Source organism: Pseudomonas citronellolis (assembly GCF_900112375.1).
Taxonomy (GTDB): Bacteria; Pseudomonadota; Gammaproteobacteria; order Pseudomonadales; family Pseudomonadaceae; genus Pseudomonas; species Pseudomonas citronellolis.
The window spans coordinates 168,028-222,479 of sequence record NZ_FOLS01000005.1; the positions used below are offsets into that span (position 1 = coordinate 168,028).

Below are 54,452 nucleotides of genomic sequence, written 5' to 3' on the forward strand. Positions count from 1 at the left end.
CGGCCTGTACCGCATGTTCGCCAAGAAGGGCCTGGTGGTGGCGCAGTACATCAAGAACCGCCGCCTGGACTTCTGCGCCGAATCCCTGCGCAACGCGGCGGGCGAGCAGAAACTGTCGGCGCTGGGGTATGCCTGGGGGTTCTCGGATTCCAGCTACTTCTCCACGGCGTTCAAGTCGCGCTTCGGGGTTTCGCCGGGGGAGTATCGGAAGCGGTATGTGCATTGAGAGCGGCTGCAGGCTGTAGGCTGCAGGTAAGAGCGTGAAGAGCCCCTCTCCCCAGCCCTCTCCCGCAAGCGGGAGAGGGGGCTGTTCGTGCCGAGAGGGGGCCTGGTTCCAGACGGCAATCCCTGTGCTAACCGGCTAACTCCAGAACATCCAACCCTGCCCAACGGTCCCCTCTCCCTTCAGGGAGAGGGTGCTCTTGGGGCCGGCACCATAGCCTCCCAGCCCCGTAGGATGGGTTGAGCGAAGCGATACCCATCGCCCCCACCGCATGGGTTTCGCAAACGAAAAGCCACGAAAGCCCCTCGGCGCAGCCGGCGAGAGGGTTGACCCCACCGCTCTTGCTTGCAGCTTCCAGCTTCCAGCCTCCAGCGGCTCTTCTGGCACCCCCACCAACACGACTGGCACACAGAAAAACACCCACCCTCGCGCCCCTGGCGACAATCGTCCTCGACCGGCACCTGCCTTGTGCCCGGCCGACAAGAATCGATCGAGAGTGCCCCCTGCATGCTTTTCACCGTGAAATCCCGAATCAAGACCGGCCTCTGCGGCCTGCTGCTGGCCGTGGCCGCTGCCCAGTCCGGGCTGGCCCTGGCCGATGACCTGGCCGCCAAGGGCCAGGCCGTTTTCGAGCGCGACTGCTCCGTTTGCCACACCGCCAATGCCGGCGGCGCCAACATCATGGGGCCGAACCTGCATGGGGTGATCGGCCGCAACGCCGGCTCCCTGGCCGGTTTCAGCTATTCCCAGGCGATGAAGGACAAGGGCGCGGCCTGGAGCCGCGAGAGCCTCGAAGCCTTCGTCACCCAGCCCCAGGCCGCCGTGCCGGGCACCTACATGCCCTACCAGGGCCTGGCCGACGCCGACGAGCGCAAGGCCCTGAGCCTGTGGCTGAGCCAGCAGCACTGACCTTTCCCGGCCGCTCCCGGCGAGCGGTTCCCTGCCTGGCCCGCGGGCCGCAAGAACAGGAGTCACCATGAGCATCACCGCAACCCTGCCGCAGGTCGCCGAGTTCCTCCAGCGCCGCCACGGCTGCTTCATCGACGGCGCCTGGGTGGCCTACGACGGCCCCACCAGCGACGTGCTCAACCCGGCCAGCGGCGAAACCATCGCGCAGATCGCCGACATCGATACCGACATGCTCGACCGCGCCGTGAAATCCGCCCACGCTGCCTTCAAGGCGCGCGTCTGGTCCGACCTGCGCCCGGCCGACCGCGAGCGCATCCTGCTGCGCTTCGCCGACCTGGTGGAGCAGCACGCCGAGGAACTGGCCCAGCTGGAAACCCTCAGCCAGGGCAAGTCGATCAACCTGACGCGCATGCTCGACGTCGGCGCCACCGTCGAGTTCATGCGCTACATGGCCGGCTGGGCGACCAAGATCGAGGGCCAGTCCCTGGACGTGTCCATCCCGCTGCCGCCGGGCACCAAGTTCACCGCCTTCACCCGCCGCGAGCCGGTGGGCGTGGTCGCCGGCATCGTGCCCTGGAACTTCCCGCTGATGATCGCCGTGTGGAAGCTGATGCCGGCCCTGGCCACCGGCAACACCGTGGTCATCAAGCCGGCTTCGGAAACCCCGCTGACCGCCCTGCGCCTGGCCGAGCTGGCCTTCGAGGCGGGCGTGCCGGCCGGGGTGTTCAACCTGGTCACCGGCGACGGCGCGCGCATCGGCGGCGGCCTGGCTTCGCACAAACTGATCAGCAAGGTGTCCTTCACCGGCTCCACCGCTGTCGGCCGCAGCGTCGGCATCGCCGCCATGCAGAACATGACGCGCTTCGCCCTGGAACTGGGCGGCAAGAACCCGATGATCATCCTGGCCGACGCCGACATCGACAAGGCCGTGCAGGGCGCGCTGCTGGGCGGCCTGCTCAACAGCGGCCAGGTCTGCGCCGCGGCCTCGCGCTTCTACGTGCACGAGTCGCGCTATGCCGAGTTCGTCGACAAGCTCGGCGCGGTGGTCGCCGGCATGAGCATCGGCCAGGGCATGGACGATACTGCGCAGATCACCCCGCTGGTGTCGCGCAAGCAGCAGGCCTCGGTGCTCAAGCACATCGAGACCGCCCGCCGCGAAGGCGCCCGGGTGGTCTGCGGCGGCGAGCCGATGGACTGCGATGGCTTCTTCGTGCGCCCGACCGTGCTGGCCGACGTCACCCAGGACATGGCCGTGGCCCACAATGAAGTCTTCGGCCCGGTGCTGGCGGTGCTTTCCTTCAAGGAAGAGGACCAGGCCATCGAGATGGCCAACGACAGCGAGTACGGCCTGGGCGCCAGCCTGTGGACCAACGACCTGACCCGCGCCATGAACCTGGTGCCGCGCATCGAGTCCGGCACCGTCTGGGTCAACGCCCACGTGCTGCTGGACCCGAGCATGCCCTTCGGCGGCGTCAAGCAGTCCGGCATGGGCCGCGAGTTTGGCCGCGCGGTGGTCGAGGCCTACACCGAGATCAAGTCGGTGTGCATCGCCCACTGAGGGCGCTTTGCGTAGCGTGCCGCGCGGCGGCACGCTACGCCGCTTTCCCGGATGGCGGCAGAGGAGGCTGATCGCATGTTCGCCCTGACCCTGCGCGTGGCGCTGGCCTGCCTGCTGCCGTTCGCCGCCATCTTCCTGCTCGACGCCATGCCCAGCGTGCACCCGGCCTGGGACTTCGCCAACGTCGCCGGCTTCGTCGCCGGGGCGCTGTTCCTGCTGCTGTTCGCCTACACCGGCAAGCCCATGGCCCGGCCGCGGCACGACGGCAAGTTCTTCATGGTGCTGCACCGCGACCTGTCGTTCGTCGCCGCCGTATTGCTGGTCGTCCACGTGGCGGTGCTGCTGGTGGACGAGCCGCTGGTGCTCGACGAACTGCTGCCCGGCGCGCCCTGGCACATGCTCGCCGGCGATGGCGCGACGCTGCTCCTGCTGCTGATCCTGCCGCTGAGCCTGACCGCCGTGCGCCGGCGCATCTGGCCCAGACATGCAGACTTCCGCCGCTGGCATTATGGCTGGAGCGCCGCCATCGTCGCCCTGGCCGCCGTACACATGATCGGCGCCGGCTACTACAGCGGCGCCACCTGGAAGGCCGTGCTCTGGGGCGCGCTCAGCGTCGCCGCGCTGGCCTGGCCGCGGCTGCCGCGGCCCACGCCGCACTATGCCGAGGGCGGGCGCCGGCGGCACAGCGCCTACCTGGCCAGCCGCCTGAGCCTGGGCGTGCTCTGCGCCGGCCTGGCCCTGGCCGGGCTCTATGCGCTGCTCGGCAGCGTGGACCTGCCGCTGCTATGAAACGCTGGTACCTGCTGTTGGCCATCCCGCTGCTGGCGGCCTTCGTCCTCGGCGCGCGGCACGGCCACGACCAACTGGTGCGCCAGCACCCGCTGCTGCCGATGAACTTCGACCACACCAACCACGGCAGCATCAACTGCGTCACCTGCCACCACGACTTCGTCGACCGCTCCACCTCGGCCTCGCCCAGCGGCAGCCGCACCTGCGTGCTCTGCCACAAGGAGTCGCCGCAGCTGGCCGTGACCATCGAGCACGACTTCCACCAGTTCTGCGAAAGCTGCCACCTCAAGCGCCTGCAATCCTTCCAGCAGGCCGGCCCGGTGCGTTCCTGCAAGGGCTGCCACACGCCGCCCGCGATGGCGGGCGCGCCTTAGTTGAGGATCAGCAGGCGCGGGTATTCGCGCAGGTGCGAGGAGGTGATCTGGGCGAGGGAGCGCATGGCCCCCAGCGGGTCGTCCAGGCGGTAGTTGGCGGTGATGCTGACGTCTTCCAGGCGCTCGTCGGCATTGACGATCCAGCCCGGGTAGTAGCGCCGCAGTTCGGCCAGCACCTGGCTCAGCGGGCAGTTCTCGAACACCAGGCGGCCCTGCACCCAGGCCAGCAGGCGCTGGCTCTCGCCGTTGTGGCGGCGCTCGCCGAAGCCGCCGGGGCCGACGCGGATGCTGTCGCCGGCGCCGAGGCTGACGCGGGTGTCGTCGCCGGCGCTGCGCAGGTCCACCTCGCCGTGCTGCACGCTGACTTCCGCCTCGTTGCCCAGGTAGCGCACGGCGAAGGCGGTGCCGCGCACGCTCACCTGCACCGGGCCGGCCTCCACCTCGAAGGGGCGGCTGCGGTCGTGGGCCACGTCGAAGTAGGCTTCGCCGCGGAACAGCCGGGCGCTGCGGCGCTGCTCGTCGAGGTGGCTGGACAGGGCGGTGTCGGTGTTCAGCAGGATGCGCGAGCCGTCGGCCAGTTGCAGGCTCTGGCGCTGGCCCACGGCGGTGTAGTGGTCGGCGCGGATGTGCGTCAGCAGGTCGCCCTGCAGGGCCACGCCGAGGGCCAGCAACAGCCCGGCAGCGGCGGCGAAGGAGCGCCAGCGCCGGCGCTTGCGTTGCCGCGCCTGGTGCTGCGCCTGGGACTCCAGGCCGGTGGCGGCCAGGCCGAGCAGCGGCGAGTCCCACAGGCTGCTGGCGTGCCGGAAGGCGTTGGCGTTGGCCGGGTGCGCGGCCAGCCAGGCGTCGAAGCGCGCGCGGGTGGCGGCGTCGGCGTCTTCCAGCTGGATCAGCCAGTCCAGCGCTTGGGCCAGGTGCGGGTCCGGGGCGGTCACGCGGCGTTCCTCGAATCGGGGGCGCACATTGTGGGCCAGCCGCGGGCCGATGGGTAGCCCGTCATGCCGGCGGTTCCAGGCGCCCGAGCACGCCGATGCAGATGGCCATGATGAGCTTCAGCTCCTTCTGCACCGTGCTGGGCGATACCCCCAGCTGCTCGGCGATTTCCGCGTAGCCGCAGCCGTGCAATCGGCTGAGGATGAAGATCCGCTGCTGGCGCGGGGTGAGGCGTTCCAGGGCCGAGCCCAGGCGCTCCAGCAACTGCTCGGCGTGCAGGCCGTCCTCGGCCGAGCTCTGGCTGGAGGGCACCGCCTGGAGCACCTCCTGGGGCACGTCGTCGAGCAGGGTGCGCGATTGCATGCGCAGGTGGCGCAGGTGGTCCAGGGCGAGGTTGCGGCCGGTCTGGAAGAGGAACGGCTCCAGGTGTTCCACCGGGCGCTCGCGCAGGGTGCGGGCCACGCGCAGGTAGGTTTCCTGGACCAGTTCTTCGGCGATGCTGGGGTTCTTCACCATTCTCGCCAGGGTGCGCAGCAGCGGGGTGCGTTGGGCGAGGAACACGGTGTCGAGGTGGGAAAGGCTCACGCGACGTCCATGCAAGTCATTTTCTGATGAGAATCATTATCGTTCGACGGGCATGCTCGGCACAAGCCGGGGCGCCGAGAAAAAAAGAGCGAGGCCCGCCAGCGCGCGCCTCGCTCGTCCCTCAGCCGGCTTGTGAGGGAAAAGGGGGAGGGGCTCAGGCCTTGTCGGCCTTGCCGGCGGCCGCGGCGAACTTCGCCAGGCGCACGTCCAGGCGCCGCGGGCGGCGGCCGTGGTCCTCGGCCTGCTCCTTGCGGCGGATGGCGTTGCGCACCATCAGCGAGCCCAGGTAGCGCACCGGTTCCGGCGGGAAGTGGCCGAGCGGCCCCTGGGCCAGCGGCGAGCGCGTCCACTCGTCGTCCAGGCCCTGCACCAGCGAGGCGAGGAGCTGCCCGCCCATGTGGCAGGGGCCGACGCCGCTGCCGGAGTAGCCGAAGCCGTAGAAGATGTTGCCGCCGGCGCCGAGCCGGCCGAAGAACGGCAGGCCGGTCACCGAGCGGTCGGAGGGGCCGTTCCAGCTCGCCGCGATGGGCACCTCGGCGAAGGTCGGGAAGAACTCGCCGAGGCTGCGCCGCAGCAGGCCGAGGTAGGGCGAGGGCTGGTCGAACACCGGCAGCATGCGCCCGCCGTAGGCGAAGGTGTTGCCTCCCTTGCCAAGCATGAGCCGGCCGTCCGGGGTGTTGTGGTAGTAGTGCACGAAGATGCGCGAGTCGAGCACGGTCACCCCCGAGGTCAGGCCGATCTGCCGCAGCAGGTCCGGGCGCGGCTCGGTGATGATCATGTCGCTAGAGACGATCGCCACCGTGCGCTCGAACTGCGGGAAGGCCCGCGCCATCCAGGCGTTGATCGCCAGCACCACGCGGTCCGCCGCCACCTGGCCATTGGGCGTGTGCACGCGGGCCGGGTGGCCTTCCTCCAGGCCGGTCATCGGCGTGCCCTCGTACAGCCGCACGCCCAGCTGCAGCGCCACCCGGCGCAGGCCGCGCACCAGCTTGCCCGGCTGCACGCTGGCGGCGGCGGGGGAGAACCAGCCTTCCAGGTGCTTGTCCGAGCCGGCCATGCGCCGCACGTCCTCCAGCGGGCGCTTGGCGAAGGAGTTGATGCCGTGCTTCTCCAGTGCGGCGATCACCCCGTCGGTGGCGCCGACCTGGGCGGCATTGGTCGCGGTGTACAGGGTGCCGTCCAGGCGGTAGTCGGCATCCATCCCGTACTTCTCGCAGAATTCGCCGATGGCGTGGATGCTGCGCTCGGAGGCCTTCACCAGGCGGATCGCCTCGGCCAGGCCGAACAGCCGCTCCAGGGTGAAGAACTTCGCCGACCAGGACAGCGCGCAGCCGCCGTTGCGCCCGCTGGCGCCGGCGCCGCAGATGTCGGCTTCGACGATCACCACGTCCAGCCCGGGGTTCTGTTCCTTGAGCTGGATGGCGGTCCACAGGCCGGTGTAGCCGCCGCCGACGATGCATACGTCGGCGCGGGTGTCCTGTTGCAGCGGGGCGGCCCTGTCGCTGTCGTGCTGCAGGGCCTGGGCGAGCCAGAAGGGGCGCATGGGGAGTCTCCGTGATCGGGGCGCGGGTAGGGGCGTTCGGTGTGCGGTTTATCGGGCGGGGTGGGCACGTCCCTGTGCCCCGGGAATCAGGAGCGCGCCGGGCGCACCTTCAGGGGGCGGTTCGGCGTGGCCGGGGCGCTCTTGCGCGCGCCTTCGGGCAGGCTGTTCCAGTGCGGCACCAGAATGGCGGCGGCGATCAACGCGGTGACGGTGAAGCCGATGAACACGCTGTAGGTGTCGAAGTAGCCGGGCAGCAGGCCGCCGAGGATGGCGCCCACCGAGCCGCAGCCGTTGACGAAACCGGCGGCGGTGCCGGCGGCCTTGCCGGTGCCGAAGTCGATGGCGGCGGCGCCGCTGATCATCGAGTCCGGGCCGTAGAGGGTCAGGCCCATCATGAACAGCAGGGCGAACACCAGCATCGCGCTGCCGGTCTGCATGGCCGGGACGAACAGCGCCAGGCACGCGGTCAGGCCGATCAGGCTGATGACGCAGGCGGGCATGCGCCGGGCGCCGAACAGCTTGTCCGAGGCCAGGCCGATGAGGATGGGGCCGAGCAGCCCGGCGATCTCGAAGGAGGTCGGCAGCACCGCGGCGCCCACCTTGCCCAGGGCCGGCATGCGTTCGTAGACGATCACCGGGCCCCACAGCAGGATGGCGTAGCGCGCCGGCTTGAGCAGGAAGTAGGCCAGGCCGAGGGTCATCACTGTGCGGTTGCGCAGCACGGCGCCGAGGGTTTCCCAGAAGCCGGGGTTCTTGCCCCGCTCATGGAAGCCGGCGTAGTGCACGGCCTGCGGCTCGTCCGCCTCGATCGGCGGCAGGCCGACGTCCTGCGGGCGGTTGCGCTGCAGCAGCAGGAACAGCAGGGCGACGCCGCCGACCACCGCGGCGGAGGAATAGAAGGCCGCGTGCCAGGTGCCGAACACGCTGTAGGCCCACCAGCCGGCGAAGGGCGAGGCGACCAGGCCGCCGAAGGCGTAGCAGGTGCTCCACAGGCCGAGGATGCGGCCGCGCTCGTGGGCGGCGAAGAAGCTGCCCATGTTCTTGCACAGCCCGGACCAGCCGGTGGACTGCGCCAGGCCCTGGATGACCATGCAACTGGCGAAGATCGGCACGGTGGCGAAGGTACCCATGACCAGGGCGGCGAGGGTGGAGATCGCCAGGCCGCCGAACACCACGATGCGCGGGCCGAAGCGGTCGGCGAAGACACCCCAGGTGAACTGGCCCACGGCGTAGGCGGCCAGGTAGATGGCGTCCATGTCGGCCATCATGGCCTTGTCCAGTTCGAAGGTCGTGTCCTCGGCGATGCCGAGCTTGGCCACGGAGAAGGCCTTGCGGGTGAAGTAGAAGGCGGCGTACGCGAGCCAGGTGATCGCGAAGATCTGCACGCGCCAGCGCTGCATGGAACCTTTGCCCGCGTGGGCTGCGGTGCCGGTGGGGTTGCTCATCTGATCTGACCTCGTTGTTGTTGGAGTGCCGGCAGTCAGGGAAAAACTTGTTGTTGTTATATGAGCGGGCCGTACCTTTCCGGAGGTGACGGGTCAGGGCGGATGCGGGTGAGGTTGCCGTGGGCCGGGGCCCGTGGTGAAACGCATGGAAACAAGTTCGGATAAATAAATAAAATCGATTTATCAAATTTTAAAAATAAGTCTGACTTGTAAGTCACGGCGCCGGCCGACTACAGTGGCGACCTTCCCGATCCCTGCGGAGCCAGGCCCATGCAGGTTTCCCACGCGCAACTGAAGGCCTTCCACGCCGTGGCGCTGACCGGCAGCTTCACCCGCGCTGCCGAGCGCCTGTTCCTCACCCAGCCGGCGGTTTCCGACCAGGTGCGCAAGCTGGAGGAGCGCTACGGGGTGCTGCTGTTCCACCGCAACAAGCGCTCGGTGCGCCTGACCGACCTGGGCGAGCGCCTGCTGGCGGTGACCCAGCGGCTGTTCGTCATCGAGGCCGAGGCCCACGAGCTGCTGGCGGCCTCCAGCGCGCTGCAGACCGGCAACCTGACCCTGGCGGTGGACGCCGCGGTGCACCTGCTGCCGCAGGTGGCGCGCTTCTGCCAGCGCTACCCGGGCATCCACGTGCGCATCGAGAGCGGCAACACCGACGAATCGCTGCAGTCGCTGTTCAACTACCGGGCCGACCTGGCGCTGCTGGGCCGCACGGTGGAGGACGAGCGGCTGCTGTCGGTGACACTGCGCAGCGACCCCATAGTCGCCTTCGTCGCCAGCGGCCATCCCTGGGCCGGGCGCGAGTCGATCCGCCTGGCGGACCTGGACGACGCGCCACTGGTGTTGCGCGAGCAGGGCTCGGTGACGCGTCAGACGCTGGAGGAAGAAATGCACCGCGCCGGCCTGCGCATCCGCCCGGCCATCGAGGTGGAAGGCCGCGAGGCCGCGCGCGAGGCAGTGGTGGCGGGGATCGGCCTGGGCGTGGTGTCGGCTGCCGAGTTCGGCGCCGACAGCCGGGTGCATGCTTTGCCGATAGTCGATTGTGAAAGGCGGATGAGCGAGACGTTGGTGTGCCTGCGCGAGCAGAGTTCGCGGCGGATAGTGTCGACCTTCCTCGACGTGGTGCGCGAGGACCTGGGGGAGGGGGCGTGCTCTTCGTAGGAGCGAGCTTGCTCGCGAACGGGATTTGCCGGCGGTCCAGGCGCTGGGTTCAAGAGCCCCTCACCCCAGCCCTCTCCCGCAAGCGGGAGAGGGGGCTGTCCTGAGTGAGCGGTGAGTCCGGAGCCATCCTGATACTCCTGGCTACGCCGTCATTCCCTCCGTAGGGCGTATAACCGTTCGCGGTTATACGCCGGTAGGCCTACGCCCCGCCATCCTCCGCCAGCTCCAGGAACGCACTCACCACCCGCAACCCGCGGCGCCGCTCCAGGCAGCCGAGGGAATGCCGGTTCACCAGCGCCTCGCCGACCAGCGGCACGGCGCGCACCCGCGGGTCGCGGCTGACTTCCAGCGAGGAGACGATGCCGATGCCCAGTTCCGCCGCCACCGCCTCGGTGACCGCCTCGCGGCTGCTCAGCTCCATCAGCACCCGTGGCTGTATCGGCAGGGCGCCGCAGGCGCGGTCGAAGGTGCGGCGGGTGATGGAGTCCGGCTCGCGCAACACCATGATCTGCTGGTCCAGCTCTGCCAGCGCAATGCCCCCGCTGCGTCCGGACCAGGCGTGTTCCGCTGGCAGCAGGGCGCACAGGTGCGACTGCACCAGCTCGCGCAGGTACAGCCCGGGCCGCTCGTCCACCTCGGTCACCACGGCCACGTCCACGTGCTCGCTGAGCAGCGCGTTCAGCGTCTCCTGGGCGTTGCCCAGGCGCAGGTTGACGGTGATGCCCGGGTAGCGCGCACGCAGGCGGGCGAGCAGGGGCATGACCAGGTGCGGGCCGTCGGCCGCCACCTCGATGCGCCCGCTGAGCAGCTTGCGGTTGGCGTCGAGCAGTGTCTCGGCCTCTTCCTCCAGGGCGAACAGCGTGCGGCTGATGGCCGCCAGGCGGCGGCCTTCCTCGGTCAGCTCCACGGCGCGGGCGGTGCGGCGGAACAGGTTGACCTGGTAGTGCTCTTCCAGCGCCTTGACGTGCCCGGTCACCGCCGGCTGGCTGATGAACAGGCGCTCGGCGGCGCGGGTGAAGCTGCCTTCGCGGGCCACGGCGTCGAAGGCGCGGAGCTGGAACAGGTTCATGGTGTATAGGTCCGACTTATGCCTGGGATCATGACAAACAATTTGAGCGATAACTCGTCGCTTGGCAACGTATGTCCAGGCCCGCTCGACGGGCCGCGACAAGAACCTCACCCCGCACAGGTTTTCCCCTGATAGAGGAACCGAGCATGAGCACTGCCGAGCGCGCCCCCATCCTGTTGACCCCCGGCCCCCTGACCACCTCCCCGCGGACCCGCCGCGCCATGCTGGTCGACTGGGGCTCCTGGGACAACGATTTCAACGCCCTGACCGCCGATGTCTGTTCCCGCCTGCTGGCCATCATCCATGGCGAAGGCAGCCACACCTGCGTGCCGCTGCAGGGCAGCGGCACCTTCTCCGTCGAGGCCGCGGTGGGCACCCTGGTGCCGCGCGACGGCAAGGTGCTGGTGCTGATCAACGGCGCCTACGGCAAGCGCCTGGCGAAGATCTGCCAGGTGATCGGCCGGCAGTTCAGCACCTTCGAAACCGAAGAGGACGTGCCCACTACCGCCGAGGACGTCGACCGCCTGCTCGCCGCCGACCCGGCCGTGACCCACGTGGCGCTGATCCACTGCGAGACCAGCACCGGCATCCTCAACCCGCTGGAAGCCATCGCCAAGGTCGTCGAGGCCCACGGCAAGCGCCTGATCATCGACGCCATGAGCTCCTTCGGCGCCCTGGACATCGACGCCCGCAAGGTGCCCTTCGACGCGCTGATCGCCGCTTCCGGCAAGTGCCTGGAAGGCGTGCCCGGCATGGGCTTCGTCTTCGCCCGCAACGAGTCGCTGGCGGCCAGCGCCGGCAACTGCCACTCCCTGGCCATGGACCTGCAGGACCAGCAGGCCTACATGGCCAAGACCGGCCAGTGGCGCTTCACCCCGCCCACTCACGTGGTCGCCGCACTGCACGAGGCGCTGAGCCAGTACGAGGAGGAGGGCGGCCTGGCGGCCCGTCACAATCGTTACGCAGACAACTGCCAGACTCTGCTGGGCGAGATGGCCAAACTCGGATTCCGCAGCTTCCTCCCTGCCGCGATCCAGGCGCCGATCATCGTCACTTTCCACGCCCCGCGCGATGCCCGCTACAGCTTCACCGAGTTCTACAACCGGGTGCGCGAGAAGGGCTACATCCTCTACCCGGGCAAGCTGACCCAGGTGGAAACCTTCCGCGTCGGCTGCATCGGCCAGGTCGATGCCCAGGGCATGCGCGAAGCGGTGGCGGCCATCGCCCAGACGCTGCGCGAGATGGAAGTCTTCGAGATCTGAACCCCTTTCCCGGCGCAGGCCCGGCCTGCGCCCGACAACAGGATGGAAGCGATGAACTACGAACAACCCAAGCAACTGCAAGCCGTGGTACTGGACTGGGCCGGCACCGTGGTCGACTTCGGCTCCTTCGCGCCGACGCAGATCTTCGTCGAGGCCTTCGCCGAGTTCGGCGTGCAGGTCAGCCTGGAAGAAGCCCGCGGCCCCATGGGCATGGGCAAGTGGGACCACATCCGCACCCTGTGCGACATCCCGGCCATCGCCGAGCGCTATAAGGCGAAGTTCGGCCGCACGCCGACGGACGATGACGTCACCGCCATCTACGAGCGCTTCATGCCGCTGCAGATCGAGAAGATCGCCGAGCACTCGGCGCTGATCCCCGGCGCCCTCGACGCCATCGCCGAGCTGCGCAAGGGCGGCCTGAAGATCGGCTCCTGCTCCGGTTACCCGGCGGTGGTGATGGAGAAAGTGGTCAAGCTGGCCGCCAGCAACGGCTACGTCGCCGACCACGTGGTGGCCACCGACGAAGTGCCCAATGGCCGCCCGCACCCGGCCCCGGCCCTGGCCAACGTGATCGCCCTGGGCATCGACGACGTGGCTGCCTGCGTGAAGGTCGACGACACCTGGCCGGGCATCCTCGAAGGCCGCCGCGCCGGCATGTGGACCGTGGCGCTGACCTGCTCGGGCAACGCCCTGGGCCTGACCTACGAGCAGTACAAGGCGCTGCCGCAGGACAAGCTGGAACAGGAGCGCCGGCGCATCGGGCAGATGTTCGAAGGCTCGCGCCCGCATTATCTGATCGACACCATTGCGGAGCTGCCGGCGGTGGTGGCCGATATCAACGCCCGCCTGGCGCGGGGGGAGATGCCGCAGAGTTACTGAGGCTTGCGGCATGAGAGAAAGGCCCGCCTCGGCGGGTCTTTTTCGTTGCTGGGTGGGGGGCTTTTCGTAGGAGCGAGCTTGCTCGCGAACGGTGCTCACCGGCGGTTATGGCGTATTGGGTTGGCCCCGCAACCCTCTCCCCAGCCCTCGGCTGCGCGCCCCGCCCTGAAGGGAGAGGGGGCTAGTCCGTGCCGAGAGAGGATTTGATGCCAGCCGGCAACTCCAGAGTTGCCGGCTGACTCTGGAAAACCCAACCGCTCCGAACGGTCCCCTCTCCCTTCAGGGAGAGGGTTAGGGAGAGGGCGCTCTCAACCCCAGCACCTGCAGTCCCCAGCCAACTCTGTTCGCGAGCAAGCTCGCTCCTACGAAAGCCCCCTCAATTCACCACATTCCGCACAAAACGCAGCAACCCATCCCCCAGGTTCCGATAGGAAAACCGCTGGTTGCTCTTGAACACATGGAACCCCCCGCTGGCCACCTCCCAACGCTGGTCTCCAATCTCCAGCGTCAAATGACCCTCGATGACGTAAACCATGTCATACCACCCCTCTGCATCGGGCTCTGCGTCGTAGCTGTCCCCCGGTGCCAGGGCCCAGTGCCACAACTCGGCCTGGCCCCGGGCCGGGGTGCTGGCCAGCAGGGTGCCGCGGCTTTCCGCCTGGCGGCCGGCCCAGGCCACCACGTCGACCCGCGAGAGGTCGCCGGTCTGCGGGGCGCGCACCAGGTCGGCGAAGGTCACCGAGAGGGCCGCGGCGATGCGGTCGAGGGTGGCCAGGCTGACGTTGGTGTCGCCGCCTTCGATGCCGACCAGCATGCGCCGGCTGACGCCGCTGGCCTTGGCCAGGGCGTCCTGGCTCAGGCCCGCGGCGCGGCGCAGGGTCTTGACGTTGTCGGCGACGTGGACGAGTACGCTGGGGCGTTCGTTGGGGGTGGGCAATATATTGCTCATTCGACCGATTTTGCGCATTATGTTGCGCATAAGCATACGCCAGGTCCCTGGCTGCATTTCAACCTTTTCGGTCTGCCTCCATGCCGCGTTCCCGTTTCGCCACGCTGTTCTTCCCGGTCGCCGTGCTGCTCGTCTCCATGGCTTCGATCCAGGGCGGGGCGGCCCTGGCCAAGAGCCTGTTCCCGGTGCTCGGCGCCCAGGGCGTGACGGCCATGCGCCTGCTGTTCGCGGCGATCATCCTGCTCGCCGTGCTGCGCCCCTGGCGCAAGCCCATCGCGCGCAGTTCCTGGGGGCCGCTGCTGGCCTACGGCATCACCCTGGGCGGCATGAACCTGATGTTCTACATGGCCCTGCGCACGATTCCGCTGGGCGTCGGCGTGGCCCTGGAGTTCACCGGGCCGCTGGCGGTGGCGCTGTACTTCTCGCGCAAACCCATCGACTTCCTGTGGATCGCCATCGCCGTGTGCGGCCTCTGGCTGCTGCTGCCCATCGGCGAGCTCGGCCATGGCGTCGACCCGCTGGGCGCCGCGCTGGCCCTGGGCGCGGGCGCCTGCTGGGCGATGTACATCCTGTTCGGCCAGCGCGCCGGCAACGACCACGGCACCCAGACGGCGGCCATGGGCGTGACCATCGCTGCAATATGCATCTTCCCCGTCGGCCTGGTGCATTCCGGCGCCGCGCTGTTCGACCTGCAGCTGATCCCGGCGCTGCTGGGCGTGGCGGTGCTCTCCAGCGCCTTGCCCTACACCCTGGAGATGATCGCCCTGACGCGCCTGCCGGCGCGCACCTTCGGCACCCTGATGAGCATCGAGCCGGCCTTCGCCGCGCTGTCCGGCCTGGTGTTCCTCGGCGAGCAACTGACTTCGCTGCAGTGGCTGGCCATCGCCGCGATCATGCTCGCCTCGGTGGGCACCACCCTGACCAGCCAGCCGAAGCAGCCGACCGCGAGCGTGGCGGCGGCGGACTGATCAGCCGCCGAGGGTGGTCGCCAGCCGTTCCTGGATGAAGTCCAGGAAGCACTGGATGCGCAGGGCCAGCTGCGAGTTGCGGTAGTACACCGCGTTGATCGGCTGGCGCGTCTCGCGCACCAGTTCCGGCAGCACCTTGACCAGGCGCCCGGCGGCGATGTCGTGGCAGGTCATGAAACCCGCCAGGCAGACGATGCCCTGGCCGGCCAGGGCCAGCTGGCGCAGCGTCTCGCCGCTGGAGGCGGAAAGGTCGGGGGTGATCGCCAGGCTTTCCCCGCCGGCATGGGGCAGTGGCCAGACGTTCAGGCTTTCCGGCTGGGTGAAGCCGAGCAGGCTGTGCCGGGCCAGGTCTTCCACGCTCTGCGGCGCGCCGTGCTTTTCCAGGTAGGCCGGGCTGGCCAGCAAGTTCAGCCGGCTGCTGCCCAGGGGCCGGGCGTGCAGCGTCGAATCGCTGAGGGTGCCGATGCGGATGGCGACGTCGGTGCTCTGTTCCAGCAGGTCGATGTTCAGGTCGTTGGTGTTCAGTTGCAGCTCGATGTCCGGGTACTGCGCGCGGAAGGCGTCGATGTGCGGCACCACGGCGTGCAGCATGAAGGGCGAGGCGGCGTTGATCCGCAGGCGCCCGGCCGGCCGTTGTTGGCGCAGCGCCAGGCGTTCTTCCAGCTCGTCCATCTGCGCCAGGATGTGTCGCGCGCTATCGAGGAAGAACTGGCCTTCCTCGGTGAGCTTCATGCGCCGCGTGGTGCGGTTGAGCAGGGTGGTGCCGAGCTTGTCCTCCAGGCGCGCCAGGGTGCGGCTGACGGCCGAGGCGGTGAGGCCCAGCTGCTCGGCGGCGGCGGTGATGGAGCCGCTGTCGATGACGGTGGTGAAGGTGCGGAGTTCGTCGGATTGGACTTTCATCGGGGGCCCTGGAGGCAGCTTTTCGTAGGAGCGAGCTTGCTCGCGAATGGTACTTCCCGGTGGGCGTGGTGCGTTGGGTTGACTCCTTTCCCTCTCCCCAGCCCTCTCCCTGAAGGGAGAGGGGGCTAGATCGTGCCGAGAGAGGATTTGATGTCGGCCGGCAACTCCAGAGCTGCCGGCTGACTCTGGAAAACCCAACCGCTCCGAACGGTCCCCTCTCCCTTCAGGGAGAGGGTTAGGGAGAGGGCGTTCTTCAGGCCAAGCACCGAGAATGCCGGCGAAGCCCCGTTCGCGAGCAAGCTCGCTCCTACAAGTAAAGCCGCCACTCAAAACGTCCCCGGATAAGCCCCACCATCCAGCAACAGATTCTGCCCGGTGAGATACCCCGCATGGGCACTGCAAACAAAGGCACAGAACGCCCCGAACTCCTCCGGTGTTCCAAAGCGCCCGGCAGGAATCGCCTGCAGCCACTGCTCGACCTTGCCCTGGTCGTCGCCCAGGCCCTTGCGCAGGCGGTCGGTGTCGAAGGAGCCGGGCAGCAGCGCGTTGAGCGTGACGTTGCGCGAGGCCAGGCGGCTCTGGCGGGCCAGGCCGGCGACGAAACCGGTGAGGCCGCTGCGCGCGCCGTTGGACAGGCCGAGGATGTCGATCGGCGCCTTCACCGCCGAGGAGGTGATGTTCACCACCCGGCCGAAGCCGCGCTCGGCCATGCCGTCCACCGTGGCCTTGATCAGCTCGATGGGGGTGAGCATGTTCAGCTCCAGGGCGCTCAGCCATTGCTCGCGGCCCCAGTTGCGGAAGTCGCCGGGTGGCGGGCCGCCGGCGTTGTTGATCAGGATGTCCACCTGCGGGCAGGCCGCCAGCAGGGCCGCGCGGACCTCCGCCTGGCCCACGTCGCCGGGCACGCAGCGCACCTCGATGCCCGGCGCGTGTTGGCGCAGTTCCGCGGCGGTGGCCTCCAGCGCCTCGGCGCCACGGGCGTTGATCACCAGGTTCACGCCTTCGCCGGCCAGCGCCTTGGCGCAGCCCTTGCCCAGGCCCTTGCTGGCGGCGCAGACCAGCGCCCAGCGTCCGGCTATTCCAAGATCCATGGCGTTCTCCTGTTCATGGCGAAAGTGGCGGCCACGACATTTACCCGCGCCGTGGCCGCAGCGCAAGCCGCCGGCTTCAGTCCCAGGCCGGAGCCAGGCTGGCCGGGCTGGTGATGCGCTCGTTGCGCTCCAGGGTGGCGATGGCGGCCATGTCCGCGTCGCTCAGGCGCAGCTCGCGGGCGGCGAGGTTGCTCGCCAGGTTGGCGCGCTTGGTGGAGGAGGGGATCACCGCGTAGCCCAGTTGCATGGCCCAGGCCAGCACCACCTGCGCCAGGGTGGCGCCGTGGCGCTGGGCGATCTCGCCGATCACCGCGTCGCCCAGCACCTTGCCGTAGCCCAGCGTCATGTAGGAGGTGATGCGGATGCCGTGGCGCTCGGCGAACCCGGCGACCTTGCGGTTCTGCAGGTAGGGGTGCAGCTCCACCTGGTTGGTGGCGATCTCGCCGGCGCCGACCACGTCGATGGCCTGCTGCATCAGCGCCAGGGTGAAGTTGGACACGCCGATCTCGCGGGCCAGGCCACGGACCTTGGCCTCGGCCAGGGCCGCCATGTATTCGGCGACCGGCACCGCGCCGCCCGGCGACGGCCAGTGGATCAGGCAGAGGTCGACGTAGTCGGTCTTCAGCTTGTGCAGGCTCTCTTCCAGGCTGGGGATCAGCCGGTCGCGGGAGAGGTTCTCGGTCCACACCTTGGTGGTCAGGTACAGCTCGCCGCGCGGCACGCCGCTGGCCGCCACGGCCTGGCCGACCTCGGCCTCGTTGCCGTAGATCTGCGCGGTGTCGATGGCGCGGTAGCCCAGCTCCAGGGCGGTGGATACCGAGTCGATGACCACCTGGTCCTTGAGGCGGAAGGTGCCGAGGCCGAGGGCGGGAATGCTCATGGGAGTCTCCTGTGGGGAAGGGTTGCACTGGAGCTTAGTATCCGGGGATGCACTGCTGAGAAAAACGCGGGTAGCGGCAAAGGATATTTGCCGTGAAGTCACGAATTGCAAGAGCGGGCCCTGCCCGCGATTTCGCGCGCAGGGCGCGCTCCTACAGGGGAATGGCGCCGGTGATTGCGGCTATCGCACGGTTTTTCGTAGGAGCGAGCTTGCTCGCGAACCGCATGGCACCGCGTTTGTTCGCGAGCAAGCTCGCTCCTACGAAGAGCGCGCAAAAGAAAAGCCCCGCCAAGGCGGGGCTTTTCCATGCAGCGCGAGGCTCAGTTGCCGGCGGCGGCAGCGGTGGCCTGCTCGGTCAGCGTCTCGGTGTGGTCGCCGTGGTTCTTGCTGAACTGCGGGGCCAGGGAGCCGATGATCATGCCGAAGGCGCTGCAGATCAGGCCCACCAGTTGCGGCGGCCAGAAGTCGCCTTCCTGGTGGCCCATCTCCAGCGAGATCCAGCCGATCAGCCCGCAGGCGATGGCGGTCAGGGCGCCCTGGGTGGTAGCGCGCTTCCAGAACAGGCCGAAGAACAGCGGCACCACGGCGGCGACCAGGGTCACCTTGTACGCGTTGCCGACCATCTCGTAGATGCTGGCGTTGGAGTAGAAGGCGAACAGGCAGGTGGCGATGGTCATGGCCAGCACGCTGGCGCGCATCAGCTTCAGCGCCTGGTGGTCGTTCAGGTGCGGCAGCATGGGCTTGAGGATGTTCTCGGTGAGGGTCACCGACGGGGCCAGCAGGGCGCCGGAGGCCGAGGACATGATCGCCGAGAGCAGGGCGCCGAAGAACATGATCTGGGCGAACATCGGGGTGCGCTCCATGATCAGGTGCGGCAGGATCTGCTGGGCGTCCTCGTTCAGCCAGTGCTTGACCATCTGCGGGTCGATCATCGACGCGGCGTAGGTCAGGAAGATCGGCAGCATGCAGAACACCAGGTAGCAGGCGGCGCCGGTCATGGTGGCGCGCGAGGCGATCTTCTCGGTCTTGGCCGACATCACCCGGGCGTACACGTCCTGCTGCGGGATGGAGCCGAACATCATGGTCACCGCCGCGCCGAGGAAGGCGACTATGTCCTTGGCCGAGGTGCCCTGCAGGAAGTGGAACTTGCCTTCGGCCGCGGCGTGGCTTATCACCACCTGCGGGCCGCCGGCCATGTCGCCGATCAGCCAGACCAGGTAGCACAGGCCGCAGACGATGATGATCATCTGCAGGAAGTCGGTCAGGGCCACGGACCACATGCCGCCGAACAGGGTGTGCAGCAGCACGATCACGGTGCCGATGAGCATGCCCTGGGTGGTGGTGATGGCGCCGTCGGAAAGCACGCTGAAGCACACGCCGAGCGCGGTCAGCTGGGCGGCTACCCAGCCCATGTAGGAGATGATGATCACCAGGCTGGTGAAGATTTCCACGTGCTGGCCGAAGCGCTTGCGGAAGAAGTCACCGATGGTCATCAGGTTCAGGCGGTACAGCGGGCGGGCGAAGACCAGGCCCACCAGCATCAGGCAGCCGAAGGAGCCGAAGGGGTCTTCGATGATCCCGGCGAAGCCTTCCTGGAGGAAGGTGGCGGGAATGCCCAGAACGGCCTCGGAGCCGAACCAGGTGGCGAACACCATGGTCACGACCAGGGGGAAGGACATGCTGCGGCCGGCCGCTGCGTAGTCCGAGGAGTTGTGCACGCGGGTCGCGGCGTAGAAGCCGACGATGACCGTAATCAGCAGGTAGATCCCGACAAACCAGATCAGCATTTGTTCGTTCTTTCCATTGGCTGGCCAGGTGCGCTTGGCGGGTAGGGGAGGCGCAGACTGGCGGTTTTTGTTTTTGGACTTGGCGGCCCCGGCGGGTGCCGGGCCGGTCGGCAGGAGGGACTGCCGGCCGGAACGCAACGGGCGAGCAGTCTGCCAAAGACGTAAAATATGTCAAACAATTACAGAGCGATTGAATGAAAAAAATGACAGGCGAGCAGACTTGATTCGTCCAACTGTTTGATTTAGCGCGGTTGGACTGCGCCGGTAGTCAGAAATATTTGACAGTTGGTGTTCGATAAGAACAACGCGTGGTCCGCTCCGGGCTGACCTGCAAGGCGTTTCGTGACCGCACGTCCGCGCCGGCCGGGCAAGGGCAGGGGGCCGGAACGGGCGCCGCGCATTGACGCGGAGCCGCCGCCAGCCAGTAGAATCGCGCCTTTTCGCCCAAGGACGCCCCATGAGCCTCTACCAGCCCGGCATTCTCGCCACCCCGGTTCCCGCCCAGGCCCGCCACCTGTTCTTCGACCTGCAGGCCGCGGAACACCTGCCGGCCGCCCTCGACCGCCTGCTGCAGCTGGCCGACGGAGCGAGCGCGGTGGTCGGCTTCGGCGAATCGCTGGTGCGCGTGCTGGGCCGCCAGGTCGAGGGGCTGCGCGAGTTCCCGGCGCTGTCCGGCGCCGGCGTCGACAACCCGTCCACCCAGCACGCCCTGTGGGTGTGGCTGCGCGGCGAGGACCGTGGCGACCTGCTGCTGCGCACCCATGCGCTGGAGCGCGAGCTGGCGCCGGCGTTGCAGCTGGTGGAGCAGGTCGAGGCCTTCCGCCACGGCGCCGGCCTGGACCTGACCGGCTACGAGGACGGCACCGAGAACCCGCAGGATGAAGACGCGGTGGATGCGGCGGTCGTCGCTGGCGTCGGCGCCGGCCTGGACGGCGGCAGCTTCGCCGCCATCCAGCAGTGGCGCCACCAGCTGCGGGCCTTCGCCGCGCTGCCCCAGGCCGAGCAGGACGACATCATCGGCCGGCGCAAGAGCGACAACGAGGAACTGGACGAGGCGCCCGAGTCCGCCCACGTCAAGCGCACCGCCCAGGAGAGCTTCGAGCCCGAGGCCTTCGTGGTGCGCCGCTCGATGCCCTGGACCGCTGGCGCCGATGCCGGGCTGATGTTCCTGGCCTTCGGCCGCAGCCTGGACGCCTTCGAGGCGCAGCTGCGGCGCATGAGCGGCCTGGAAGACGGCATAGTCGACGCCCTGTATCGCTTCAGCCGCCCGCTTACCGGCGGCTACTACTGGTGCCCGCCGCGCCGTGACGGCCTGCTCGACGTGAGCGCGCTGCTCGGCTGAGGCGGGCGGGCGCTGTCAGCGGCTGAGGTGGATGCGCATCTGCGTATAGCCGTTGACGAAGCGCCCGGTGCTGCCGAAGGCCGCATAGCGGAAGGCCCGGTGCATGGCGGTGAGGCCGCTGCAATGCAGGTTGCGCAGCTTGCGGTAGGCGGTCTGGTAGTGGTGAAGGAAGTTCTGCACGAAGGACGTCTCCCTGTTCGCGGTTGGGCGATCCCTGCATCGAGCGGTATCGACAGTATGGTTGGGCCTGGGAAATCTGCCGCTTTCCTGGCCTGTCGCTGACAGACCGCTGAAGATCGTCACCGTTCCCGAGCGGGCCGAAATGAAATGGTCCATGTCTGTCAGGCAATGCCTACGCTTGACGGCCGCCCCCGGCTTCGCCTAAGTTGGCCGGCATGACCCGCACAACCCTGAACTTCGGCCGAATCATTATTACCGCCATTACGCAATTGGCGGGTTAGCCGACGTCCACCGAACCCGCCCTGGAGGCGGGTTTTTTCTGACTGTCTCCCGGGCCCCGTGAAAAAGCCCAGCAGGAGACAGGCCCAATGAGCCCCCACCGCGTCACCCAGGCCATCGAACAGGCGGATCGGTTGATCAACGCCCGGCAGTTCGAGCCCCTCATGGATTTCCACACCGACGACGCCTGCGGCGCCGACCTGCTCGACAAGCTGCCGGCCGGCGGCCGAACCCGGGAGGCGCGCGTATGAGCCAGGACGCGCTGCTCAAGGAATACGTGCGCAAGATCCTCGCCGCGCCGGTCTACGACGTGGCCATCGAAACCCCGCTGCAAGCGGCCCGCCAGCTCTCCGAGCGCCTGGGCTGCCAGGTGCTGCTCAAGCGCGAGGACCTGCAGCCGGTGTTCTCCTTCAAGATCCGCGGCGCCTACAACAAGCTGGCGCAACTGAGCACCGCGGAGCGCTCGCGCGGGGTGATCGCCGCCTCCGCCGGCAACCACGCCCAGGGCCTGGCGCTGGCGGCGAAGGAACTGGGCGTGAGCGCGACCATCGTCATGCCGCGCACCACGCCGGAGCTGAAGGTGCAGGGCGTGCTCTCCCGCGGCGGCAAGGTGCTGCTGCACGGCGACGCCTTCCCCGAGGCCCTGGCCCACGCCCTGCAACTGGCCGAGGTCCACGGCTACACCTTCGTGCCGCCCTACGACGACCCGGACGTGATCGCAGGGCAAGGCACCGTGGCCATGGAAGTCCTCCGCCAGCACCCCGGGCGCCTGGACGCCATCTTCGTGCCGGTGGGCGGTGGCAGCCTGATCGCCGGCATCGCCGCCTACGTGAAATACCTGCGCCCGGAAGTGAAGGTCATCGGCGTCGAGCCGGACGATTCCAACTGCCTGCAGGCCGCGCTGGCCGCCGGCGAGCGCGTGGTGCTGGCGCAGGTGGGCCTGTTCGCCGACGGCGTGGCGGTGGCGCAGATAGGCGCGCACAACTTCGAGGTGTGCCGCCATTACGTGGACGAGGTGATCACCGTCAGCAGCGATGAAATCTGCGCGGCGATCAAGGACATCTACGACGACACCCGCTCCATCACCGAGCCCGCCGGCGCCCTGGCCGTGGCCGGCATCAAGAAGTACGTCGAGCGCGACGACGCGGCGGGGCAGACCCTGGTGGCCATCGATTCGGGCGCCAACATCAACTTCGACCGCCTGCGCCACGTCGCCGAGCGCGCCGAACTGGGCGAGAAGCGCGAGGCCATCCTGGCGGTGACCATCCCCGAGCGCCCGGGCAGCTTCAAGGCCTTCTGCGAGGCAGTAGGCAAGCGCCAGATCACCGAGTTCAACTACCGCTACGACCGCAGCGAGGAAGCGCAGATCTTCGTCGGCATCCAGACCCACCCGCAGAACGACCCGCGCCCGGCGCTGGTGGAGCAACTGCGCGAGCGGGGCTTCCCGGTGCTGGACCTGACCGACAACGAGGCCGCCAAGCTGCACATCCGCCACATGGTCGGCGGCCGCGCGCCGCAGGTGGAGCAGGAGCGGCTGTTCCGCTTCGAATTCCCCGAGCGGCCGGGGGCGCTGTTCAACTTCCTCGAACGTCTCGGCGGGCGCTGGAACATCAGCCTGTTCCACTACCGCAACCACGGCGCCGCCGACGGCCGTGTGCTGGCCGGCCTGCAGGTGCCCGAGCACGAGCGCGGCGAACTGGGCGCGGTGCTCGACGCCATCGGCTACCGCTACTGGGACGAGAGCGAGAACCCGGCGTACCGGCTGTTCATCGGCTAGGGCAGGGCAGTGGACTGGCGAACTTCGCCGCGATTGGCTATTGGGCCCGCCCCGGGGCCGGCGTAGCTTGGGGCAACAGCCCTTCAACCCGCTGGGCCCCTGGCCCGAGGAGCCGTCCGATGTCCCTTCGCAATCTGCTGTTCGCCGGCCTGGTGCTGGCGCTGCCCGCACTGGCCCACGGGGCCGAGCACGAGAAGATCGCCACCCTGCAGGAACACGCGCTGCCCGACGCCCCCGGCAAGAAGGGCCTGCTGATCGAGGTCAGCTACAAGCCCGGCGAGGCGTCGGCGCCCCACGTGCATGCCGGTGCGGTGTTCGCCTACGTGCTGGAAGGTGCGGTGGTGTCGCAGTTGCAGGGCCAGGCGCCGGTGACCTACAAGGCCGGCCAGTCCTGGTACGAGGCGGCCAACACGCCGCACCTGGTCTCGCGCAACGCCAGCGCGACGCAGCCGGCCAAGCTGCTGGTGTGGATGCTGCTGGACGAAAAGGCCCCGGTGCTGACGCCGCTGAAGCAGTGAGATTGCCGCCGCCGGCCATTTCTGCTGGGATGCCCTGATCGACCGACAACGAGGGAGCCCGCAATGGCCAGCTACCAGGAACTCTTCGCCATCGGCGAAGGCTTCGACGCCTTCGTCGCCCGCGGCCTGCCGGCGGAAATCGCCGCGGTGCGCAGGGTGCAGCAAAGGCTCGGGGAACCGGGCCTGATCAGCGCCGCCACCCGCGAACGCCTGGCCGCGGTGCAAGGTCGCTACCACCTGCTGGTGGCCGGCGAGATGTGGTGCCCGGACTGCCAACTCAACGTCACGGCCCTGGACTGGATGTGTCGCCAGCAGCCGCGCATCGGCCTGGCGGTGATCTCCAAGGGGCGTGCCGAGGATGAACTGCAGGAGCGCCTGGGGTTGGAGCGCGTGGCCATTCCGCTGGTGGTAGTGCTGGATGCCGGGTTCGAGGTGGTCGGGCGCTTCATCGAACGGCCGCAGGTGGTGGTGGCGGGGTGGGACGGGGTGAAGCCGGCGTATCGGGCGGGGGATTATCTGGAGAGTACGGTGCTCGATCTGGTGGCGGTGTTTGAGGGGGTGGAGGGGAGGGTGTTTGCTGGTGGGTGAGGTGTTTGGGGTTGATGCTGTTCCCTCTCCCCAGCCCTCGGCTGCGCGCCCCGCCCTGAAGGGAGAGGGGGCCAGTCCGTGCCGAGAGAAGGAATGGTTTCAGCCGGTACCCGCCGGGCTAGCCGGCTAACTCCAAAACGCCCGCATCTGCCCAACGGTCCCCTCTCCCTTCAGGGAGAGGGTTAGGGAGAGGGCGCTCTTCAGGCCACACACCGAACCTGGCCGGCAACTGCGGTGGTTCTGCTTGAACTGATGGGGGCGTTTGCCGGTGGCCGAGGCGTTTTGGGTTGACGCCGCTCCCTCTCCCCAGCCCTCTCCCTGAAGGGAGAGGGGGCTAGTCCATGCCGAGAGAAGGCCTGGTTTCAGCCGGCAATCTCAGTGCTAGCCGGCTAACTCCAGAACACCCAGCTCTGCCCAACGGTCCCCTCTCCCTTCAGGGAGAGGGTTAGGGAGAGGGCGCTCTCCAGGTCACACACCACAACCATCCGGCCCCACCAACCGCTTCTTCAGATAAAACCGCTGATGCCCCGGCGGGCAATCCTCCAGCACACCCATCAGCTCGAACCCCTGCTTCCGATAGAACCCCGGCGCCTGGAAGCTGTAGGTATAAAGGAACACCCCCACACACCCACGACGCCGCGCTTCCTCCTCGGCTAGCGCCAGCAACTGCGCCCCGAACCCCGCACCGCGCTGCCTCGCATCCAGCCACAGATAGTCCACGTACAACCACCCCATCCCCGAATGGCCGAACAACCCGCCCACCACCTGCCCCTGGGCATCACGGGCATACAGCTCGAAACCCTCGTAGCCATACGCCGTACCCATCCGCTCGACGTTATAGGCGCGCAGGCCTTCCTCCACGACGGCCCGGGCCTGGGGATCGGCGCCGGGGGTGAACTGGTAGCGGGCTTGCGACATGGCGCCTCCTGGGCGTGGGAAAGCGCCTAGTCTAGAGGGTAAGCGGGGCCTGTGTCCGGTGCCCCGCGCTGGCACCGGCGCGCGCTTTGGTGAAGAATGCGCGCCCGCGCCAGACACCGAGCACCCCATGACCGCCACCCGCGAGCACCGCCCATGAGCACCACCACCGTCGAGCTGCTGCGGACCGGCCCCGAGCACAGCGAGCTGATCCGCAACCTCTACCAGTTCTATGCCTACGAGTCCTCGGACTGGGAGCAGGAAGACGTCGAGGCCGACGGCCGCTTCTACATCCACGAGGAACACCTGGCGCGCTACTGGCAGGCGCCGCAGTGGAGCGCCGAGCTGGTGCTGGTCGACGGCTTCATCGCCGGCTTCGTGCTCATCGAGCGCAGCGAGCTGCCGGGCATCGATGCCCTGGAGCTGGCCGACCTGTTCATCCTGAAGAGGTACCGCCGCCAGGGCATCGGCCGCGCCGTGGCGACCCAGGTGCTGACGCGCGGGGAGGGCGCCTGGCTGGTGCGCTTCTACCGCCAGGACGAGGCGGCGCGGACCTTCTGGCAGGCGGTGCTGGAGGTGCTGCCGCGGCCGGCGCTGTCCGTCGAGCCGGGCGACGACGAGCAACTGCTGAGCTACCTGGTGACGCCGGCCATCCACTGAGCCGCTGCGCGCGCGGGTCATAGGTCTGTCATTTGCGATCATTGAGCCGCGCCGGGGCCGGTCTTATGGTTCCTCTGACCACAGCGTCCGGCGCTGCCGGATGGCCCTGCATTACAAGAACGACGAGACAGAGGAACCGATGATGAGCGAATTGCAACTGCAACCCCGGGCTGCCGCCTCCCTCCAGCACTGGCACCGCATGATCGCGCAGCGTGACTTCAGCGCGTTGCCCGAGCTGCTGGCCGAGGACGTGGTGTTCCGCTCGCCCATGGCGCACACGCCCTACCCGGGCGCGAAGGTGGCGGCGACCATCCTCAACACCGTGCTGCAGGTCTTCGCCGACTTCACCTACCACCGCGAGCTGGCCAGCGCCGACGGCCTGAGCGTGGTGCTGGAGTTCAGCGCCAAGGTCAACGGCCGCGACCTCAAAGGCATCGACATGATCCGCTTCGACGAGCAGGGCCGCATCGCCGAGTTCGAAGTCATGGTGCGCCCCATGAGCGGCCTGCAGGCCCTGGGCGAGGAAATGGGCCGGCGCGTGGGCGCCTACCTGGCGACGGCCAAGGCCTGACCGGAAACCCCATCGGCCCGGCATACGCGCCGGGCCGAACCCCGGATGCGGCAGCGCCCTGTGCTAGGCTGAGGCGGTTGTCCCCCCAGCCGAGTGAACAAGGATGCTCGCTGCACTCAAGCGTTACCCGCGGTCGGTGAACCTGCTGTTCTGCGCCACCTTCGTCCTGACCCTGGGGCGAGCCATCAGCCTGCCGTTCCTGGTCGTCTACCTGTCCTCGGCCTTCGCCCTGCCGATCGCCCGCATCGGCGCCATCGTCGGCGGCGCGCTGATCGCCGGCTCCGTGCTGAGCCTGTACGGCGGCTACCTGACCGACCGCCTGTCCAGCCGCGGACTGATCCTGGGATATACGGCGTGCTTCATCGCCGGCTTCGTCGGCATGTGCCTCACCGCCAACCTCTGGCTGTTCTTCGGCTTCCTGGTGGCCTTCAACTTCGCCTATTCGGCGGTGGACGTGGTGGTGAAGGCGAGCTTCGGCCGCCTGCTGCCGGCGCAGGAGCAGGGCCGCGCCTTCTCCATCCGCTACACCTTCATCAACATCGGCTATGCCGTCGGCCCCTTCCTCGGCGCCGGGCTGGCCCACTGGGCGCCGAAGCTGCCGTTCGTGGTCTCCGCACTGCTCGGCGCCGGCTTCCTGCTGCTGTACCTGGGCTACGGCGAGCGCAGCCAGCGCCCGGCCCCAGCGGGGCAGGCGCCGGTGTCCTTCCTGGCCCTGGGCCGCGTGCTGCTGGATGACCGGCGCCTGGTCTGCTTCACCCTCGGCGGCGTGCTCAGCGCGGTGGTGTTCGGCCAGTTCACCGCCTACCTCTCGCAGTACCTGGTCACCACCCGCAGCGCCGAGGTGGCCTACCAGGTCATCAGCACCGTGGTGGCGGTCAACGCCCTGGTGGTGATCGCCCTGCAGTACCCGCTGGGCCGGCGCATCGACGAGAACTGCCTGGAGACCTGGCTGCTGGCCGGGCTGGCGCTGTTCCTGGCCGGGGTGATCGGCTTCGCGCTGTCCACCAGCGTGCTGCACTGGGTGTTGGCGATGACGGTGTTCACCCTGGGCGAGATCATCGTGTTCCCCGCCGAATACATGTTCATCGACCGCATCGCCCCGCCGCAGCTGCGCGGCATGTACTACGGCGCGCAGAACCTCTGCAACCTCGGCGGCGCCCTGGGCCCGGTGCTCTGCGGCTGGGTACTGGCGAGCCTGCCGGCGCACTGGATGTTCGTGATGCTGGGCGCCTTCGTCGTCGCCGGCGGGGTGTTCTACCGCCTGGGCGCGGCGCTGCCGGCCGCCCGGCAGGCCTGAATGCCGGAACCGCCGCCTTCCGGGCCCGCCGGCACGGGTTGCCGCTTGCACCACCTTCGCCGCCATTGATAGCCTTCGCGGCCTAAAGAAGAACACAGGCCCCGGGTATGGTGATCAGGGTTGTCGAAGCGCAGGAAGTCGATCAGCAGCGGATAGCCATTCCGGGTTGGGAGCAGCAGTACACGCAGATGTCCGCCGGGCGCTTCGCCGGGCGCATCCTGCATGCCGAGGTCGAGGGCATCGAGCTCTACGAGGAGCAGATGAACCTGCGCGTGGAGCAGGAGTTCCATGCGCCGCCCGGCGCGCTGGTGTTCAGCTTCGACATGTCGGAGAACACCCTCTACCTGCTCGATGGCGAGACGCGCAACGCCTGGGTCACGCCGGAGAACTACCGCGAGGTGGCGGTGGTGATCAAGCAGGCGGGGCAGTGGGGCCAGGCGCTGGACGACTTCGCCGACCTGGTGCTGATGCCCCTGCGCTCCGACGGCTGCCGCTCGCTGGCGGCTTCGCTGAGCGACCTGCTCGTCGGCGCAGGCGCCGGGCGCCATCCGGTGGAGGCCCCCGGCGTGGCGCAGGCCATAGTCGCCAATTGCTTCTCGCTGCTCTGCGAGGCGCCGGTCGGTGACGAGCAGCGTTCGCGCTCCATCGTCCAGGCCAAGCGCGTGGTGCAGCGGGTCAAGGACGTGGTGAACGATTGCCCCGAAGAGAACTTCGCGATGGCCGAGCTGGCGGCGAAGGCGGGCGTTTCGCCGCGCACCCTGCAGCAGTCCTTCCTGCGCTACGCCGGCATGCCGCCCATCGCCTGGCTGCGCAACCGCCGCCTGAACGCCGCCCGCCGCGACCTGCTGGGCGCCGCCGAGTCGGGCATGACCGTCGCCGAGGTGGCGATGAAATGGTCGTTCTGGCACCTGGGGCGCTTCTCCCAGTCCTACCATGCGCTGTTCGGTGAGTACCCCAAGGCTACTGTCAGGCAGGGTGCCCGACCTTAGCGTCGTTACCTTCGGCCAGCGGCGGATAACCGCGAACGGTTATCCGCCCTACGGTGTTCGCTGGAAAGGCGGGGTGCGAGGATGGCGCCGGACTACCAGCGCACTCAGTGCAGCTCCCTCTCCCGCTTGCGGGAGAGGGTTGGGGAGAGGGGCTCTTGTGCCCAGCACCTGTGCCGCCGGGAAACACCGTTCGCGAGCAAGCTCGCTCCTACGAAGAGCTCTTTGCGCCACGCAAAGAAATGATGGGTATCGCTTCGCTCAACCCATCCTACGGGTGTTGTGTTTGCCGGAGGGTGTACGGCTTCTCGTAGGAGCGAGCTTGCTCGCGAATGAGCCCCGCAGCGGAGTCTGTTCGCGAGCAAGCTCGCTCCTACGAAGAGCATTTCGGCGCGGCCTCAGCCCAGCTTCTCGCGTATCCGGTACCAGGCCATGCCCAGCGCCAGCAGCGGCGAGCGCAGCAGCTTGCCGCCGGGGAAGGTCAGGTGCGGCACCGCGCTGAACAGGTCCAGGCCCTGGCTGTGGCCGCTGTGGATGGCCTCTGCCAGCAGCTTCGCCGACCAGTGCGTGACGTTCAGCCCGTGGCCGGAGTAGCCCTGGGCGAAGAACACGTTCGGCTGCGCCTTGAGCCGCCCCACCTGGGGGAAGCGGTTGGCGGTGATGCCGATCATGCCGCCCCACTGGTAGTCCAGCCTTACGTCCGCCAGCTGCGGGAACACCTTGAGCACCTTCGGCCGCATGTAGGCGCCGATGTCCTTCGGGTCGCGCCCGGAATAGTGGCAGGCGCCGCCGAACAGCAGGCGGCGGTCGGCCGTCAGGCGGTAGTAGTCCAGGCCCACCTTCTGGTCGCACAGCGCCATGTTCTGCGGGATCAGCTGTGCCGCCAGCGCCTCGGGCAGCGGCTCGCTGGCCACCACGTAGCTGCCGGCGGGCAGCACCTTGCCGGTCAGCCGCGGTTCCAGTTCTTCCAGGTGCGCGTTGCAGCCGAGCACCAGGTTGTCGGCCAGCACCCGGCCCCGCGCGCAGTGCACCACCACCTGGCGGCCGTGCTCGATGCGCAGGGCGGGGCTGCGCTCGAACACCCTGGCGCCCAGGGCGGCCGCCGCGCGGGCCTCGGCGCGCACCAGGTCGAGCGGGTGCAGGTGCCCGGAGCCCATGTCCACCAGGCCGCCGGCGTACTGGTCGCTGGCCACCACCTCGCGGATGCGCTCCGGCGCCACCAGACGCGTTTCGTGCGGGTAGCCCTGGGTGCTCAGCTGGGCGTGCTCCTCCACCAGGCCGGCATACTGCGCCGGGGTGTTGGCCAGCTCGCAGAAGCCCCAGCGCAGGTCGCATTCGATGGCCAGGTCGCGGATGCGCTGCGCCACCAGCTCCACCGACTCGGTGCCGGCCCGCTCCAGGTAGCGCACGCCTTCCTCGCCGACGTACTTGGCGAAGCCGCTGACGTCGTGGCCGATGCCGCGGATCAGTTGGCCGCCGTTGCGCCCGCTGGCGCCCCAGCCGATGCAGCGGGCCTCCAGCAGCACCACGCTAAGGCCGCGCTGGGCCAGCTCCAGCGCGGTGTTGACGCCGGTGAGCCCGCCGCCGACGACGCAGACGTCCGCGCGAACCTCGCCCTCCAGCGCAGGGTAGGGCTGTTTGTCCCGGGCGCTGGCGGCGTAGTAGGACGCGACCTGCTCGTCGGTGTGGCTCATGGCTCGCTCTCGCTTCATTGGTTGAACTTGATCTTGCTCCAGCTGCGGGTCATCAGGCGCATGATCTTGGGCGGCGGCGCCTTGGAGATGTACAGCTTGTCCAGTACCTGCTGGCTCGGGTAGACCTCGGGGTCGTTCTGCATCTGGGCGGGCAGCAGCGCCTTGGCGTCGGCGTTGGCGCTGGGGTAGCCGACGTACTCGCTGATGCCGGCGATCACCTGCGGATCGAGAACGTAGTTGATGAAGGCCAGGGCCTGCTCGGGGTGCGTCGCATCCGAGGGAATGGCCATCAGGTCGAACCACAGGTTCGCGCCTTCCTTGGGAATGGCGTAGGCGATCTCGATGCCGTTCTTCGCTTCCCGGGCCCGCGCGGCGGCCTGGAACACGTCGCCGGAGTAGCCGAAGGCCACGCAGATGTTGCCGTTGGCCAGGTCCGAGATGTACTTCGAGGAATGGAAGTAGGTGACGTAGGGGCGCACCGCCGCCAGCTTGGCCTCGGCCTTCGGGTAGTCCGCCGGGTTGGTGCTGTTGGGGTCCAGGCCCAGGTAGTTGAGCACCGAGGGGATCATCTCGTCGGGCGAGTCCATGAAGGCCACGCCGCAGGCGCTGAGCTTCTTGATGTTCTCCGGCTCGAACAGCACCGCCCAGGAATCGATGTGGTCCACGCCCAGCACCTGCTTGACCTTCGCCACGTTGTAGCCGATGCCGTTGGTGCCCCACAGGTAGGGCACCGAGTGCTTGTTGCCCGGGTCGTTCTGCTCCAGCAGCTTGAGCAGCCGCGGGTCCAGGTGCTTCCAGTTCGGCAGCTTGCTGCGGTCCAGCTCCAGGAACACCCCGGCCTGCACCTGGCGGGTGAGGAAGTGGTTGGAGGGCACCACCACGTCGTAGCCGGAGCGGCCGGCCAGCAGCTTGCCTTCCAGGGTTTCGTTGGAATCGAAGACGTCGTAGACCGGCTTGATGCCGGTGGCCTTCTGGAAGCCGCCGAGGGTGTCCGGGGCGATGTAGTCGGTCCAGTTGTAGACGCTGACGGTCGGTTCGGCGTGGGCGCCCGCGGCCAGCGTGACCAGGGCGAAGGGCGCAAGGTAGCGCAGCAGTCTCATGACGACTCCTGAATTGTTGTTGTGGTTGAGGCGAAAAGGGCGGATCAGACGCTCAGCAGCAGGAACTCGCGCTCCCAGGAACTGATCACCCGCTTGTAGTTCTCGTGCTCGGTGCGCTTCACCGCGACGTAGCCCTGCACGAACTTGCGGCCCAGGTATTCGCCGAGCACCTCGCAGTCTTCCATCTGCGCCAGGGCGTCCTCGATGGTGATCGGCAGGCGCAGGTTGCGGCGCTCGTAGGCGCGGCCCTGCACCGGCGCACTGGGGTTCAACTGCTCGACCATGCCCAGGTAGCCGCACAGCAGGCTGGCGGCCAGCGCCAGGTAGGGGTTGGCGTCGGCGCCGGGCAGGCGGTTCTCCACGCGCATGGCCGCGGGCGGGGCGGCCGGCACGCGCAGGCCCACGGTGCGGTTCTCTTCGCCCCACTCGACGTTCACCGGCGCGGAGGTGTCCGGCAGGAAGCGGCGGAAGGAGTTCACGTTCGGCGCGAACATCGGCAGCACTTTCGGGATGTACTTCTGCAGGCCGCCGATGAAGTGCAGGAACAGCTCGCTCATGGAGCCGTCCTCGTTGGCGAAGACGTTTTTGCCGGTGGCGATGTCCAGCACGCTCTGGTGGATGTGCATGGCGCTGCCCGGCTCGTCGGTGATCGGCTTGGCCATGAAGGTGGCGCTCACGTCGTGCTTGAGCGCGGCCTCGCGCATGGTGCGCTTGAACACGGTGATCTGGTCGGCCAGGCTCAGCGCGTCGCCGTGGCGGAAGTTGATCTCCATCTGCGCCGGGCCGTCCTCATGGATCAGCGTGTCCAGGTCCAGGCCCTGCAGTTCGCACCAGTCGTAGACGTCTTCGAACAGCGGGTCGAACTCGTTGGCGGCGTCGATGGAGAAGCTCTGCCGGCCGCTCTCGGCGCGGCCCGAGCGGCCCACCGGGGCTTCCAGGGGGAAGTCCGGGTCGCTGCTGCGCTTGGTCAGGTAGAACTCCATCTCCGGCGCCACCACCGGGCTCCAGCCCTTGTCGGCGTACAGCTTCAGCACGCGCTTGAGCACGTTGCGCGGTGACAGCTCGATGGGGTTGCCGTACTTGTCGAAGGTGTCATGGATGACCATCGCGGTCGGCTCCAGCGCCCAGGGCACCAGGAAGATGGCGTCCGGGTCGGGCTTGCAGAGCATGTCGATGTCGGCCTCGTCCAGCAGGTCGTAATAGACGTCGTCATCGACGAAATCGCCGGTGACGGTCTGCAGCAGCACACTTTCCGGGAGCCGCATGCCCCCTTCGCCGAGGAACTTGTTGGTGGGGGAAATCTTGCCGCGGGCGATGCCGGTCAGGTCGCTGACCACGCATTCGACTTCGGTGATTTTCTGTTGCTTCAGCCGTTGCTCCAGTTGCTCGGCGGGGGTGCTCATACAAGCCTCGGATGGTTCATGGGTTCTGGGTGGGGGCGCCGGCAGCGTGGCGCTGCCTGGCCGCGGGGCTAGTTTCGTCCGCCGGGCGGGGGCGTTCTATCCACTTTCCGCACGCTTGAGGCCGCGGGGGGCGCAGGGCGGGGACTTGTGGCGATTCTTCGGGCGGAATCAGGGGAAGTTTCCGTCGCGGCAACTGCCTTGAGCCCTTACAAGGCGCATCCGTAGATTCCGTCTGCCACGGTTCGCCCGTGGCGGGGCGTAGGAACCCCGGAATATCGCAAGACGTGCGGTAGCGCCATTGCCGCAGGGCAGACGTGTATCCAAGGCCCTGCGGTTCCATGGCGGACCGTGCGAGGAGGCTTCGGCCTGCCGGTTGTCTTGTGACGGTATTCCTACCCTGGCACGGTCCGCCTCTCCCTTCCAGGAGGCGGCTCCCTTATCCCATAGAGGAGCAAGATGGAACATGCATCGCCTTGTCGTTCAGTCCAAGCAACACCCCCGCAGCACCCGCCAGGAGGTCCGTCATGGCTGACCTCGTTCCCCTCATCCCCCTCAGCCCGGCCACCGAGCCCCACGACGACGTGCTGTACGTCAACCCCAACGCCCCCGCCGACCACCTCCACGAAGCCGCCGTCCGCCGCCTGAGCGCGCTGGAAGACCTGCTGCACATGCTGGAGGACAGCGCCGACGAAATGCCCCTGACCCACCTCCAGGCCCGCATGGCTGCCGCGCTTGCGCCGCTGGCGGCGGAAGCGCGGCAGCTGTACGAGCTGGCGCAGGTCAAGCGGGGGTAATGCCCCGGCCCCGGGCGCGCCGGGGCCATGACGGGGCGGCGCTGGCGGCGTACCGTTCGACCGCCGGCAGCGTCGTCCTCCCCGTGATTTGATCGTGGTCAAACTTCCGTTCGCCCCGCGGCGTACAAGTGACCCGGCGGTTCCTTCCCACGCCGGCGCCACGCCAGGAGGTTTCCATGCCCACCACCCAGCCTTCACAGCCCACCACCGAAGCCCCCGACGAGCATTGGGTCGAGGCCCTGCCCGACGGCAGCCATGTTCTGATCCGGCCGTTGCGCGCGGAAGACCGCCAGCGCGAGGCGGACTTCATCGCCCGGCTGTCGCCGGAGGCGCGGCATTTCCGCTTCCTGTGCAGCATGCGCGAGGTCAGCCCGGCACTGCTCGACCAGTTGATGACGGTGGACTTCCACGACAGCGCCGCCTACATCGCCCTGGTGCACCAGGACGGCGAGCTGGTGGAAGTGGGCGTCAGCCGCTACGCCCGCGGCGCCGACGCCGGCCATTGCGAGTGCGCGGTGACGGTGGCCGATGACTGGCGGCACCGCGGCCTGGGGGTGGCCCTCATGCGCCACCTGATCGAAACCGCCCGGCGCAACGGCATGACGCAGATGTATTCGATCGATTCGGCGGCCAACGCGCCGATGCACGAACTGGTGCGCTTCCTCGGCTTCAGCAGCCACCAGGACCCCGAAGACCCCACGCAGACCATCCATACCCTGCAGCTGCAACCGGCGACCTGAAGCGGGGGAGGCAGCCATGCACATCCAACTGCTGTGCACCGGCGACGGGCGCTGCTACGTCCAGCTCGACCAGTTCCGCGTGCCTTTCCGCAACGCGGAGCAGGCCAACGCCTACCTTGAGCGCCTGCAGCAGCGCATCGCCGCGCCCCACGTGCTGGCCGAGGCGCAGCGCCGCGACGCCGAGAAGCGCCAGGCCCAGCGCCGCGCGGGCTGAGCCTTCCACGGGCCGCGGTCACGGCCGGCGCACCGTGGGCCCTCCTGGCCGCCCACAAGGGGCGGCCGCTCACCGGCCGTTCAGGGGCGTATCGCCAGGATGCTGGAGTGCACCCGGTACAGCGCCTGCTCGGTGGTGCTGCCGACGATCTTCGCCAGCCCGGCGTGGTAGAGGGTGCCCATGACCACCACGTCCATCCGGTAGTCGTCGACGAATTCGGCGATGACGCGGTTGGCCGCGCCCTTGATAAGGTGCAGGCACTTCTGCTCGATGCCGAAGCGTTCGCCCAGGCGCTGCATGCGCTCGGTGGCGCGGCCGCTCATCTGCTCCTGGATTTCGCTGGTCCAGGCCACCGGCCCCACGGCATAGGCGAGGAAGCTGCTGCTCAGGTCGTAGGCCTGCAGCAGGTGCAGCTCGGCGTCGCATTGCAGCGCGAGCTGCTGGGCCGATTCGACGATGCGTTCGTTCAGTTCGTCGACGCGGGTGTCGTCCTGGGACAGGTCCAGCGCCGCCACCACCTTGCGCGGCAGGGGATGCTCCGCGTGGCTCACCAGGTGCAGCGGCACCGCGCACTGGCGCAGCAGTTGCCAGTCCAGCGGCGTCATCAGCGCCCGGCTCACGGCCGTTTCGTAGTGGACGTCCTTGATCAGCAGGTCGAAGCCGCGTTCGCGCACCCGGCGCAGGACTTCCTGCAGCGGGTCGTCGCTCCACACCGCCTCGGCGCTGGCCTCGATGCCGCGCCCGCGCAGCAGCTCCACCTGGTCGTCGAGCCAGGCCTGGTGCCGCTCCTGGATGGTGTTGCGGGCGCGTTGCTGCAGGTCGTAGTCGAGGGTGTTCAGGGCTGGCGCCAGGCTGTCGATCATCAGCATGTGCAGGCTGGCGCCGGCGGAGTCGGCCAGGGCCTGGGCGCGGGCCATGGCGGCGGAATAGTGCTGGTGGGTGTCGCAGATCAGGAGCAGGCGCGAGTAGGCGTTCATGGCGGTCTCCGCAGCGGCGCCCGCGCCACGGGCGGCGCGGGCTGGGTGGCTGTGAGCCTGGGCCGGGGCGCGTGCGGGCACTTTGATGCGCATCAAGAACGCTGGTGGAGAGGGGGCGGCAGGCGATCGAAGCGGACCACCGGTCCTTCGGCCGGGGGCGGCGACTGCAGGCGCTCGTTGCGCAGCCAGATGCTCGCCGCCGGCACCCCGCTGCGCAGGCACGCCTGGGCCGCGCTGCGGCCGAGAAAATCCGGGGTGGCGCAGAACACCACGTCGGGCAGCCGCTCCAGCAGTTGCCGGTGCAGGCGTTCCAGCAGGCAGGCGCCGTGGACCCTTTCGTCGAGCAGGCCCAGCGAGTGCAGCCAGCGCCGGCATTCCTCGGGCAGGCCCGCCAGGCTGGCGGCATCGGCGATCAGGTCCAGGCGCAGCGCGGGCATCCAGCAGGCCAGTTCGTCGATCGCCGCCGCCACCGACAGCAGGCCGTTGCCGCTGGCCACCACCAGCAGCCGGCCGGCGCGCAGCGGCAGGGGCCAGCCGACGCCCAGGGGGCCGCGGTAGTCCAGCCAGCCGTCCGTGGCCGCGAACCGGCCGGGGTGGCTGGCGCTGACGATGAACGGCCCGTGGTGCTCCGGCAGGCTGATGTAGCTGCACGGCTGCAGGGCCCCGCCATGCACGCCCAGCAGGCAATACTGGCCGGGTATGACGGCGCTGCCCGCGTCGTCCTCCAGCAGCAGGCGCAGGCATTGCCCGGTGCCCGGCAGGCAAAGCACTTCCAGTAGCCGTACCCGTTCCATTGCGCGCCCCCTTGGCGAGGTCGACCAGACGCGTCGTTTCGGGTCAGGCTAGGCGCCGCGGGCCGGGCCGCCTTGACCGCCATCAAGTTCTGCGCCGCGGGGACCGAGGCCGGCGTTTTGACCGGGATCAAGGACAGCCGCCATGGCCGTCGCAGAATCGATTCGCCCCATTTCCGAGGCGGTTCATCCAGCGGAGGAATTCCCCATGTCCGACCCCGCAAAGCAAGTCCCCGTCACGCCGTCCCCCAGCCAACCGGCCAAGGCGCCAACCCCCGGCGCCAGCCCCTTCGATACGCTGCGACGGCAGATCGACAGCCTGTTCGACGACTTCGGCCGCACGCCGCTGCGCCTGCCCTTCGGCCACAGCGCCTTCGACGTGGAGCCGTTCTGGCGGCGCGAGCCGTTCAGCCGCGGCCTGCCCGCGGTGGACGTCAGCGAGCAGGCCGAGGAGTACCGCATCAGCGCCGAGCTGCCCGGCATGGATGAGAAGGACATCGAGGTGAAGCTGGCCAACGGCAACCTGGTCATCAAGGGCGAGAAGAAGGAAGAGAAGGACGAGAAGCGCAAGGAGTACCACCTGTCGGAACGCCACTACGGCAGCTTCGAGCGGGTGTTCCGGCTGCCCAAGGAAGTGGACGCGGAGAAGGTCCACGCGCAGTTCTCCAAGGGCGTGCTGCAGGTGCACCTGCCCAAGCGCGCCGAGGCGGTGCACCCGGAGAAGGTCATCCCGGTGAAGAACGGCGATTGATGCGGGGGGCGCGCCTGGCGGCAGGCGCGCCCCTTCGTCGAATGGGGCGGCGCGGTCAAGCGCAGCGGCTATAGTGGGAAAATCCCCTTATTGCCGGAGGCGCCGCCATGTCCGACGCTTACCGCTCCCCGCCGCGCCCGCAGGTCAACTGCCAGGCGTGTTCGTTGAGCCGCCTGTGCCTGCCGGCGAGCCTCAGCGACGGCGAGGTCGAAGAGCTGGACCGCATCGTCCGGCGCAGCCGCCCCCTGCAGAAGGGTGAGTACCTGTTCCGCGCCGACGAGCCGATGCAGCACGTGTTCGCCGTGCGCTCCGGGGCGCTGAAGAGCTACCTGCTCGACGCCAACGGCGGCGAACAGGTGACCGGCTTCGTGCTGCCGGGCGAGATGCTGGGGCTGGACGCCATCGGCTCGCCGCGCTTCCCGGGCTATGCGGTGGCGCTGGAGGTTTCCATGGTGTGCAGCATCGGCCTGGAACAGCTGGAGGACCTGTCCGGGCGCATCCCCGGCCTGCGCCACCAACTGCTGCACATCCTCAGCCAGGGCATCCAGGGCGAGTACGCGCACATCCGTTGCAGCCGCGAGCGCGCCGAACAGCGCCTGGCCGGCTTCCTCCTCGGCCTGTCGGCCCGCTACCAGCAGCGCGGCCTGTCGCAGGACCGCTTCACCCTGCCGATGAGCCGCGGCGACATCGGCAACTACCTGGACCTCACCATGGAGACGGTCAGCCGGCTGTTCACCCGTTTCGTGCAGACCGGCCTGATCGACTGCCACGGGCGCGAGGTGCGCCTGCTCGACCGCCAGGGCCTGTGCCGGATGAGCGGCCTGGAGGCGCAGCCGGAGCGCGCGGCGGGGCGCCCGTAGGAGGCTCCCGGGCCGTTCATCCGCTGGCCGCGGCGCGGGCGCCGGGCGCGCCGCCAATCTGATCGAGATCAAAGTCGGGCCGTGGCGTCGCGCCCATCGTGCAAGGCGAGCGAATGTCCGCTTGCCCGCACAGGAGACGAGCCATGGCCATCGGCGAATACTGCAACCGCGACGTCGTCATCGCGGCGCCTACCGTATCCATCCTGACCGCCGCCCGGTTGATGAGCGAATACCACGTCGGCGACCTGGTGCTCGCCGAGCAGGTGGAGCGCGAGCGCTACCGGCCCGTGGGCATCATCACCGACCGCGACATCGTGCTGGAGGTGGTCGCCAACAACGAGCCGGAGCCGGGCAGCATCCAGGCCGGCGACATCCAGCTGCGCAACCTGGTCACCGCCCAGGAAAGCGACGATGTGTTCGACGTCATCACCCGCATGCGCCAGGCCGGCATCCGGCGGATGCCGGTGGTCGACGAGCAGGGGCTGCTGGTGGGCATCGTCTCGGCGGACGACCTGCTCGGCGTGCTGGCCGACAACCTGCGCGACCTCTCGCGGCTGGTGGGCTTCCAGAACCTGCGCGAAGAGGGCGAGCGTGAAGCCGACTACTAGGCGAGGTGGCAGCCATGCATGACGTGACGCTTCCCTTCGTCGACCGCGCCGCTGCCGGCAAGGCCCTGGCGCGGTTGCTGCCGGCCTACCGGGGCCGCCCCGGGGCGATCGTGCTGGCCCTGCCGCGCGGCGGCGTGCCGGTCGGCTATGAGGTGGCCAGCGAACTGGGCGTGGAGCTGGACCTGATGATCGTGCGCAAGCTCGGCGTGCCCTGGTACCCGGAGCTGGCCATGGGCGCCATCGCCAGCGGCGGCGTGCGGGTGCTGAATGACGACGTGCTGCGGATGCATGGCGTCGATGCCCGCGCCCTGGAGACGGTGGAGCGCAAGGAAAGCGCCGAGCTGCACCGGCGCGAGCGCGCCTACCGTGGGGAGCGGCCCGTGCCGCAGCTGGCTGGCCGGCAGGTGATATTGGTCGACGACGGCCTGGCCACCGGCGCCACCATGCTGGCCGCCGTGCGCGCGGTACGCCAGCAGGCCCCGGCGGCCATCGTCGTCGCCGTGCCGGTGGCGCCGGCGGAGGTGCTGGAAGAGCTGCGTAACGAGGTCGACGAGGTGGTCTGCCCGTTCACCCCGGAGCCGTTCAGCGCCATTGGCCGCTGGTACCTGGACTTCTCCCAGACCTCCGACGCCGAGGTGGTGGAACTGCTGCAACGGGCCTGGCGGCGGGAGGCGGGCGAAGCCTAGCCTCAGGTGCAGCGCCGGCCGTGGCGCAGCACGTCGATGCGCAGCTCCGGCTCGTAGGGCGGCACGTTGCATTCGACGATGTCGTCCGGCGCCACCTGCAGGCGCAACCCCACCACGTCGGCGTGCACCGGTTGGCGGCTCACGCAGCGGTCCACCAGTACGCCGGCCAGCACGTGCCGCGCCCCGAGCTGGGCCAGGTAGGCGCAGGCGCGCAGCAGCGAATGGCCTTCGTAGAGCACGTCGTCCACCACCAGCAGCGTGGTGCGGCTGAGGTCCATGCCGGCCAGTTGCGGGTTTTCCGTCAGCTCCGTCTCGGGGTGCAGCAGGCTCAGGTCGTCGGCGTAGCGCTTCACCTTCAGGGCGTGGACGGGCAGGGGCGGGTGGCCGCATTGCACCAGGTGTTCCTGCAACCGGTGCGCCAGGGGCTCGCCACGCCGCACGATGCCGACCAGCGCGCTTTCGCCCGGGGGCAGCAGCGGGGCGGCCTTTTGCGCCATGGCCTGGAGCACGGCATCCAACTCCCGGGCGTCGTACAGGGTCAGGCGTTGCGGAGCGTTCGGGGTCGCCATGGTGGGCCTCCAGGCCGTTGCCGGGCATGGCTTTCACCATCGCGCGTCGGGCGAGGGGCGAATTTGATCCAACGCAAATCCGGCGCAGGCCAGGGGGCTGAAACTCGTCCGTAGTTCCCCCATCGAGCCCGATGCGGGCCCCTGCCTTCCGGCGCGCTGGCGGCGTGGCCGGATACCCACGAGGTGCGCTATGAGCCAGCCACGCAAGCTCCTGTTCCTGACCCACCCCGAGCAGCACGACTCCCCCGGCCTGCAGCGCGCGCTCGCCCTGGCATCGGCCTGCAATGCGGCCTTGCACGTGCTCGTCTACGTGGGGCCCTTCGCGACCTTCCTGCTGGACCGCAAGGTCATGGAGCAGGCGCGCGAAAGCCTGGTGCAGGCGCAGCGCAAGGCCTGGGAAGGCGAATGCGCGGCCCTGCGCGGGCGGGGGCTGGAGGTCACCGCCTCGGTGGTGGCGGCGGGCAACCTGCGTGACGAGATGCTCCAGGACATCCGCGAACAACAGCCGGACATGGTGATCAAGGACGTGCGGCACGAACCGGCGCTCAAGCGTTCCTTCGTCACCCCGCTGGACTGGCACCTGCTGCGGGAGTGCCCGGCGCCGCTGCTGCTGGTCAACGACATCCGCCAGCCGATGCCGCGCAAGATAGTCGCCGCGGTGGACCCGTCCGACCCGCAGACCCAGCTCAGCGACATCAACGACAGGATCATCGCGGCCGCCAACGGCCTGGCCCTGCAATGCGACGCGGAGCTGCACCTGCTGTTCGTCTACGACTGCATGCCGGCCTACATGGCCAATGGCGGCGAGGGCGGCGTGGCCTGGGTCGACCTGGTCGAGGAGATGCGCGGCGCGCTGCACAAGCCCTTCGTCGCCCTGGCGGACAAGTACGGCGTGCCCGAAGAGCGCCGCCACTTCCTGATGGGCACGGCGGTGCGCGGCATCGCGAACTTCGTCCAGCAGAACGCCATCGACGTGACCGTGATGGGCCGCATCCACCGCAGGGCCGTGGACCGGCTGATCGGCAGCACCACCGAGCATTTGATCGAGCATGTGCAGGGCAGCGTGCTGGCGCTGCAGCCGGGCGAGTAGGGCGCCTAGCGCAGCAGTTCGGCCACCCGCAGCGCCGTGGCTTTCGCCGACTGCGGGTTCTGGCCGGTCACCAGGCGGCCATCCACCACCACCTTGGGCACGAACGGCAGCAGGGCCTTCTCGTAGCGGGCGCCGCGCCGCTTCATTTCTTCTTCGGCGTTGTAGGGCATCTTCTTCGCCACGCCGGCGAGGATTTCCTCGCGCCAGGAGAAACCGGTGATCCTGCGCCCCGCCACCAGCAGGCTGCCGTCCGACAGCCTGGTGTTCAGCAGGCCGCAGTAGCCGTGGCAGACCGACGAGACGATGCCCCCGCGTTCGTAGATGGCGCGGGTGAGGCGCTGCAGGCCGGCGTCGTCCGGGAAGTCCCACATCACCGCGTGCCCGCCGGTGAAGTAGATGGCATCGAAGTCCGCCGGGTCGATGTCCTCGGGCTTGGCGGTGTTGGCGAGCAGCGCCCGGTGGGCGTCGTCGGCCAGCCAGGCCTTGGCCGAGGCATCCCGGTTCGGCCATTTGAGCGAGCGCGGCTCCAGCGGCGTGACGCCGCCCTTGGGGCTGACGATCCGCTGCACATAGCCCTTGGCGGCGAACAGGTCGTAGGCGTGGGTTAGCTCCGACAGCCACAGGCCGGTGGGGTCGGCTGGGTCGGCATAGTGCGCGACGTTGCTGACGACGTGGAGAATGCGCTTGCTCATTTGCCCTTCCTTCCCGGTGGTTGACCTTGCCGGCCTGCATCAGCGGCGTGGGGGAACTCTAAGCTTGAATATAACTTTAAGGTCAAGGGCCTGGGGATGGGAGATGAAGGGGCTGATCTGGCCACCAGCGCCGGGGCAGGGTAAAAGAGCGGGTTCATTGCCGCAGGATGCCACGCCTTGAAACGCGCAAGCCCATTGCTGATCGCCACGCTACTGGCCGCCGCCGGTCAGGCGGGGGCCATGGACGGAAAAGGCAACTCGTCCGATCACTTCACCGTCGCCACCAGCCTGGGCAGCGCGGCGCTCAGCGAGTCCACCAGCCAGCCGCTGCGGACCTACCAGGCTGCTCGCGACGATGCCCTGGCGTACATCGCCTCCGACGGGCACATCCACGGCGCGCAGCTGGAGCAGGCGTTGCGCCTCTACCGCCAGGCGCATCCGCGCTCCGGCCTGAGCGACATGCAGCTGGCCCGGGCCATCGCCAGCCTGGGCTGAGCCCTGCTCGCCGGGGCGTGGGGCCGGCGAGGTCCGCATTGTGGAAAGGCACGGCATTGAAATAAAATGAGACGCTTTCTCATTTTCACTCTTTTGGCGTTCCCGCCAAGGATGCCCGCGCATGTTTTCCGCTTCGTCCCACGCTTCGCCGGCCGTCGCGCTGGAGCGCCTGTATGGCGACCACCACGGCTGGTTGTTCGGCTGGCTGCGCCAGCGCCTGGGCAATGCCCCGGACGCGGCGGACATCGCCCATGACACCTACCTGCGCATCCTCAGCTCCGGACGCACGCCGCCGCTGGCGGACTCGCGGCGCTACCTGGTGCAGGTGGCCAAGGGCCTGGTCATCGACCTGTGGCGCCGCCAGGACGTGGAGCGGGCCTACCGCGAGGCCATCGCGCACCTGCCCGAGGCGCAGGTGCCGGCGCCGGAAACCCACTGGCTGATCGTCGAGTCGCTGCTGCGCATCGACGCGATGCTGGACGGCCTGCCGCGCCAGACGCGCGAGGTGTTCCTGCTGGCGCAGTTCCACGAGCTCACCCTGCAGCAGATCGCCGAGCGCACCGGCATGGCGCTGATCACCGTGCGCCGGCACATCCACAAGGCGCTGGTGGCCTGCATGACGGCCTGCGAGCCATGAGCCGCGGGGAGGCCCGCGCCGCGCCGGCGGCCGGGCTGCTGGAGGAGGCCGCCGAGTGGGTCATGACGCTGCGCTTCGACGCCCCCGGCGAGGCGCAGTGGCAGGCCTTCGAGCGCTGGCGTGGGCAGAGCGACGCGCACCGCGAGGCCTGGGCGCGCGCCGAGCGGGTGTTCGGCACCTTCGACGCGGTGCCCACGGAGCTGGGCCGCCAGGCGCTGCATGGCCTGGAAGGGCTCAAGGGCCTGAGCCGCCGCCGCGCGCTGCGTCTGCTGAGTACGCTGCTGATGGCCGCGCCGGCGGGCTGGCTGGTGGCGCGCAGCGCCCCCTGGGACAGCTGGATGGCCGACGCCAGCACCGCCACCGGCGAGCGCAAGGCGCTGACGCTGGCCGACGGCAGCCAGGTGGTGCTCAACACCGTGTCGGCGCTGGACGTTCACTTCGACGCCACGGCGCGCCGCCTGCGCCTGCGCACCGGCGAGGTGCTGGTGACCACCCATGCCGACCCGGTGGCGCCGCGGCGGCCGTTCCTGGTCGCTGCGCAGCAGGGCGTGGTCGAGGCGCTGGGCACGCGCTTCAGCGTTCGCCAGTTGGGCGAGCAGTGCCAGGTGGCGGTGTTCGAGCATCAGGTGGAGATCCGTCCGCACGCCGGCGCCGTGGTGCGCCTATCCGCCGGCCAGCAGGCCTGGTTTGACGCGCGCGGCGTGCTGCGCAGCGCGCCGGTGGACGATAGTGCCGCGCTCTGGGAGCAGGGCATGCTGGTGGCCCGTGACCAGCCGCTGGCAGAGGTGCTGGCGGAGCTGGCGCGCTACCGCCACGGCCTGCTGCGCTGCGACCCCGAGGTGGCCGGGCTGCGCGTTTCCGGCGCGCTGTCGGTGGCGGACACGGACCAGGCGCTGAACGCCCTGGAGCTGACGCTGCCGGTGCGGGTGTCGCGCCTGAGCCGCTACTGGGTGACGGTTTCGGCCCGCTAGCGAAAAAAATTTCGCGCCCCCCTGAGCACTTTTTCCATCTCGTCCGGGATAGAGGGTGAACACGCCTCATGGGGAGGGGTGGGCAGCCCGCGCGAGGCGCGGCTTGAAGGATGGCAAAGCACATGGCTTCGAAGCACCGACGGCATTCCGGCACTCGTCGATTCACCCACCTGGCCCTGGCGGCGGCGATCCATGGCGTGGCCCTGGGCTGCGCCGGGCTGGCCCTGGCCCCCTCCGTGGCCATGGCCGCCGAGGCCGCGCGCGACTATGCCATCGGCGCCGGCGCCCTGAGCGACGTGCTGGCCCGCTTCGCCGCCAGTGCCGGCGTGCAGTTGGTGTTCGACCCGGCCAGGCTGGCCGGGCGCAACAGCCCGGGCCTGAAGGGCCGCTACACGGTCGAGCAGGGCTTCCAGCAACTGCTGCGCGGCAGCGGCCTGCAACTGGTGCAGCGCGGCGCGGGCATCTACGCCCTGCAGGACGCCGGCACAGCCCTGCAGATGCCGCCCGAAACCGTGGTCGGCAAGGGCGGCGATACCCTGGCCATGTCCGCGACCGTGATCCAGGCGAACGCCAACGGCGCCGGCGCCCCCACCGGCTACCAGCAACTGAGCGACAGCAGCACCACGCGCCTGGGCCTGACGCCGCGGGAAACGCCCCAGGGCGTCACCACGCTGTCGCGCCAGCAGCTGGACGACTTCAACATGAACAGCGTGAAGGACGCGCTGCGCAGCGCGCCCTCGGTGACGGTGGAGCAGTACGAGACCGACCGCACCAACTTCACCTCGCGCGGCTTCGACATCAACAACTTCGAGTACGACGGCATCGGCTCGCCGTTCAGCGCCGGCCTGCTCAGCGGCGACCTGGACCTGGCCGAGTACGAGCAGGTGGACATCCTGCACGGCGCCAATGGCCTGATGAGCGGCACCGGCAACCCCTCGGCCACCGTCAACTTCATCCGCAAGCGCCCGACCTACACGCCGCAGGCGCAGGTGAAGCTGTCGGTGGGCTCCTGGGGCACCCGCCGCATCGACCTCGACGCCTCCGGCCCGCTGACCGACTCGGGCAACGTGCGCGGCCGCTTCATCTACGCCAACGAGACCGGCAATTCCTACCTGGACCGCTACTCCCACGAGAAGAACGTGCTCAGCGGCATGCTGGCCTTCGACCTCACCGAGGCGGACACCCTGACGGTCGGCTTCTCCGACAACAAGAGCAATTCCAACGGCAGCAGCTGGGGCGCGCTGCCGCTGACCGACCAGGCCGGCAACCTGATCCACTACAGCCGCCGCGGCGCCAACATCGGCCAGGACTGGACCTACTGGGACGTGCATACCCAGCGCGCCTTCGTCGAACTGGCCCACGACTTCGGCGGCGGCTGGAAGGGCAAGCTCAACGTCACCGGCGTGGACCAGAGCCAGCAGGCCGACATGTACTACCTGATGGCCAACGACGCCGACACGCCCTGGCTGGCCGACCCCAGCCACAGCCACTCCGGCGAGAAGCAGCTGCTCGGCGAAGCGCAGGTCAGTGGCCCGTTCAGCCTTGGCGGGCGCCAGCACGACCTGACCCTGGGCGTGGACTACGGCCGCTCGCGGCACAGCGACCGCGGCTACTACAACAACGAAGACGAGTTCATGGACGCCGACCTGGGCCAGACCCTGAGCGGCGCGGTGCCCAGGCCGAGCCTGACCTACACCAACGACACCATCGAGATGGCGCGCTTCACCGACCGGCAGAAGAGCGTCTACGCCGGCACGCGCCTGAACCTCACCGACCAGCTGCACTGGATCCTCGGCGCGCGCATGCTCAGCGTCGACAGCGACGGCACCGACTACGGCAGCGCCCGCGACGTGCGCATCCACGGCGAGGTGACGCCCTACACCGGCGTGGTCTACGACCTCGACGAGCAGTATTCGCTGTACGCCAGCTACACCAAGATCTTCAACCCGCAGTACGTGATGGACGCCCAGGGCAAGGTGCTCGACCCGCTGGAGGGCAAGAGCTACGAGGCCGGCATCAAGGGCAGCCTGCTCGACGACCAGTTGAGCGTGTCGGCCGCGCTGTTCAAGACCGACCAGCGCAACGTCGCCGAGGCCACCGACCAGAGCCTGCCCGGCGGCGAGACCATCTACAACGGCGAGGACTTCAAGAGCCGCGGCGCGGAGCTGGAGGCCAGCGGCCAACTGGCCCCCGGCCTGCAGCTGCAGGGTGGCTACACCTACGTGCACATCGAGGACCCGGACGGCCACAAGGCGCGCCAGTACGTGCCTACCCACAGCCTGCGCAGCAGCCTGACCTACCAGTTGCCTGGCCTGCCCCAGGCCAAGGTCGGCACCCGGGTGAGCTGGCAGAGTGCGATCCAGCTCGATGACGACAGCCGTGTGCGGCAGAACGCTTATGCGCTGGTGGATTTGATGGGGAGCTATGACATCGACAAGCACTGGAGTGCGTCGTTGAACCTGAACAACCTGACCAATCGCAAGTATCTGATGAGTTTGTATAGCGGTGGGTCTGGTTTCTATGGGCCGTCGCGCAATGTGACGGCTTCGGTGAGTTATAACTTCTGAGGTTGGGGTTTTGTGGGGGAGGGGGCTGCCCGTGCCACCGGGGCGTCCGGCGTGGCCGGTGAATCCAATCGCGGACAAAGTCCGCTCCTACGCCCGTGTTTCCCTGGAACCGTGGGAGCAACTGTCTTGCCGACTGCACCGAGGCGCTTTTCGTAGGATGGGTTGAGCCTTGGCGAAACCCATGCGGCCAGGCGATGGGTGTCATATTTGCCGGTGATGTAGGAGCGGACTCTGTCCGCGATTCGGCGGATAACCGCGAGCGGTTATTCGCCCTACGAACCTCCCGGCTGACGCCGTGTTATCCACCCACGCCGAACGGCCCCCTCTCCCTCCGGGAGAGGGCTGGGGTGAGGGGCTCTTGAACCCAGCCCCTACGTCACCAGCAAACTCCACACTTCTCTGCTGTATCCCAATGTATCCAACCCACCCCTCCACACGGCACGCATACAAACCCAACCCCCCTCCGATACGCCACCGATACATGGCGCGGGCCAAATGGCCACACCCGGACGCGACACCCGGCGGGCTCCGAAAGCCAGCCCCTCGCGCATCCCGGTCCGACCAAGCCCCTTGAGCCGCGCACCACGCGCCCAGCATCGGAGAACCACCCATGTCCCGTAACCCGATCCAGACCAAGACCCGCATCGGCCTGCTCGCCATCGCCCTGGTGGGCGGCGCCAACCTGGCCACCTCGGCCTTCGCCGTCGAGGCGCTGCCGCAGGGCTACCAGCTCGCCGCCGCCGAGAAGGCCGGGGAGGGCAAGTGTGGCGAAGGCAAGTGCGGCGCCAGCAAGGCCAAGGCGACCCAGGCCGAAGGCAAGTGCGGGGAGGGCAAGTGCGGCGACGCTTCCTTCACGCGCACCGACAGCGACCACGACGGCAAGGTCTCGCGCGACGAGTTCCTGGCCGTGGCCAGGGACCGCGCCGGCGACTTCGACAGGATCGACGCCGACCACGACGGCTTCATCTCCGAAGCCGAGGCCTACCAGCACCTGAAGAACGTCTTCGAATCCAACGGCAGGCCGATGCCGGCCGGGCTGTTCGCCAGGTTCCAGGGCGACCGCCACTAAGCCGGACGCGCCACCCAGCCCTCCCTGCCGGGAGGGCATTTCTCCCCCGCGGAGCCTTGCCATGAATGCCCATTCCCTACCGCGCGGGGCCGGCCTCGGCCTGCGTCGCGCGCTGCTGCCCGAGCTGCTGGCGATGCCTGCCGCAGCCGTGGACTTCCTCGAATGCGCGCCGGACAACTGGATCGGCGTCGGCGGTGCCTACGGCGACGGCCTGGCGCAGCTCGCCGAACGCTTCCCGCTGGCCTGCCACGGCCTGTCGCTGTCCCTCGGCGGCCCCGGGCCGCTGGACCTGGAACTGCTGCGGCGCACCCGGCAATTCCTCGACCGCCATCGCGTCGGCCTGTTCAGCGAGCACCTGAGCTACTGCTCCGATGACGGCCAGCTCTACGACCTGCTGCCGCTGCCCTTCACCGACGAGGCGGTGCATCACGTCGCCGCGCGCATTCGCCAGGTTCAGGATGTGCTGGGGCGGCGCATCGCGGTGGAGAACATTTCCTACTACGCCGCGCCCTACCAGGCGCTGAGCGAGATCGATTTCCTGCGGGCCGTGCTGGCGGAAGCCGACTGCAACCTGCTGCTGGACGTCAACAACCTGGTGGTCAACGCCTGCAACCACGGCTACGACGCAGCCGCCTTCCTCGCCCGGGTGCCCGTCGAGCGGGTGGCCTGCATCCACGTGGCGGGGCACTACGACGAGGCGCCGGACCTGAAGATCGACACCCACGGCGCCAGCGTGCAACCGCCAGTGTGGAGCCTGCTGGAGCAGGCCTATGCCCACTGTGGCCTGGTGCCAACGCTGCTGGAGCGTGACTTCAACTTCCCGCCGCTGGCCGAGCTGCTGACGGAAGTGGACTGCATCCGCGCCCTGCAGCAGGCCGCCGCCACGTGGGAGGTGCGCCATGGCTGACACCTTGCGCGAGCAGCAACTGCAATTGGCCCGGCACATCCGCGACCCGCAGCGCAACGCGCCACCGCCAGGCATCGAGGCGCGGCGCCTGGCGGTGTATCGCCAGCTGTTCCTGGGCAACGTGCAGGCGCTGCTGGCCGGCAGCTTCCCGGTGCTGCGCGCCAGCCTGGCCGAGGCCCACTGGCAGGCGCTGACGGAAGCCTTCTATGCCGATTACCGCTGCCAGACGCCGCTGTTCACCGAGCTGGCCGGCGAGTTCGTCGCCTTCCTCGAACAGAACGGGATAGACGCGCCGGCCTGGGCCACCGAGCTGGCGCACTACGAGTGGGTGGAGACCGCCCTGTTGCTCAGCGACAGCCGGGAACCGGCCCACGATCCGCAGGGCGACCTGTTGCACGGCGTGCCGCTGCTGTCGTCCCTGGCCTGGCCGCTGGCCTACGCCTGGCCGGTAAGCGAGCTGGGCCCCGGCCACCTGCCCGAGCAGCCGCCGGAGCAGCCGACCCTGCTACTGGCCCACCGCAGCGACGATCAGCTGGTGCATTTCGCCCGCCTGGCGCCGTTGGCCCATGCGCTGCTGGAGTCGCTGCGCGACCGCCAACTGAGCGGCCGCGAGCACCTGCAGGCGCTGGCCGAGGCCATCGGCGCCGACCCCGGACCCATCCTGCGGCAGGGCCTGGCCCTGTTGCGGGACCTTCACGCACGAGGCGTGGTGCTCGGCACGCGCAACCTGTGCGCCATCCACCGCCGACAGCATTCCCCAGCCCCCAAGGAGACACCCTGATGACCGACATCCTGGACAGCATCCTCTACACCGCCCACACCCGCACCACCGGCGGCCGCGACGGCCGCGGCAGCTCCAGCGACGGCGAACTGGACGTGCGCCTGAGCCCACCCGGCTCCGGCCGCCTCGGCAGCAACCCCGAGCAGCTGTTCGGCGTGGGCTGGTCCGCCTGCTTCATCGGCGCCCTGCGCCGCGCCGGGCAGAAACTGGACATCCGCCTGCCGGCCGACGTGGCGGTGGCCGCCGACGTGACCCTGGGCACCACCGACAACGGCAGCGGCTTCGCCCTGGCGGCCAGGCTGACGGTGGAACTGCCGGGGCTGGCCGCCGGGGACAAGGCGAAGCTGGTGGAGACGGCGCACCGGATCTGCCCGTATTCCCGGGCTACCCGGGGGAATATCGAGGTGACTTTCGAAGTTCCGTGATACTGAGGAGCAACTGTAAAAGCCCGCGCACCTGAACGGTCCGCGGGCTTTTTGTTGGCCTTGATCCTCGATTGAACATTACTTGTCCTTGTCTTTTTTCTGACAGATTAATATTTCAGAGTGGGGTTTTTCTTGTTTGAATTTGGCGAAATTCCTGGCCTTTCCTGGCGTAAAGAATTCCAGTTGGCGGACGCTATATTTTCCAGATCTTGAAGGAGAGGAATTCTTCAGGGTTTTGGACTCGGCACTCCAATGTCGGGTCAAGAGATTCTGGAAATAAGGATTTTCTGTTTATGGAAATGAAAGCGATATATAAGGGGCTCCTTTGTGGGCTGGTTGTGGCTAGTTGTTCTTTGAACTCGATGTCTGCTTCTGCAGAAGTCATCGTCACCCTTCATAACAACACTCCCAAGGAAATACGCAAGGTATCTGGCTCCTATGAGCTTCCCAGTACTCTGGGGCCGGGAAAGCGAGTAGTGGTCAAGGTGCCGGCATCATTCACCAGTAGTGATGTGCAGGCGACCTATGCGAGTGGACAGTCGAGTGGTGGCTGCAAGTTCAGGGCCGGGCACAAAGAAAATTCAACTGGCCCGGTCTACTCGAGTAACAGTTCAGGTTATGGTCAGGTCGCTAATGGTGCATGTTTTATTTATGTAGCCAAGAAGTGGGCCAAGCCATACAATTATGAAGTTCTCTTCATGATGTCGCAGTAATGGTCACGCATGGAGTCTCCATGAGGGAGGCTCCATGCGCAGGGAGGACGTATGTTCGATATTACTCGGGCGGAATATATCTTGGGAGCAAGAGAGATTCAGTCTGGAAATCTGAGAAAAATCATCAATGGTCCGATTTACGACAATTTGACCAATGCTCAAGAGCGTGTCCGAAAAAATGATAGTGGAGTCTCTGTAACCTTATCGGACAGGGGCCGGCTTATTGCCTCGGCGCTACAGCTTCAGAACCGAGGTGGTACAACAGCGGCTGCGGGGTTCGATGATTTTCTGGAGAGCATGCATCGGGAAATCCTCGCGGACGGCGAGCAGGCCGCCGTGCTGTCGGAGTTGCCAGAAAGTGGCGATACGCTTCGCACCAGCGTGGCCAAACAGGCAGCTAATTATATTTTGACCTCTCTATACGGAAAGAAAAATATATACGAAGGTGTTTCATCGGAGAGTCCCTTTGTCGGATTGGACAGAAAATCTTTGTCGAAAATAGCATTCGATGATTCTGGTTCATTCACTTCGATCGAGCGGTTCGTGGCATTCCTGGATATGACGAGTCGTGATGTTGAATTTCAGAACAGAGCTTTCGATTTGCAATCATCCATGCAGAGCAAGACGCCTGGGGGGCCATGGCATCAGGTGTTGAGCATGAAGGCACATGCGGAAATGGCATCACAAATGAGTGAGGCGGAAAAAGCCTGGCGTAACTGGGGGAACCCGGAAGATATGCGCGTTCTGGCGGAGCAATTGGCGAGTCAGAGCAAGATTGAGGTCCCTGATCTACCGAGTTACTCGGATGTGGGTGGAGATGATGAGTTAATTTTTATCGCCGCAGTGAAGGATCGTGATGTTTTGGGTTGGCTGGGTTTACAGCCCGACAGGTCGAAGTCGGACAGTGTCCAGGAGTCACTCGTCTACTTTATTCCACGCAAAGGGCTGTCGCGAGAATAAGGGTTTTGTATTGATGGCGATGTGCAGTCCTCCGGTAAGTTGTATAGATGCTGGGCAGTGCATGGCTTTGGAGTGCTCTTATTCTTGCGTGATTGATTATTGTTGTAGACCTTTCAGCAGAGGGCCTGCGCATATCGCCATGAGTCTTCGGTGGCCGGAAGTTCTGAAGGATTGATTTTGATAGAGCTCGATAGAGTGTGCCAGAGCTATTATCGGAACGGTATACAGCAGCAGATATTGCAGGAGGTCTCTTTATCCGTCGCTCGAGGGGAAAGCTGTGCCATCGTTGGTTCCTCGGGGTCGGGCAAGAGCACGTTGCTCAATATTCTCGGTCTGCTGGACCGGCCCCTATCCGGGCGTTTTCTGCTTGACGGTTTCGATATCTCCCATTCCACCGCCGATGCGTGCGCTGATCTTCGCAATCGGCTAATCGGGTTTGTTTTCCAGGGATTCAATCTGCTGCCTCGTCTTAGCGTATTGGACAATGTTGCACTACCGCTGTTGTATCGCGGCTGTCCCCGTGTCGAAGCCCGGCAGCGTGCCATTTGCCAACTCGAGCGGATTGGGTTGGCCGAGCGTTTCGCGTACCGGCCCACGGAGCTTTCCGGTGGCCAGTGCCAGCGCGTCGCCATTGCTCGCGCGTTGGTGGGCGAACCTGCGCTGATCCTCGCTGATGAACCAACTGGCAACCTCGACAATACAACCGCTCAGGACATCATGGACTTGCTGCTGCAACTCAACGAATGCGATGGCGTTACCTTGATCATGGTGACCCATGACAAGGGGCTAGCAAGCCAACTCGGTCGCCAATTGCTGGTGCGAGATGGCCGCGTCGTGGAGCTTGAGCTCTGCAGACAAGGGGCTACTTCCAATGCCTGACGGAAAGGGTACGTGTCGACCAGGCCTTTCTTTCCGTGGCGCGGTGTTCGAGTCGCTCGATAGCCTGCGCCAATCAGGGCTTCGTTCGTTGTTTGCGCTGCTGGGCATCGCAGTCGGTTGTGCGGCAGTCACCGCCCTGCTCAACATCGGTCATAGCGCAGCTAACGAGGCTACCGACACATTCAAGAGATTGGGCACGAACACTCTGGTGGTCAGCTTTTCACCACTGTCGGGCTCTGTAGGCCCCAGCGCCGTCGCACCGGACTGGAAAGCACTTACCGTGGAACTAACCGAGATCGAGTTCGTTGCACCTGTTGTCATGCATTCTGCACGCATTCGCCATGCCGGACGGGACACTGATGTCAGTATTGTCGGTACCACGCAGGACCTCGCTCCGGTTATGGGTTTGCGGGCGGATAGGGGGCGCTTGCTCTCCGACTTCGATCGTTGCAGCACTTATGTCGTCGTTGGCGCTGGAGTCGCGCGTGGCTTGGCCCTGGAGCTTGGCAGTCGATTACAGGTCGCAGGCTACCTGTTGGAGGTTATCGGCATTCTTGCGAACCAACCGTTCAACCCATTGCTGCCCGTTGACGTGGACGAATCGGTTTTCTTGCCGATTGAAGGCATTCGCCGGATGCGTCCGGCTCCCGGAATTGGCAATGTCATTGTTCAGGCGCACGACACTGCCGATCTTGCCCAGACCGCCAGCACTTTGAAGCGCTATCTGGATCGCGCTTCCCGAGGGTATCAGGTCGACGTGCAGGTTCCACGACAGCTGCTCGAGGCCCTTAGTCGCCAGGCCAATACGTTCGCTTATCTGCTGGCGGGAGTGGGAGGCATTGCGCTGCTCGTAGGCGGCGTAGGCGTAATGAATGTCATGCTGATGGGCGTGCGTGAGCGACGTCGGGAGATTGGCGTACGCATGGCGCTTGGGGCCCGTGCCAGTGACATTCGCAACCTGTTTCTCGCCGAGGCGGCTGGCCTTTGTCTCTCAGGATCTACCCTGGGTGCCATCGGTGGATTGCTCTTCGCCTACGCTTTCGTCTGTTTCTCGGGCTGGACCTTCAGAATGTCCCCCGTGTCCCTTCCTCTGGGTATATCCAGTTCTCTGGCGATAGGCTTGTTCTTCGGCTCGTACCCTGCCTTGCTTGCCGCCCGTCTGCGCCCCGTACAGGCTCTACGCGATGACTGACACTCGTCGCACCTTCGCTCCAGCGCTGGCGCTTTGCGTTGCCTTGTCGTTATCGACATCGATTCAGGCCACCGCACTCCTCAACCCCTCCCGAGCCAGCATGCCTCTGCGCGGCGAGACGGTATCTCTGCTGGAACAGCGTGTCGAGTTGACCCTGAGCGATGTTGTCTATCTCGGCTTGCGCAACAATCGTTCGATCCGCAGCGCCTATCTCGAGCGTATCGCGCAGAGGTTCGAACTGCGAGTGGAGGCGGACCGCTTCAACCCCAGGCTGGTACTCACCAGCCGTCACTTGGCCAACCGTAACCATGCGGATCGCTACCGTCAGACCGAGATCTTCCCGCAAACCAGTGTGCTGACCGAGTACGGCACCCGCTTCAGCCTCGCCTGGCGGAACCAGCTGACCCTGGCTGACCAAGCTGGACGTACTGCAAACGACGGCGCCGACTTCAGTTTCATTCAGCCTCTGTTGCGCGGGGCTGGCCGCGACATAGTCGGTGCACCGCTACGTATGGCCAGACTTGGTGAACAACTCAACAAGCTGAACCTGAAGGCCACGGTTTCGGACACCGTTACCCAGATGATCATGGCCTATCGGGAGATTCTCCGGGCTCAGGAGCAATTGGAGATTGCCAAGGATGCGCTGGAACGTTCACGCCAATTGATGGACTCCAACAGAGCGTTGATTGCAGCAGGTCGTATGGCAGAGTTCGAGATCGTGCAGGCTGAAGCGGATGCGGCTACCCAGGAGTTGGCAGTAGAAGACGTGGCCAATCAACTGGAGACTAACCGGCTGGAACTGCTGCGTTTGCTTGCCCTGGATCTGAACCTGCAGATCCGAGCCGTCGATACGCTCGATGCGCAACCTGTCACCATCGGCCTGGCTGAGGCTCTTGTCATCGCCCAGCGACAACAGCCTGCCTACCTTTCCCAATTGATTGCCAGTGAGCAGGCAGCTATTCAATTGAACGTCTCTCGCAACCAGCGTTTGTGGGATCTCTCGCTGGTTGGTGGCGCGACGCAGGTTCGCGATCACTATCCGACACCCCATGGCCGTGCTATCGACCGGACTTGGGAAGGCTATGCAGGCATCCAGATCGAGATTCCTATCGGCGATCTGTCGCGACGCCAAGCGGAAGTACGCGCGCAAGTGGCCGTCGAGAACCAGGCTATCCGTTTGACCGAGGCTCGTCAGATGCTCGAGCGTGATGTCGGGGATGCCGTGCGCAACCTTGGTACACGTTGGCGCCAGTACGAGATTGCGCAGCGGGCTCGCGATCTTTCGCGGCGCAAGCTGGATATCGAACGCGAAAAGTTCCAGGCCGGGCGTTCCAGCAATTTCCAGGTACTGAGCTTCGAGGCCGACTTGCGTAGCGCCGAGAGTGCCAGCCTGAATGCACTGATCGCGTACCTCAACACTCAGACCACCCTGGATCAGATGCTGGGCACTACATTGGAGAGCTGGGACATTG

General features: G+C 67.5%; 58 protein-coding genes (2 of these 58 only partly in view). 39 read left to right on the forward strand and 19 right to left on the reverse strand.

Going from position 1 to position 54,452, the window contains the following annotated elements; genetic code table 11:
• The 5 genes from feaR to BM060_RS06990 form a co-directional block, all read left to right on the forward strand.
• A protein-coding gene (gene feaR, locus BM060_RS06970) for a transcriptional regulator FeaR (protein WP_074978584.1) crosses the window boundary here: on the forward strand, positions 1 to 226 show its end. It extends 692 nt beyond the left edge of the window; the window shows 226 of its 918 coding nt (coding positions 693-918); the start codon falls outside the window, past its left edge; it ends in the stop codon at positions 224 to 226.
• Between the two features lie 504 nt (positions 227 to 730).
• Positions 731 to 1,132: a c-type cytochrome gene (locus BM060_RS06975; protein ID WP_074978587.1), complete on the forward strand. Its 402-nt coding sequence runs from the start codon at positions 731 to 733 to the stop codon at positions 1,130 to 1,132.
• A 67-nt stretch (positions 1,133 to 1,199) separates the two neighbouring features.
• Positions 1,200 to 2,690: an aldehyde dehydrogenase family protein gene (locus BM060_RS06980; protein WP_074978590.1), complete on the forward strand. Its 1,491-nt coding sequence runs from the start codon at positions 1,200 to 1,202 to the stop codon at positions 2,688 to 2,690.
• 75 nt (positions 2,691 to 2,765) lie between these two features.
• Entirely contained in the window at positions 2,766 to 3,479 is a 714-nt protein-coding gene (locus BM060_RS06985; RefSeq protein WP_074978592.1) for a ferric reductase-like transmembrane domain-containing protein, read from the forward strand.
• The gene (locus tag BM060_RS06990; RefSeq protein ID WP_009622446.1) at positions 3,476 to 3,853 is read left to right on the forward strand and encodes a cytochrome c3 family protein; all 378 of its coding nucleotides are present in this window, start codon (positions 3,476 to 3,478) and stop codon (positions 3,851 to 3,853) included. The genes BM060_RS06985 and BM060_RS06990 overlap by 4 nt, the downstream gene beginning before the upstream one ends.
• Here BM060_RS06990 and BM060_RS06995 read toward each other — a convergent pair.
• The 4 genes from BM060_RS06995 to BM060_RS07010 form a co-directional block, all read right to left on the reverse strand.
• Positions 3,850 to 4,785, reverse strand: coding sequence for a FecR family protein (locus BM060_RS06995; protein ID WP_083280398.1), 936 nt, complete (start codon positions 4,783 to 4,785; stop codon positions 3,850 to 3,852). The two genes, BM060_RS06990 and BM060_RS06995, sit on opposite strands and share 4 nt — an antisense overlap.
• Before the next feature lie 61 nt (positions 4,786 to 4,846).
• A complete protein-coding gene (locus tag BM060_RS07000; protein WP_043271738.1) occupies positions 4,847 to 5,368 on the reverse strand; it encodes an RNA polymerase sigma factor in 522 nt (173 codons plus the stop codon).
• Between the two features lie 154 nt (positions 5,369 to 5,522).
• Positions 5,523 to 6,911, reverse strand: a complete 1,389-nt coding sequence (locus BM060_RS07005; RefSeq protein WP_074978595.1) for an FAD-dependent oxidoreductase — start codon at positions 6,909 to 6,911, stop codon at positions 5,523 to 5,525.
• A gap of 86 nt (positions 6,912 to 6,997) precedes the next feature.
• Entirely contained in the window at positions 6,998 to 8,356 is a 1,359-nt protein-coding gene (locus tag BM060_RS07010) for an MFS transporter (protein ID WP_074978597.1), read from the reverse strand.
• A 270-nt stretch (positions 8,357 to 8,626) separates the two neighbouring features.
• Here BM060_RS07010 and BM060_RS07015 point away from each other — a divergent pair, with 270 nt between their 5' ends.
• Entirely contained in the window at positions 8,627 to 9,517 is an 891-nt protein-coding gene (locus BM060_RS07015; protein ID WP_074978599.1) for a LysR substrate-binding domain-containing protein, read from the forward strand.
• A 199-nt stretch (positions 9,518 to 9,716) separates the two neighbouring features.
• On the opposite strand, the gene BM060_RS07020 is transcribed toward BM060_RS07015, so the two are convergent.
• Positions 9,717 to 10,586, reverse strand: coding sequence for a LysR substrate-binding domain-containing protein (locus BM060_RS07020; protein ID WP_074978602.1), 870 nt, complete (start codon positions 10,584 to 10,586; stop codon positions 9,717 to 9,719).
• 146 nt (positions 10,587 to 10,732) lie between these two features.
• Here BM060_RS07020 and BM060_RS07025 point away from each other — a divergent pair, with 146 nt between their 5' ends.
• Positions 10,733 to 11,848, forward strand: a complete 1,116-nt coding sequence (locus BM060_RS07025) for a 2-aminoethylphosphonate--pyruvate transaminase (RefSeq protein WP_009622433.1) — start codon at positions 10,733 to 10,735, stop codon at positions 11,846 to 11,848.
• Positions 11,849 to 11,899: 51 nt separating this feature from the next.
• Entirely contained in the window at positions 11,900 to 12,727 is an 828-nt protein-coding gene (gene phnX, locus BM060_RS07030; RefSeq protein WP_074978604.1) for a phosphonoacetaldehyde hydrolase, read from the forward strand.
• A 376-nt stretch (positions 12,728 to 13,103) separates the two neighbouring features.
• Here the strand turns inward: phnX and BM060_RS07035 are convergent, their stop codons facing one another.
• The gene (locus BM060_RS07035; protein WP_074978607.1) at positions 13,104 to 13,706 is read right to left on the reverse strand and encodes a helix-turn-helix domain-containing protein; all 603 of its coding nucleotides are present in this window, start codon (positions 13,704 to 13,706) and stop codon (positions 13,104 to 13,106) included.
• A 50-nt stretch (positions 13,707 to 13,756) separates the two neighbouring features.
• Here BM060_RS07035 and rhtA point away from each other — a divergent pair, with 50 nt between their 5' ends.
• Complete coding sequence (gene rhtA, locus BM060_RS07040; protein WP_074978609.1) at positions 13,757 to 14,644, forward strand: threonine/homoserine exporter RhtA; 888 nt, start codon at positions 13,757 to 13,759, stop codon at positions 14,642 to 14,644.
• Here rhtA and BM060_RS07045 read toward each other — a convergent pair whose 3' ends face one another.
• From BM060_RS07045 to BM060_RS07060, 4 genes are all read right to left on the reverse strand, one after another.
• Positions 14,645 to 15,544, reverse strand: coding sequence for a LysR family transcriptional regulator (locus BM060_RS07045; protein WP_043314362.1), 900 nt, complete (start codon positions 15,542 to 15,544; stop codon positions 14,645 to 14,647).
• A gap of 326 nt (positions 15,545 to 15,870) precedes the next feature.
• Positions 15,871 to 16,635: an SDR family oxidoreductase gene (locus BM060_RS07050; RefSeq protein ID WP_074978612.1), complete on the reverse strand. Its 765-nt coding sequence runs from the start codon at positions 16,633 to 16,635 to the stop codon at positions 15,871 to 15,873.
• 76 nt (positions 16,636 to 16,711) lie between these two features.
• Positions 16,712 to 17,515, reverse strand: a complete 804-nt coding sequence (gene dkgB / locus BM060_RS07055) for a 2,5-didehydrogluconate reductase DkgB (protein WP_074978615.1) — start codon at positions 17,513 to 17,515, stop codon at positions 16,712 to 16,714.
• A 320-nt stretch (positions 17,516 to 17,835) separates the two neighbouring features.
• Positions 17,836 to 19,302, reverse strand: a complete 1,467-nt coding sequence (locus BM060_RS07060) for a high affinity choline transporter 1 (protein ID WP_074978618.1) — start codon at positions 19,300 to 19,302, stop codon at positions 17,836 to 17,838.
• Positions 19,303 to 19,759: 457 nt separating this feature from the next.
• On the opposite strand from BM060_RS07060, the gene BM060_RS07065 reads away from it, so the two are divergent.
• A complete protein-coding gene (locus BM060_RS07065; RefSeq protein WP_074978620.1) occupies positions 19,760 to 20,644 on the forward strand; it encodes a Dyp-type peroxidase in 885 nt (294 codons plus the stop codon).
• A 15-nt stretch (positions 20,645 to 20,659) separates the two neighbouring features.
• On the opposite strand, the gene BM060_RS32885 is transcribed toward BM060_RS07065, so the two are convergent.
• A complete protein-coding gene (locus BM060_RS32885) occupies positions 20,660 to 20,824 on the reverse strand; it encodes a hypothetical protein (protein ID WP_167543644.1) in 165 nt (54 codons plus the stop codon).
• 368 nt (positions 20,825 to 21,192) lie between these two features.
• Here BM060_RS32885 and BM060_RS32890 point away from each other — a divergent pair, with 368 nt between their 5' ends.
• From BM060_RS32890 to BM060_RS07080, 4 genes are all read left to right on the forward strand, one after another.
• A complete protein-coding gene (locus BM060_RS32890; RefSeq protein ID WP_159458822.1) occupies positions 21,193 to 21,354 on the forward strand; it encodes a hypothetical protein in 162 nt (53 codons plus the stop codon).
• Between the two features lie 11 nt (positions 21,355 to 21,365).
• Complete coding sequence (gene ilvA / locus BM060_RS07070; protein WP_174672446.1) at positions 21,366 to 22,880, forward strand: threonine ammonia-lyase, biosynthetic; 1,515 nt, start codon at positions 21,366 to 21,368, stop codon at positions 22,878 to 22,880.
• Between the two features lie 119 nt (positions 22,881 to 22,999).
• Positions 23,000 to 23,398: a cupin domain-containing protein gene (locus BM060_RS07075; RefSeq protein WP_074978625.1), complete on the forward strand. Its 399-nt coding sequence runs from the start codon at positions 23,000 to 23,002 to the stop codon at positions 23,396 to 23,398.
• Positions 23,399 to 23,461: 63 nt separating this feature from the next.
• Positions 23,462 to 23,986, forward strand: a complete 525-nt coding sequence (locus BM060_RS07080; RefSeq protein ID WP_074978628.1) for a thioredoxin family protein — start codon at positions 23,462 to 23,464, stop codon at positions 23,984 to 23,986.
• A gap of 468 nt (positions 23,987 to 24,454) precedes the next feature.
• Here BM060_RS07080 and BM060_RS07085 read toward each other — a convergent pair whose 3' ends face one another.
• Positions 24,455 to 24,904, reverse strand: a complete 450-nt coding sequence (locus BM060_RS07085; RefSeq protein WP_074978630.1) for a GNAT family N-acetyltransferase — start codon at positions 24,902 to 24,904, stop codon at positions 24,455 to 24,457.
• Between the two features lie 96 nt (positions 24,905 to 25,000).
• Between BM060_RS07085 and BM060_RS07090 the strand changes: the two genes are divergently transcribed.
• The 4 genes from BM060_RS07090 to BM060_RS07105 all read left to right on the forward strand — a co-directional run bounded on the left by BM060_RS07090 (position 25,001) and on the right by BM060_RS07105 (position 28,418).
• Positions 25,001 to 25,561 carry a GNAT family N-acetyltransferase gene (locus tag BM060_RS07090; RefSeq protein ID WP_074978632.1) on the forward strand — a complete coding sequence of 187 codons (561 nt, stop codon included), beginning with the start codon at positions 25,001 to 25,003 and terminating at the stop codon, positions 25,559 to 25,561.
• Between the two features lie 142 nt (positions 25,562 to 25,703).
• On the forward strand, positions 25,704 to 26,132 hold the full coding sequence (locus tag BM060_RS07095) for a nuclear transport factor 2 family protein (RefSeq protein ID WP_074978752.1): 429 nt from the start codon (positions 25,704 to 25,706) through the stop codon (positions 26,130 to 26,132).
• A 103-nt stretch (positions 26,133 to 26,235) separates the two neighbouring features.
• Positions 26,236 to 27,429, forward strand: coding sequence for an MFS transporter (locus BM060_RS07100; RefSeq protein ID WP_074978634.1), 1,194 nt, complete (start codon positions 26,236 to 26,238; stop codon positions 27,427 to 27,429).
• A gap of 107 nt (positions 27,430 to 27,536) precedes the next feature.
• On the forward strand, positions 27,537 to 28,418 hold the full coding sequence (locus BM060_RS07105; RefSeq protein ID WP_074978637.1) for a helix-turn-helix domain-containing protein: 882 nt from the start codon (positions 27,537 to 27,539) through the stop codon (positions 28,416 to 28,418).
• A 395-nt stretch (positions 28,419 to 28,813) separates the two neighbouring features.
• On the opposite strand, the gene BM060_RS07110 is transcribed toward BM060_RS07105, so the two are convergent.
• The 3 genes from BM060_RS07110 to BM060_RS07120 are packed head-to-tail and all read right to left on the reverse strand — an operon-like array spanning position 28,814 to position 32,612.
• A complete protein-coding gene (locus BM060_RS07110) occupies positions 28,814 to 30,109 on the reverse strand; it encodes an NAD(P)/FAD-dependent oxidoreductase (RefSeq protein ID WP_074978639.1) in 1,296 nt (431 codons plus the stop codon).
• A 14-nt stretch (positions 30,110 to 30,123) separates the two neighbouring features.
• Positions 30,124 to 31,209 (reverse strand): polyamine ABC transporter substrate-binding protein, encoded by a 1,086-nt coding sequence (locus tag BM060_RS07115; RefSeq protein ID WP_074978642.1) that lies wholly within the window; start codon positions 31,207 to 31,209, stop codon positions 30,124 to 30,126.
• Between the two features lie 44 nt (positions 31,210 to 31,253).
• The gene (locus tag BM060_RS07120; protein ID WP_074978645.1) at positions 31,254 to 32,612 is read right to left on the reverse strand and encodes a glutamine synthetase family protein; all 1,359 of its coding nucleotides are present in this window, start codon (positions 32,610 to 32,612) and stop codon (positions 31,254 to 31,256) included.
• 524 nt (positions 32,613 to 33,136) lie between these two features.
• On the opposite strand from BM060_RS07120, the gene BM060_RS07125 reads away from it, so the two are divergent.
• The 3 genes from BM060_RS07125 to BM060_RS07135 all read left to right on the forward strand — a co-directional run bounded on the left by BM060_RS07125 (position 33,137) and on the right by BM060_RS07135 (position 34,360).
• Entirely contained in the window at positions 33,137 to 33,406 is a 270-nt protein-coding gene (locus BM060_RS07125) for a hypothetical protein (RefSeq protein ID WP_051879039.1), read from the forward strand.
• A 176-nt stretch (positions 33,407 to 33,582) separates the two neighbouring features.
• Positions 33,583 to 34,146, forward strand: coding sequence for a GNAT family N-acetyltransferase (locus BM060_RS07130; protein ID WP_009622394.1), 564 nt, complete (start codon positions 33,583 to 33,585; stop codon positions 34,144 to 34,146).
• Positions 34,147 to 34,162: 16 nt separating this feature from the next.
• The gene (locus tag BM060_RS07135) at positions 34,163 to 34,360 is read left to right on the forward strand and encodes a hypothetical protein (RefSeq protein WP_074978648.1); all 198 of its coding nucleotides are present in this window, start codon (positions 34,163 to 34,165) and stop codon (positions 34,358 to 34,360) included.
• An 80-nt stretch (positions 34,361 to 34,440) separates the two neighbouring features.
• Here the strand turns inward: BM060_RS07135 and BM060_RS07140 are convergent, their stop codons facing one another.
• Together BM060_RS07140 and BM060_RS32260 are read right to left on the reverse strand one after the other, a co-directional pair.
• Positions 34,441 to 35,337, reverse strand: a complete 897-nt coding sequence (locus BM060_RS07140) for a universal stress protein (protein ID WP_074978650.1) — start codon at positions 35,335 to 35,337, stop codon at positions 34,441 to 34,443.
• Positions 35,338 to 35,429: 92 nt separating this feature from the next.
• Entirely contained in the window at positions 35,430 to 36,131 is a 702-nt protein-coding gene (locus tag BM060_RS32260) for a ferredoxin reductase domain-containing protein (RefSeq protein WP_135499896.1), read from the reverse strand.
• 205 nt (positions 36,132 to 36,336) lie between these two features.
• On the opposite strand from BM060_RS32260, the gene BM060_RS07150 reads away from it, so the two are divergent.
• The 4 genes from BM060_RS07150 (at position 36,337) to BM060_RS07165 (ending at position 39,033) form a co-directional block, all read left to right on the forward strand.
• Positions 36,337 to 36,879, forward strand: a complete 543-nt coding sequence (locus tag BM060_RS07150) for an Hsp20/alpha crystallin family protein (RefSeq protein WP_043271710.1) — start codon at positions 36,337 to 36,339, stop codon at positions 36,877 to 36,879.
• Positions 36,880 to 36,986: 107 nt separating this feature from the next.
• Complete coding sequence (gene fnr, locus BM060_RS07155; protein WP_061561876.1) at positions 36,987 to 37,739, forward strand: fumarate/nitrate reduction transcriptional regulator Fnr; 753 nt, start codon at positions 36,987 to 36,989, stop codon at positions 37,737 to 37,739.
• A gap of 143 nt (positions 37,740 to 37,882) precedes the next feature.
• Positions 37,883 to 38,347, forward strand: a complete 465-nt coding sequence (locus tag BM060_RS07160) for a CBS domain-containing protein (protein ID WP_058071656.1) — start codon at positions 37,883 to 37,885, stop codon at positions 38,345 to 38,347.
• A gap of 14 nt (positions 38,348 to 38,361) precedes the next feature.
• Positions 38,362 to 39,033 carry a phosphoribosyltransferase gene (locus BM060_RS07165; RefSeq protein WP_074978655.1) on the forward strand — a complete coding sequence of 224 codons (672 nt, stop codon included), beginning with the start codon at positions 38,362 to 38,364 and terminating at the stop codon, positions 39,031 to 39,033.
• Between the two features lie 2 nt (positions 39,034 to 39,035).
• Here the strand turns inward: BM060_RS07165 and BM060_RS07170 are convergent, their stop codons facing one another.
• A complete protein-coding gene (locus BM060_RS07170; RefSeq protein WP_009622377.1) occupies positions 39,036 to 39,602 on the reverse strand; it encodes a phosphoribosyltransferase family protein in 567 nt (188 codons plus the stop codon).
• A gap of 190 nt (positions 39,603 to 39,792) precedes the next feature.
• Between BM060_RS07170 and BM060_RS07175 the strand changes: the two genes are divergently transcribed.
• Positions 39,793 to 40,692 (forward strand): universal stress protein, encoded by a 900-nt coding sequence (locus tag BM060_RS07175; protein WP_074978658.1) that lies wholly within the window; start codon positions 39,793 to 39,795, stop codon positions 40,690 to 40,692.
• A 5-nt stretch (positions 40,693 to 40,697) separates the two neighbouring features.
• Here the strand turns inward: BM060_RS07175 and BM060_RS07180 are convergent, their stop codons facing one another.
• Positions 40,698 to 41,384: a type 1 glutamine amidotransferase domain-containing protein gene (locus tag BM060_RS07180; protein WP_074978661.1), complete on the reverse strand. Its 687-nt coding sequence runs from the start codon at positions 41,382 to 41,384 to the stop codon at positions 40,698 to 40,700.
• A 177-nt stretch (positions 41,385 to 41,561) separates the two neighbouring features.
• On the opposite strand from BM060_RS07180, the gene BM060_RS07185 reads away from it, so the two are divergent.
• From BM060_RS07185 to BM060_RS07235, 13 genes are all read left to right on the forward strand, one after another.
• The gene (locus BM060_RS07185; RefSeq protein ID WP_074978664.1) at positions 41,562 to 41,879 is read left to right on the forward strand and encodes a DUF2388 domain-containing protein; all 318 of its coding nucleotides are present in this window, start codon (positions 41,562 to 41,564) and stop codon (positions 41,877 to 41,879) included.
• Between the two features lie 121 nt (positions 41,880 to 42,000).
• Positions 42,001 to 42,516: a sigma-70 family RNA polymerase sigma factor gene (locus BM060_RS07190; protein WP_074978668.1), complete on the forward strand. Its 516-nt coding sequence runs from the start codon at positions 42,001 to 42,003 to the stop codon at positions 42,514 to 42,516.
• Positions 42,513 to 43,487: a FecR domain-containing protein gene (locus BM060_RS07195; RefSeq protein ID WP_074978671.1), complete on the forward strand. Its 975-nt coding sequence runs from the start codon at positions 42,513 to 42,515 to the stop codon at positions 43,485 to 43,487. Before BM060_RS07190 ends, BM060_RS07195 begins: the two co-directional genes overlap by 4 nt.
• A gap of 122 nt (positions 43,488 to 43,609) precedes the next feature.
• Complete coding sequence (locus tag BM060_RS07200; protein WP_074978675.1) at positions 43,610 to 46,054, forward strand: TonB-dependent siderophore receptor; 2,445 nt, start codon at positions 43,610 to 43,612, stop codon at positions 46,052 to 46,054.
• A 610-nt stretch (positions 46,055 to 46,664) separates the two neighbouring features.
• Complete coding sequence (locus tag BM060_RS07205; protein ID WP_074978678.1) at positions 46,665 to 47,123, forward strand: HvfA family oxazolone/thioamide-modified RiPP metallophore; 459 nt, start codon at positions 46,665 to 46,667, stop codon at positions 47,121 to 47,123.
• 61 nt (positions 47,124 to 47,184) lie between these two features.
• Positions 47,185 to 48,030 carry an HvfB family MNIO-type RiPP peptide maturase gene (locus BM060_RS07210; protein WP_074978680.1) on the forward strand — a complete coding sequence of 282 codons (846 nt, stop codon included), beginning with the start codon at positions 47,185 to 47,187 and terminating at the stop codon, positions 48,028 to 48,030.
• Positions 48,023 to 48,811 carry an HvfC family RiPP maturation protein gene (locus BM060_RS07215; RefSeq protein WP_074978682.1) on the forward strand — a complete coding sequence of 263 codons (789 nt, stop codon included), beginning with the start codon at positions 48,023 to 48,025 and terminating at the stop codon, positions 48,809 to 48,811. The genes BM060_RS07210 and BM060_RS07215 overlap by 8 nt, the downstream gene beginning before the upstream one ends.
• Positions 48,811 to 49,236: an organic hydroperoxide resistance protein gene (locus BM060_RS07220; RefSeq protein ID WP_074978686.1), complete on the forward strand. Its 426-nt coding sequence runs from the start codon at positions 48,811 to 48,813 to the stop codon at positions 49,234 to 49,236. The genes BM060_RS07215 and BM060_RS07220 overlap by 1 nt, the downstream gene beginning before the upstream one ends.
• Positions 49,237 to 49,529: 293 nt before the next feature.
• Positions 49,530 to 49,949, forward strand: a complete 420-nt coding sequence (locus BM060_RS32265; protein ID WP_135499897.1) for a hypothetical protein — start codon at positions 49,530 to 49,532, stop codon at positions 49,947 to 49,949.
• A 51-nt stretch (positions 49,950 to 50,000) separates the two neighbouring features.
• The gene (locus tag BM060_RS32270; protein WP_135499898.1) at positions 50,001 to 50,909 is read left to right on the forward strand and encodes a hypothetical protein; all 909 of its coding nucleotides are present in this window, start codon (positions 50,001 to 50,003) and stop codon (positions 50,907 to 50,909) included.
• A 177-nt stretch (positions 50,910 to 51,086) separates the two neighbouring features.
• On the forward strand, positions 51,087 to 51,788 hold the full coding sequence (locus BM060_RS07225) for an ABC transporter ATP-binding protein (protein ID WP_074978690.1): 702 nt from the start codon (positions 51,087 to 51,089) through the stop codon (positions 51,786 to 51,788).
• On the forward strand, positions 51,781 to 52,980 hold the full coding sequence (locus BM060_RS07230) for an ABC transporter permease (RefSeq protein ID WP_074978693.1): 1,200 nt from the start codon (positions 51,781 to 51,783) through the stop codon (positions 52,978 to 52,980). Before BM060_RS07225 ends, BM060_RS07230 begins: the two co-directional genes overlap by 8 nt.
• Positions 52,973 to 54,452, forward strand: the 5' portion of a protein-coding gene (locus BM060_RS07235) for a TolC family protein (protein ID WP_074978695.1). 14 nt of this gene lie beyond the right edge of the window; only the first 1,480 of its 1,494 coding nucleotides appear in the window; the start codon lies at positions 52,973 to 52,975; its stop codon lies off the right edge, out of view. Before BM060_RS07230 ends, BM060_RS07235 begins: the two co-directional genes overlap by 8 nt.

Coding starts and splice junctions, on each gene's coding strand:
- BM060_RS06975 (WP_074978587.1), top strand. CDS start 731: ATGCTTTTCACCGTGAAATCCCGAATCAAGACCGGCCTCTGCGGCCTG.
- BM060_RS06980 (WP_074978590.1), top strand. CDS start 1,200: ATGAGCATCACCGCAACCCTGCCGCAGGTCGCCGAGTTCCTCCAGCGC.
- BM060_RS06985 (WP_074978592.1), top strand. CDS start 2,766: ATGTTCGCCCTGACCCTGCGCGTGGCGCTGGCCTGCCTGCTGCCGTTC.
- BM060_RS06990 (WP_009622446.1), top strand. CDS start 3,476: ATGAAACGCTGGTACCTGCTGTTGGCCATCCCGCTGCTGGCGGCCTTC.
- BM060_RS07005 (WP_074978595.1), bottom strand. CDS start 6,911: ATGCGCCCCTTCTGGCTCGCCCAGGCCCTGCAGCACGACAGCGACAGG.
- BM060_RS07010 (WP_074978597.1), bottom strand. CDS start 8,356: ATGAGCAACCCCACCGGCACCGCAGCCCACGCGGGCAAAGGTTCCATG.
- BM060_RS07015 (WP_074978599.1), top strand. CDS start 8,627: ATGCAGGTTTCCCACGCGCAACTGAAGGCCTTCCACGCCGTGGCGCTG.
- BM060_RS07020 (WP_074978602.1), bottom strand. CDS start 10,586: ATGAACCTGTTCCAGCTCCGCGCCTTCGACGCCGTGGCCCGCGAAGGC.
- BM060_RS07025 (WP_009622433.1), top strand. CDS start 10,733: ATGAGCACTGCCGAGCGCGCCCCCATCCTGTTGACCCCCGGCCCCCTG.
- phnX (WP_074978604.1), top strand. CDS start 11,900: ATGAACTACGAACAACCCAAGCAACTGCAAGCCGTGGTACTGGACTGG.
- BM060_RS07035 (WP_074978607.1), bottom strand. CDS start 13,706: ATGCGCAACATAATGCGCAAAATCGGTCGAATGAGCAATATATTGCCC.
- rhtA (WP_074978609.1), top strand. CDS start 13,757: ATGCCGCGTTCCCGTTTCGCCACGCTGTTCTTCCCGGTCGCCGTGCTG.
- BM060_RS07045 (WP_043314362.1), bottom strand. CDS start 15,544: ATGAAAGTCCAATCCGACGAACTCCGCACCTTCACCACCGTCATCGAC.
- BM060_RS07050 (WP_074978612.1), bottom strand. CDS start 16,635: ATGGATCTTGGAATAGCCGGACGCTGGGCGCTGGTCTGCGCCGCCAGC.
- dkgB (WP_074978615.1), bottom strand. CDS start 17,515: ATGAGCATTCCCGCCCTCGGCCTCGGCACCTTCCGCCTCAAGGACCAG.
- BM060_RS07060 (WP_074978618.1), bottom strand. CDS start 19,302: ATGCTGATCTGGTTTGTCGGGATCTACCTGCTGATTACGGTCATCGTC.
- BM060_RS07065 (WP_074978620.1), top strand. CDS start 19,760: ATGAGCCTCTACCAGCCCGGCATTCTCGCCACCCCGGTTCCCGCCCAG.
- BM060_RS32890 (WP_159458822.1), top strand. CDS start 21,193: ATGAGCCCCCACCGCGTCACCCAGGCCATCGAACAGGCGGATCGGTTG.
- BM060_RS07075 (WP_074978625.1), top strand. CDS start 23,000: ATGTCCCTTCGCAATCTGCTGTTCGCCGGCCTGGTGCTGGCGCTGCCC.
- BM060_RS07080 (WP_074978628.1), top strand. CDS start 23,462: ATGGCCAGCTACCAGGAACTCTTCGCCATCGGCGAAGGCTTCGACGCC.
- BM060_RS07085 (WP_074978630.1), bottom strand. CDS start 24,904: ATGTCGCAAGCCCGCTACCAGTTCACCCCCGGCGCCGATCCCCAGGCC.
- BM060_RS07090 (WP_074978632.1), top strand. CDS start 25,001: ATGCGCGCCCGCGCCAGACACCGAGCACCCCATGACCGCCACCCGCGA.
- BM060_RS07095 (WP_074978752.1), top strand. CDS start 25,704: ATGAGCGAATTGCAACTGCAACCCCGGGCTGCCGCCTCCCTCCAGCAC.
- BM060_RS07100 (WP_074978634.1), top strand. CDS start 26,236: ATGCTCGCTGCACTCAAGCGTTACCCGCGGTCGGTGAACCTGCTGTTC.
- BM060_RS07105 (WP_074978637.1), top strand. CDS start 27,537: ATGGTGATCAGGGTTGTCGAAGCGCAGGAAGTCGATCAGCAGCGGATA.
- BM060_RS07110 (WP_074978639.1), bottom strand. CDS start 30,109: ATGAGCCACACCGACGAGCAGGTCGCGTCCTACTACGCCGCCAGCGCC.
- BM060_RS07115 (WP_074978642.1), bottom strand. CDS start 31,209: ATGAGACTGCTGCGCTACCTTGCGCCCTTCGCCCTGGTCACGCTGGCC.
- BM060_RS07120 (WP_074978645.1), bottom strand. CDS start 32,612: ATGAGCACCCCCGCCGAGCAACTGGAGCAACGGCTGAAGCAACAGAAA.
- BM060_RS07125 (WP_051879039.1), top strand. CDS start 33,137: ATGGCTGACCTCGTTCCCCTCATCCCCCTCAGCCCGGCCACCGAGCCC.
- BM060_RS07130 (WP_009622394.1), top strand. CDS start 33,583: ATGCCCACCACCCAGCCTTCACAGCCCACCACCGAAGCCCCCGACGAG.
- BM060_RS07135 (WP_074978648.1), top strand. CDS start 34,163: ATGCACATCCAACTGCTGTGCACCGGCGACGGGCGCTGCTACGTCCAG.
- BM060_RS07140 (WP_074978650.1), bottom strand. CDS start 35,337: ATGAACGCCTACTCGCGCCTGCTCCTGATCTGCGACACCCACCAGCAC.
- BM060_RS32260 (WP_135499896.1), bottom strand. CDS start 36,131: ATGGAACGGGTACGGCTACTGGAAGTGCTTTGCCTGCCGGGCACCGGG.
- BM060_RS07150 (WP_043271710.1), top strand. CDS start 36,337: ATGTCCGACCCCGCAAAGCAAGTCCCCGTCACGCCGTCCCCCAGCCAA.
- fnr (WP_061561876.1), top strand. CDS start 36,987: ATGTCCGACGCTTACCGCTCCCCGCCGCGCCCGCAGGTCAACTGCCAG.
- BM060_RS07160 (WP_058071656.1), top strand. CDS start 37,883: ATGGCCATCGGCGAATACTGCAACCGCGACGTCGTCATCGCGGCGCCT.
- BM060_RS07165 (WP_074978655.1), top strand. CDS start 38,362: ATGCATGACGTGACGCTTCCCTTCGTCGACCGCGCCGCTGCCGGCAAG.
- BM060_RS07170 (WP_009622377.1), bottom strand. CDS start 39,602: ATGGCGACCCCGAACGCTCCGCAACGCCTGACCCTGTACGACGCCCGG.
- BM060_RS07175 (WP_074978658.1), top strand. CDS start 39,793: ATGAGCCAGCCACGCAAGCTCCTGTTCCTGACCCACCCCGAGCAGCAC.
- BM060_RS07180 (WP_074978661.1), bottom strand. CDS start 41,384: ATGAGCAAGCGCATTCTCCACGTCGTCAGCAACGTCGCGCACTATGCC.
- BM060_RS07190 (WP_074978668.1), top strand. CDS start 42,001: ATGTTTTCCGCTTCGTCCCACGCTTCGCCGGCCGTCGCGCTGGAGCGC.
- BM060_RS07195 (WP_074978671.1), top strand. CDS start 42,513: ATGAGCCGCGGGGAGGCCCGCGCCGCGCCGGCGGCCGGGCTGCTGGAG.
- BM060_RS07200 (WP_074978675.1), top strand. CDS start 43,610: ATGGCTTCGAAGCACCGACGGCATTCCGGCACTCGTCGATTCACCCAC.
- BM060_RS07205 (WP_074978678.1), top strand. CDS start 46,665: ATGTCCCGTAACCCGATCCAGACCAAGACCCGCATCGGCCTGCTCGCC.
- BM060_RS07210 (WP_074978680.1), top strand. CDS start 47,185: ATGAATGCCCATTCCCTACCGCGCGGGGCCGGCCTCGGCCTGCGTCGC.
- BM060_RS07215 (WP_074978682.1), top strand. CDS start 48,023: ATGGCTGACACCTTGCGCGAGCAGCAACTGCAATTGGCCCGGCACATC.
- BM060_RS07220 (WP_074978686.1), top strand. CDS start 48,811: ATGACCGACATCCTGGACAGCATCCTCTACACCGCCCACACCCGCACC.
- BM060_RS32265 (WP_135499897.1), top strand. CDS start 49,530: ATGGAAATGAAAGCGATATATAAGGGGCTCCTTTGTGGGCTGGTTGTG.
- BM060_RS32270 (WP_135499898.1), top strand. CDS start 50,001: ATGTTCGATATTACTCGGGCGGAATATATCTTGGGAGCAAGAGAGATT.
- BM060_RS07230 (WP_074978693.1), top strand. CDS start 51,781: ATGCCTGACGGAAAGGGTACGTGTCGACCAGGCCTTTCTTTCCGTGGC.